52 protein-coding genes (2 of these 52 cut by a window edge) are annotated in these 57,048 nt (G+C 64.7%); 36 read left to right on the forward strand and 16 right to left on the reverse strand.

All coding sequences use genetic code 11. The annotated features are described in order from the left end of the window. Window positions 1-949, reverse strand: partial view of a glycoside hydrolase family 28 protein gene (locus tag N511_RS0115095; RefSeq protein WP_027680077.1) — the beginning only. The gene continues 1,067 nt to the left of window position 1, outside the view; the window shows 949 of its 2,016 coding nt (coding positions 1-949); its start codon is at window positions 947-949; the stop codon falls past the left edge of the window. A 673-nt stretch (window positions 950-1,622) separates the two neighbouring features. Between N511_RS0115095 and N511_RS0115100 the strand changes: the two genes are divergently transcribed. The 8 genes from N511_RS0115100 to N511_RS0115135 all read left to right on the forward strand — a co-directional run bounded on the left by N511_RS0115100 (window position 1,623) and on the right by N511_RS0115135 (window position 11,130). Beyond that, on the forward strand, window positions 1,623-3,926 hold the full coding sequence (locus tag N511_RS0115100; protein ID WP_027680078.1) for a LamG-like jellyroll fold domain-containing protein: 2,304 nt from the start codon (window positions 1,623-1,625) through the stop codon (window positions 3,924-3,926). Between the two features lie 195 nt (window positions 3,927-4,121). Then, on the forward strand, window positions 4,122-5,108 hold the full coding sequence (locus tag N511_RS0115105; protein ID WP_027680079.1) for a MerR family transcriptional regulator: 987 nt from the start codon (window positions 4,122-4,124) through the stop codon (window positions 5,106-5,108). Between the two features lie 100 nt (window positions 5,109-5,208). After that, window positions 5,209-5,937: a GTP cyclohydrolase I gene (folE, locus tag N511_RS0115110; protein WP_027680080.1), complete on the forward strand. Its 729-nt coding sequence runs from the start codon at window positions 5,209-5,211 to the stop codon at window positions 5,935-5,937. 28 nt (window positions 5,938-5,965) lie between these two features. Continuing rightward, on the forward strand, window positions 5,966-7,261 hold the full coding sequence (locus N511_RS0115115; protein ID WP_027680081.1) for an NAD(P)/FAD-dependent oxidoreductase: 1,296 nt from the start codon (window positions 5,966-5,968) through the stop codon (window positions 7,259-7,261). After that, window positions 7,258-8,025, forward strand: coding sequence for a DUF1365 domain-containing protein (locus N511_RS0115120; RefSeq protein WP_027680082.1), 768 nt, complete (start codon window positions 7,258-7,260; stop codon window positions 8,023-8,025). The genes N511_RS0115115 and N511_RS0115120 overlap by 4 nt, the downstream gene beginning before the upstream one ends. Then, window positions 8,022-9,221 (forward strand): SAM-dependent methyltransferase, encoded by a 1,200-nt coding sequence (locus tag N511_RS0115125; protein ID WP_027680083.1) that lies wholly within the window; start codon window positions 8,022-8,024, stop codon window positions 9,219-9,221. The genes N511_RS0115120 and N511_RS0115125 overlap by 4 nt, the downstream gene beginning before the upstream one ends. 2 nt (window positions 9,222-9,223) lie before the next feature. Then, the gene (locus N511_RS0115130) at window positions 9,224-10,000 is read left to right on the forward strand and encodes a DUF1295 domain-containing protein (protein ID WP_027680084.1); all 777 of its coding nucleotides are present in this window, start codon (window positions 9,224-9,226) and stop codon (window positions 9,998-10,000) included. A 29-nt stretch (window positions 10,001-10,029) separates the two neighbouring features. Further along, entirely contained in the window at window positions 10,030-11,130 is a 1,101-nt protein-coding gene (locus tag N511_RS0115135; protein WP_027680085.1) for an SAM-dependent methyltransferase, read from the forward strand. Window positions 11,131-11,145: 15 nt separating this feature from the next. Here the strand turns inward: N511_RS0115135 and N511_RS0115140 are convergent, their stop codons facing one another. Then, window positions 11,146-11,676 carry a DUF2878 domain-containing protein gene (locus tag N511_RS0115140; RefSeq protein WP_027680086.1) on the reverse strand — a complete coding sequence of 177 codons (531 nt, stop codon included), beginning with the start codon at window positions 11,674-11,676 and terminating at the stop codon, window positions 11,146-11,148. On the opposite strand from N511_RS0115140, the gene N511_RS0115145 reads away from it, so the two are divergent. Continuing rightward, the gene (locus tag N511_RS0115145; RefSeq protein ID WP_231479623.1) at window positions 11,665-12,297 is read left to right on the forward strand and encodes a lipocalin family protein; all 633 of its coding nucleotides are present in this window, start codon (window positions 11,665-11,667) and stop codon (window positions 12,295-12,297) included. The two genes, N511_RS0115140 and N511_RS0115145, sit on opposite strands and share 12 nt — an antisense overlap. An 11-nt stretch (window positions 12,298-12,308) precedes the next feature. Here the strand turns inward: N511_RS0115145 and N511_RS0115150 are convergent, their stop codons facing one another. Next, on the reverse strand, window positions 12,309-12,788 hold the full coding sequence (locus tag N511_RS0115150) for a chalcone isomerase family protein (protein ID WP_051530940.1): 480 nt from the start codon (window positions 12,786-12,788) through the stop codon (window positions 12,309-12,311). A 339-nt stretch (window positions 12,789-13,127) separates the two neighbouring features. On the opposite strand from N511_RS0115150, the gene N511_RS0115155 reads away from it, so the two are divergent. The 3 genes from N511_RS0115155 to N511_RS0115165 are packed head-to-tail and all read left to right on the forward strand — an operon-like array spanning window position 13,128 to window position 16,296. Then, on the forward strand, window positions 13,128-13,739 hold the full coding sequence (locus tag N511_RS0115155; protein WP_027680089.1) for a lipocalin family protein: 612 nt from the start codon (window positions 13,128-13,130) through the stop codon (window positions 13,737-13,739). Between the two features lie 48 nt (window positions 13,740-13,787). Beyond that, complete coding sequence (locus N511_RS0115160; RefSeq protein WP_027680090.1) at window positions 13,788-15,329, forward strand: cryptochrome/photolyase family protein; 1,542 nt, start codon at window positions 13,788-13,790, stop codon at window positions 15,327-15,329. Between the two features lie 34 nt (window positions 15,330-15,363). Further along, window positions 15,364-16,296, forward strand: coding sequence for a TIGR01777 family oxidoreductase (locus tag N511_RS0115165; protein ID WP_027680091.1), 933 nt, complete (start codon window positions 15,364-15,366; stop codon window positions 16,294-16,296). A 73-nt stretch (window positions 16,297-16,369) separates the two neighbouring features. On the opposite strand, the gene N511_RS0115170 is transcribed toward N511_RS0115165, so the two are convergent. Continuing rightward, window positions 16,370-17,029 carry a carbonic anhydrase gene (locus tag N511_RS0115170; protein WP_027680092.1) on the reverse strand — a complete coding sequence of 220 codons (660 nt, stop codon included), beginning with the start codon at window positions 17,027-17,029 and terminating at the stop codon, window positions 16,370-16,372. Window positions 17,030-17,408: 379 nt separating this feature from the next. On the opposite strand from N511_RS0115170, the gene N511_RS0115175 reads away from it, so the two are divergent. The 5 genes from N511_RS0115175 to N511_RS0115190 all read left to right on the forward strand — a co-directional run bounded on the left by N511_RS0115175 (window position 17,409) and on the right by N511_RS0115190 (window position 21,997). Beyond that, window positions 17,409-18,269 (forward strand): alpha/beta hydrolase, encoded by an 861-nt coding sequence (locus N511_RS0115175; protein WP_027680093.1) that lies wholly within the window; start codon window positions 17,409-17,411, stop codon window positions 18,267-18,269. A 180-nt stretch (window positions 18,270-18,449) separates the two neighbouring features. Further along, entirely contained in the window at window positions 18,450-20,000 is a 1,551-nt protein-coding gene (locus tag N511_RS0115180) for a cryptochrome/deoxyribodipyrimidine photo-lyase family protein (RefSeq protein ID WP_027680094.1), read from the forward strand. Window positions 20,001-20,008: 8 nt separating this feature from the next. Then, a complete protein-coding gene (locus N511_RS25400) occupies window positions 20,009-20,173 on the forward strand; it encodes a DUF2256 domain-containing protein (protein WP_197032051.1) in 165 nt (54 codons plus the stop codon). Then, window positions 20,170-21,477: a DASH family cryptochrome gene (locus tag N511_RS0115185; RefSeq protein WP_027680095.1), complete on the forward strand. Its 1,308-nt coding sequence runs from the start codon at window positions 20,170-20,172 to the stop codon at window positions 21,475-21,477. The genes N511_RS25400 and N511_RS0115185 overlap by 4 nt, the downstream gene beginning before the upstream one ends. Window positions 21,478-21,661: 184 nt before the next feature. Continuing rightward, complete coding sequence (locus N511_RS0115190) at window positions 21,662-21,997, forward strand: hypothetical protein (protein ID WP_027680096.1); 336 nt, start codon at window positions 21,662-21,664, stop codon at window positions 21,995-21,997. A 73-nt stretch (window positions 21,998-22,070) separates the two neighbouring features. Here the strand turns inward: N511_RS0115190 and N511_RS0115195 are convergent, their stop codons facing one another. From N511_RS0115195 to N511_RS24300, 3 genes are all read right to left on the reverse strand, one after another. Further along, on the reverse strand, window positions 22,071-23,174 hold the full coding sequence (locus N511_RS0115195) for a porin (protein ID WP_027680097.1): 1,104 nt from the start codon (window positions 23,172-23,174) through the stop codon (window positions 22,071-22,073). 159 nt (window positions 23,175-23,333) lie between these two features. Then, window positions 23,334-24,776, reverse strand: coding sequence for an MFS transporter (locus N511_RS0115200; protein ID WP_051530941.1), 1,443 nt, complete (start codon window positions 24,774-24,776; stop codon window positions 23,334-23,336). 192 nt (window positions 24,777-24,968) lie between these two features. Then, complete coding sequence (locus N511_RS24300) at window positions 24,969-25,925, reverse strand: dihydrodipicolinate synthase family protein (protein ID WP_051530942.1); 957 nt, start codon at window positions 25,923-25,925, stop codon at window positions 24,969-24,971. Between the two features lie 204 nt (window positions 25,926-26,129). Between N511_RS24300 and N511_RS0115210 the strand changes: the two genes are divergently transcribed. From N511_RS0115210 to N511_RS0115235, 6 genes are all read left to right on the forward strand, one after another. Further along, window positions 26,130-27,044 (forward strand): LysR family transcriptional regulator, encoded by a 915-nt coding sequence (locus N511_RS0115210; protein WP_027680099.1) that lies wholly within the window; start codon window positions 26,130-26,132, stop codon window positions 27,042-27,044. Between the two features lie 259 nt (window positions 27,045-27,303). Beyond that, the gene (locus N511_RS0115215) at window positions 27,304-28,896 is read left to right on the forward strand and encodes an MFS transporter (protein WP_027680100.1); all 1,593 of its coding nucleotides are present in this window, start codon (window positions 27,304-27,306) and stop codon (window positions 28,894-28,896) included. Between the two features lie 69 nt (window positions 28,897-28,965). Next, window positions 28,966-29,472, forward strand: coding sequence for a MarR family winged helix-turn-helix transcriptional regulator (locus tag N511_RS0115220; RefSeq protein WP_027680101.1), 507 nt, complete (start codon window positions 28,966-28,968; stop codon window positions 29,470-29,472). Between the two features lie 30 nt (window positions 29,473-29,502). Next, entirely contained in the window at window positions 29,503-30,474 is a 972-nt protein-coding gene (locus N511_RS0115225) for a magnesium and cobalt transport protein CorA (RefSeq protein WP_027680102.1), read from the forward strand. Window positions 30,475-30,484: 10 nt separating this feature from the next. Further along, window positions 30,485-31,042 (forward strand): DNA-3-methyladenine glycosylase I, encoded by a 558-nt coding sequence (locus N511_RS0115230; protein WP_027680103.1) that lies wholly within the window; start codon window positions 30,485-30,487, stop codon window positions 31,040-31,042. A gap of 74 nt (window positions 31,043-31,116) precedes the next feature. Next, window positions 31,117-31,662, forward strand: coding sequence for an NADPH-dependent FMN reductase (locus N511_RS0115235; RefSeq protein ID WP_027680104.1), 546 nt, complete (start codon window positions 31,117-31,119; stop codon window positions 31,660-31,662). A gap of 22 nt (window positions 31,663-31,684) precedes the next feature. Here the strand turns inward: N511_RS0115235 and N511_RS0115240 are convergent, their stop codons facing one another. Beyond that, entirely contained in the window at window positions 31,685-32,911 is a 1,227-nt protein-coding gene (locus tag N511_RS0115240) for a CynX/NimT family MFS transporter (RefSeq protein ID WP_027680105.1), read from the reverse strand. Between the two features lie 94 nt (window positions 32,912-33,005). Further along, window positions 33,006-33,884 carry a Rossmann-like and DUF2520 domain-containing protein gene (locus tag N511_RS0115245; RefSeq protein ID WP_027680106.1) on the reverse strand — a complete coding sequence of 293 codons (879 nt, stop codon included), beginning with the start codon at window positions 33,882-33,884 and terminating at the stop codon, window positions 33,006-33,008. A 177-nt stretch (window positions 33,885-34,061) separates the two neighbouring features. Here N511_RS0115245 and yddG point away from each other — a divergent pair, with 177 nt between their 5' ends. From yddG to N511_RS0115290, 9 genes are all read left to right on the forward strand, one after another. Continuing rightward, window positions 34,062-34,982, forward strand: a complete 921-nt coding sequence (yddG, locus tag N511_RS0115250) for an aromatic amino acid DMT transporter YddG (protein WP_027680107.1) — start codon at window positions 34,062-34,064, stop codon at window positions 34,980-34,982. A gap of 173 nt (window positions 34,983-35,155) precedes the next feature. Continuing rightward, a complete protein-coding gene (locus N511_RS24980; protein ID WP_012430511.1) occupies window positions 35,156-35,311 on the forward strand; it encodes a DUF3309 family protein in 156 nt (51 codons plus the stop codon). Between the two features lie 144 nt (window positions 35,312-35,455). Continuing rightward, entirely contained in the window at window positions 35,456-37,024 is a 1,569-nt protein-coding gene (locus N511_RS0115260; protein ID WP_027680108.1) for an efflux transporter outer membrane subunit, read from the forward strand. Next, a complete protein-coding gene (locus tag N511_RS0115265; RefSeq protein WP_027680109.1) occupies window positions 37,021-38,178 on the forward strand; it encodes an efflux RND transporter periplasmic adaptor subunit in 1,158 nt (385 codons plus the stop codon). The genes N511_RS0115260 and N511_RS0115265 overlap by 4 nt, the downstream gene beginning before the upstream one ends. Beyond that, window positions 38,175-41,270, forward strand: a complete 3,096-nt coding sequence (locus N511_RS0115270) for an efflux RND transporter permease subunit (RefSeq protein WP_027680110.1) — start codon at window positions 38,175-38,177, stop codon at window positions 41,268-41,270. Before N511_RS0115265 ends, N511_RS0115270 begins: the two co-directional genes overlap by 4 nt. Window positions 41,271-41,318: 48 nt before the next feature. Next, window positions 41,319-42,089 carry a crotonase/enoyl-CoA hydratase family protein gene (locus tag N511_RS0115275; protein ID WP_027680111.1) on the forward strand — a complete coding sequence of 257 codons (771 nt, stop codon included), beginning with the start codon at window positions 41,319-41,321 and terminating at the stop codon, window positions 42,087-42,089. A 386-nt stretch (window positions 42,090-42,475) separates the two neighbouring features. Beyond that, complete coding sequence (locus N511_RS0115280; RefSeq protein WP_004634882.1) at window positions 42,476-43,159, forward strand: CsgG/HfaB family protein; 684 nt, start codon at window positions 42,476-42,478, stop codon at window positions 43,157-43,159. A gap of 49 nt (window positions 43,160-43,208) precedes the next feature. Continuing rightward, a complete protein-coding gene (locus N511_RS0115285) occupies window positions 43,209-43,574 on the forward strand; it encodes a DUF4810 domain-containing protein (RefSeq protein WP_004634880.1) in 366 nt (121 codons plus the stop codon). Continuing rightward, on the forward strand, window positions 43,574-44,236 hold the full coding sequence (locus N511_RS0115290; protein ID WP_004634877.1) for a DUF799 domain-containing protein: 663 nt from the start codon (window positions 43,574-43,576) through the stop codon (window positions 44,234-44,236). The genes N511_RS0115285 and N511_RS0115290 overlap by 1 nt, the downstream gene beginning before the upstream one ends. 73 nt (window positions 44,237-44,309) lie before the next feature. Here the strand turns inward: N511_RS0115290 and metE are convergent, their stop codons facing one another. After that, window positions 44,310-46,640 carry a 5-methyltetrahydropteroyltriglutamate--homocysteine S-methyltransferase gene (gene metE, locus N511_RS0115295; RefSeq protein ID WP_027680113.1) on the reverse strand — a complete coding sequence of 777 codons (2,331 nt, stop codon included), beginning with the start codon at window positions 46,638-46,640 and terminating at the stop codon, window positions 44,310-44,312. 124 nt (window positions 46,641-46,764) lie between these two features. On the opposite strand from metE, the gene N511_RS0115300 reads away from it, so the two are divergent. After that, a complete protein-coding gene (locus N511_RS0115300) occupies window positions 46,765-47,682 on the forward strand; it encodes a LysR family transcriptional regulator (protein WP_027680114.1) in 918 nt (305 codons plus the stop codon). On the opposite strand, the gene N511_RS0115305 is transcribed toward N511_RS0115300, so the two are convergent. After that, the gene (locus tag N511_RS0115305; RefSeq protein ID WP_027680115.1) at window positions 47,683-48,603 is read right to left on the reverse strand and encodes a LysR family transcriptional regulator; all 921 of its coding nucleotides are present in this window, start codon (window positions 48,601-48,603) and stop codon (window positions 47,683-47,685) included. 112 nt (window positions 48,604-48,715) lie between these two features. Between N511_RS0115305 and N511_RS0115310 the strand changes: the two genes are divergently transcribed. Then, window positions 48,716-49,873, forward strand: a complete 1,158-nt coding sequence (locus N511_RS0115310; protein ID WP_027680116.1) for an acyl-CoA dehydrogenase family protein — start codon at window positions 48,716-48,718, stop codon at window positions 49,871-49,873. 104 nt (window positions 49,874-49,977) lie between these two features. Further along, window positions 49,978-50,616, forward strand: coding sequence for an FMN-binding negative transcriptional regulator (locus tag N511_RS0115315; RefSeq protein WP_027680117.1), 639 nt, complete (start codon window positions 49,978-49,980; stop codon window positions 50,614-50,616). A 39-nt stretch (window positions 50,617-50,655) separates the two neighbouring features. Here N511_RS0115315 and fahA read toward each other — a convergent pair whose 3' ends face one another. From fahA to N511_RS0115330, 3 genes are all read right to left on the reverse strand, one after another. Next, entirely contained in the window at window positions 50,656-51,927 is a 1,272-nt protein-coding gene (gene fahA, locus N511_RS0115320) for a fumarylacetoacetase (RefSeq protein WP_027680118.1), read from the reverse strand. A gap of 315 nt (window positions 51,928-52,242) precedes the next feature. After that, window positions 52,243-53,589, reverse strand: coding sequence for a homogentisate 1,2-dioxygenase (hmgA, locus tag N511_RS0115325; protein WP_027680119.1), 1,347 nt, complete (start codon window positions 53,587-53,589; stop codon window positions 52,243-52,245). A gap of 63 nt (window positions 53,590-53,652) precedes the next feature. Next, window positions 53,653-55,053, reverse strand: a complete 1,401-nt coding sequence (locus N511_RS0115330; RefSeq protein ID WP_027680120.1) for an MFS transporter — start codon at window positions 55,051-55,053, stop codon at window positions 53,653-53,655. 133 nt (window positions 55,054-55,186) lie between these two features. Between N511_RS0115330 and N511_RS0115335 the strand changes: the two genes are divergently transcribed. Next, window positions 55,187-56,104 carry a LysR family transcriptional regulator gene (locus N511_RS0115335; RefSeq protein ID WP_027680121.1) on the forward strand — a complete coding sequence of 306 codons (918 nt, stop codon included), beginning with the start codon at window positions 55,187-55,189 and terminating at the stop codon, window positions 56,102-56,104. Between the two features lie 3 nt (window positions 56,105-56,107). Here N511_RS0115335 and N511_RS0115340 read toward each other — a convergent pair whose 3' ends face one another. Both N511_RS0115340 and N511_RS0115345 read right to left on the reverse strand, forming a co-directional pair. Next, window positions 56,108-56,956 (reverse strand): ureidoglycolate lyase, encoded by an 849-nt coding sequence (locus N511_RS0115340; protein WP_027680122.1) that lies wholly within the window; start codon window positions 56,954-56,956, stop codon window positions 56,108-56,110. 38 nt (window positions 56,957-56,994) lie between these two features. Continuing rightward, on the reverse strand, window positions 56,995-57,048 hold the final stretch of the coding sequence (locus tag N511_RS0115345; RefSeq protein WP_027680123.1) for an SDR family oxidoreductase. 705 nt of this gene lie beyond the right edge of the window; the window shows 54 of its 759 coding nt (coding positions 706-759); its start codon lies off the right edge, out of view; it ends in the stop codon at window positions 56,995-56,997.

The following is a 57,048-nucleotide window of genomic DNA, read 5'->3' on the forward strand; positions in this document are numbered from 1 at the left end:
TCTGGTCTTGCTGCCACGGCGTCGCGGGATTGGTGAGCTGTGCGTACAGCGCGCTCGGGATGCCGGGCACAGCGGTCTGCAAGTCGACGTTGTTCGGGTTGCTGTAAGCCTGCGACGGCGTGCTCGAGCTTGCGCAACCATAGGCGCCGTTGGTGCCCTTGAAGGTCCACCAGCACGTGCTCGTGTTGCCTGTCCCGGCAAACGGCGTCATGGCCTGGCCGTTGAGCACCGAGGTCGCCCCTTCGCCCGTCAATGCGATGTTGCTGGCGTTGCGTGCGTAGATGGGTGAGCCGTAATTCAGGCAATCGTCGGCTTGCCAGCGGCTGTAGTACAGCTTGCCGTTGGCGCCGCAATCGATCGGGCCATCCTTGGCGTAATCGGCCGGATTGGCGCTGAAGTAGATCGTGCAGTTGGCGCTGAGGTGAAAGTTGACGTTGCTTTGCAGGACGATTGGCCCGGCGCAATACCATGTGCCCGAAGGCACTACTACGCGCCCGCCACCTGCTGCGCTGCAAGCTGCAATGGCTGCCAGAAACGCGGGGCGCGAATCGAATGCACCGGGTGCCTGCGTTGCGCCAGCGCCTGAGCTGACGGGCGACTTGGTCGGATCGGTGTAGGGGCTCGTCTGTGCGGCAACGCTGCAGGGCTGAGCGCCATACGCCTCGACCTGGAAATCCACGGCCGGGAATGCGCTCTGTGCCACGCCCTTCAGCGAAGAAATGATGGTGGTGGCCAGCCCGTTCGGACCCCAGATCGGATCTGCCTGCACGGGGGCCGTGGGCGTGGTGGCAACCGGTGTTGCTGCGTCGTCGGACCCACCGCCACAGGCGCTCACCATCGCCCCGCCCACGACGGCGCCTCCGTAACTCAGAAAGGCGCGTCGGGACGGATTGTGCGGGGCGCGGGCACTAGATGCCTGCCGCAGCCGATTACGGAAGGGCGCTGTCATTGGGTCTCCTCGTCAGGGTTTTCTTTGACATGTCGCCCTTGCAGCAGGCTGCTGACCGGTGCACGTCTTTTGATATATCAAAATTTATGGATTGATATATTAGGGGTCAAGGGCGGGTTTTCCCGGTCCCCACCCGCGGGGGTACGGAGGACGGCGGCAGCTATGTCCCTGTTCCGCGAAGCGTCCTGTCGGGCTGGTGTCGCCGCCGGCACGTGGATGAGGCAGCGAACGAGCGCCCGTTTGTCGTACGCCGCAGATGCTGTTGTGAGCCGGCGCAGCGCATGGCGGCGCGGCATCGGGCCGTTCCACACGGCCTTCAGATAGGCGCCGTGTTCCTATGCACGGAATTGTGATTCGATCCAATTGCGATTGAATCTGCATGACTTAAAGAAACGCCCCTGTCACACAGCATTCCTACCATGCGGATGCCAATCGATGTGACCGATTCACTTCATGAATCGCAGGCAATAAAAAGAGCATCGAACGCATTCGCTATCTGAGCTTTTTTGAGAGTGTTTTGTCTCGGAAGCTCAGTGCGGTTGACCTGTGTCGATGAGAACTGCCGCTTTTCAGGCATGACGTTCATTTCCCTTCGCGCGTTGGACCAGCCCCTGCGAATTGCGACGGCAATCGCTTTGCCTTCTGGGTAGCCCAAAACGTAACGGAGAGAACCATGTCAATGAAAAGTCGGGCCGATCAACAGCCGGTGACGCTGGACGATCTGGCGGCTGTTCCTGAATTGAAGCGCCGGCAGTTGCTGCGCATGATGCTTGCCTCGACCGCGGTCGGCCTGTCGGGTGCGCTGAGCGGGTGCGGTGGTGGCGATGCGTCGGACGCGTCGACGGGTTCCACCTCAACGGGTACGGGCACGTCCCCCGGCGCGGGCAATCCGGGCACCGGTACGCCTGCGCCAAAAATGGTGTCGTCATTTACGCTGGCGGCCTTGCCGGATACGCAGTTCTATCCGCGCTATGCATCGGCAAAAATGGGCGAGTTGTATCAAAAGAATTATCCGACCATCAATCCGCAATTCGATAATCCATTCAAATCGCAAACGCAATGGATTGCCCAGAATGCAAAAGCGCTGAAACTGGCCTTTACCACCCATCTTGGCGATATTGTCGATCAGTCCTGGTATTACACCTCTGAGGGTTCGGCACCGTGGAGCGCGAATACTGATCTGCTGAGTAACAGCCAGCTCAGCAACGGCACCGTGACCAAAGAGTGGGAACTGGCGAGCCAGGCAATGCAGGTGCTGGAAAAGGCCAACTGCAACTATTCGATTTGCGCGGGCAACCACGATATCGGCGCCATCGGCTCGTCGATGCAATGGGGGCCGGACTGGGGCGTGGGCGTTTCCGGTTTCGACAACACCGACGGATACCAGGACGGCGGCAACCACCGGCAAGGTCTTCTGGAGCCGTATCTGAAAGTGTTCCCGACCGCGCGTGCCCAGCAGCAGTCAACCTTCGGCGGCCGCCACGGTTCGGGCTTTCACGAGTACCACGTCTTCCAGGCGGAGGGAAACCAGTTTCTGGTGCTGTCGATGTCGTGGCGCGCTTCGGACGATGCGATTGCCTGGGCCAACTCGGTCATCGCAAAGAACCCCGGCATTCCGGTCATCCTGATTTGCCACCAGCTCGCGGGCATTGGTTCCGATGGAGTGACGGCAACCGATACGGCCTATTCGAGCTACCTGTGGGACAAGCTGATCAAGAATAACGACCAGATTTTCATGGCCGTGTCGGGTCACTATCACGGCGCCTGCAAGATGACGAAAAAGAACGCCGCCGGCAACGACGTCATCTTCATGGTCGTCGATTATCAGATGGCCTATATGGGCGGCAACGGCCTGATGCGCCTGTTCGAATTCGATCTGACGAACAACAGGATCGTCGCCAGTTCGTTCTCGCCGTGGGTGCCGGTCAAGCCGGAAGCGAGCCTGACCCCGTTCGATTCGGCGTGGCTGACGGCGGATAACCAGAACTTCTCGATCGACATCGATTTTGCCAAGCGCTTTGCCGGCTTCAATCCCGGCTTCAAGGCCGCGGCGGGCTCGGTGTCGGGCAGCCTGACCGACGTCGCCAAGGGCCTGATCCTGGCGAACTATCACAACCCGCCGCAGGTTGCGGGCAAGCCGGCGTCGGGCCCGAACGACTACCCCGTGGTGCCCAACACGCTGGCGCACTGGCGGTTCTACAACACGGCTGCGGCGGAGGGCCAGGCACTGTCTCCGTATCAGCCGGGCTTCCAGATCAAGGATGCCTCCGTGCCGGGCGATACCACGGCCGGCGCGAACCCCATTTCGCTCAACACGTGGATGGGCGGGCAACCCGGCGATCTGGTCTGGTCGAAAGACCATCACCCGCTGTCGTCGGCCCCCGGCAGCCTGCAGTTCAAGAACGCCAACCAGACGAGGTCTTCGTACTTCACGACCGACACGACTTCGCCGTTGAATGTGCAAACGTTTGCCAGCGGCTACACGATCGAGGCGTTCCTGAAGATCGATTCGGCCTGGACCGCGCAGAACAACGCGTGGATGGGCATCCTGTATCGACTCGGTGCGCGCAGCGCGGCCACCGGCGTGTCGTGGCCGGGCGATGTCGACCAGGGCGACACGATGGCGATGTTCGCCTTTTCCAACTTGATGGAGTTCCAGTGGGAGGTCATCCCGACCGACAACACCGAGAACCTGGCGTGCTGGTCCGGCGGTGTCTCGGCAGGGCAGTGGCTGCACGTTGCCATCGTCAACGACGGAAAGGGCAGCACGACGATGTACGTGGAAGGCGCGCCCATCCTGCGCAACAACAGCGGGATGGACGGCATCCGCTACGTGGCGAGCAACCAGCAGATGGCCATCGGCTGCGCGCAATACGGCGGCAGCATGGGCAACGGCTTCTTCGGCAGCCTTGGCGAGATGCGGATTGTCGGTGCGCCGCTGCCGCCCAGCCAATGGCTGACGGCACGCGCTTCATAAGGTAAGGGCGCTCCCGCCGTTGCAATGCGGCGGGAGCGCGGCCGGAACGCGTCGATGTGGCAGGTGTGCAGGCGGCCTGGGCACCGAAATGGCGACTCAATTCCGACTCATGCCTCCTCAAAAAGCGCGTTTTACGCTTCATTTCATTGACGATGTTGGCGGCACAGCGTTTCATGTCAGCAAAGCAGCTCTTGCATGGAGACGCACGTGCCACCCGAAGACAACGCGGCGCCGATGTACCGAAGCGGAACCGCCGCCCGCATGGCCAAGATGCCTGTATCCACCCTGCGTGTGTGGGAGCAGCGCTATGGCGTGATTTCTCCGGCCAAATCGGAGTCCGGCCAACGGCTGTATTCGAGCGAAGACGTCCGGCGCCTCGCGCTGCTGCGGGCACTCGTCAACCAGGGCCACGCAATTGGTGCGATTGCGCATGCGGACAGCACCGAACTCCAGCAGTTGCTGGAAGCGTCCGTGACCGTAGAGGCGCCCGCGCCGGCGCCATCCACCGCGGCCATTTCGCTGGCCGTCTGCGGCGCATTGCTGGCGGAGCGCGTCCGGCGCAGAAAGAGCACGCTTGCGTCGCTGGGCATCGAGCCCGTCATCGAACTGCCCGCGCTCGACGGCGAGGCGCACGTCGAACCGCCGCCGCGCACCGACGCGCTGGTCGTGGAAGCCGCCTCCCTGCATCCGGAAACGGCGGAAGCCGTGTTGGCCGCGGCACGCCGTTGCGGGGCCAGCGCCGTCGGCGTGATCTACAGTTTTGGCACGGTGCGCGCCACCGATATGCTGCGCGCAGCCGGCGTGCGGCTGTATCGCGAGCCCAACGCCCAGGGCGAACTCGACCAGGTTCTGCAGGAGTTGGCGCAGCTCGTACGCGTGGATGCCGTGTACGGAAAGCTCGAGCCGTTGCGGCGCAATGCGCGCAGGTTCACGGACCGCCAGCTGGAGATCTTCGCCAACGCCTCGCAGACGCTCGCCTGCGAATGCCCACGGCATCTTGTCGGGCTGATCCGCCAGCTCGACGCATTCGAGCGGTTCAGCGATGGCTGCGCGGTGCGGTCGTCGCTCGATGAACAACTTCACCGCTATCTCGGTGATGTCGCCAACCGCGCCCGTTTGATGCTCGAAGACGCGATGGAATTCGCCATTCGGGCTGAGACGCTGCATCCACCTGCGGGTTAGCTGCGTATAGGTGGATATGCGTCCCATCCACCTCGCGCGGCAGCTTGCCTGAGGCGGCATGGGCGGTGAAAGCACCGCCGACTTTTCGGAGGCAACTTCAATGAAACTGACTTTGGATCCGCCCGGGTTTGCCGGAGCGGTTGGCAGCGTGCCGCTTTCTGTCCGGATTCGGGAACGGCTGATGAGTGCCGGCCACCGTTTTCACGCCAACGACAACATCGCCGCCTACCTGCGCGAGGGTGAACTGGATCTGCTCCAGGCAGAGGTGGAGGAGCGCCTGCAGGCGGTGCTGCGCGCGCTCGTCATCGATGTGGAGCAAGACCACAACAGCCGGGAAACCGCGCGCCGCGTCGCCAAGATGTTTGTGCGCGAGGTGTTTGCCGGCCGCTACGTCGAAGCCCCCGAAGTGACGGCGTTTCCGAACGCGGAGCGGCTCAACGAGCTGATGGTGGTCGGGCCGTTGCGGGTGCGCAGCGCCTGCTCGCACCACCTGTGTCCGGTGATGGGGCGCGCGTGGGTCGGCGTCATGCCGCGCCAGGACTCCCAGTTGATCGGGCTGTCCAAGTACGCCCGGCTGATCGACTGGGTCATGAGCCGTCCGCAGATCCAGGAAGAAGCCATCAAGCAGATCGCCGATTTGCTGGAAGACCGCATGGCGCCCGACGGCCTGGCCGTTGTGCTGGAGGCCGAGCACTACTGCATGCACTGGCGCGGCACGAAAGACGACGAGTCGCGCATGGTGAGCAGCGTGATGCGCGGCGTGTTCCTGACCGATCCCAGCCTGCGGCGCGAGTTTCTTGCGCTGCTGCCCGGCCGCCACGGCGGATGAGCGCCCAGCCAATCCAAGAGGCATCGCCTTGAACATTCTTCAGTTTCCTGCAAAGCGCATTGCCGTGGTCGGCTCCGGCATCTCGGGGCTGGCGGCGGCGCATTTTCTTGCGAAGCGGCACGCCGTGACGCTGTTCGAGGCCGCGCCACGGCTTGGCGGGCACACCAATACGGTCGACATTGAGGAGGGCGGGCAGGTCTTTGGCGTCGATACCGGTTTTCTCGTGTTCAATGCCCGCACGTATCCGAACCTGATTGCGTTGTTCGACGAACTTGGCGTAGCGCATTGCGAGAGCGACATGTCGTTCAGCGTATCCGTCGACGGCGGGGCGCTGGAATGGGCCGGCACCAGCCTCAGCACGGTCTTTGCGCAGCCGCGCAATCTGGTGTCGGCGCGCTTCCTGTCGATGCTGAGCGACATCCTGCGCTTCAACCGGCAGGCGCACGCCAACCTGGCCGTGGCGCGCAACGAGCGCCACAGCCTCGGCACGCTGCTGGCAGCCGGCCGCTATGGCGAGCCGTTCTGCGCGCACTATCTGCTGCCGATGGCAGCCGCCATCTGGTCGACGCCGAGCCGCGAGATCCTGGCGTTTCCGGCCGAAACATTCCTTCGATTCTGTCTGAACCACGGCTTGCTGCAGGTCTTCAACCGGCCGCGCTGGCGGACCGTCAAAGGCGGCGCGCGCAGCTATGTGCAGGCGATTGCCGGCCGGCTGGCCGATGTGCGTGTCGCCACGCCGGTGCGCGGCATCCGCCGGGCAGAGGCCCATGTCGATATCCGCACGGATGCGGGAAGCGAGCGATACGACGCCGTGGTGCTCGCGACGCATGCACCGCAGACGCTGCAGCTGCTCGACGATGCCACCGACGACGAGCGCGCCGTGCTGGGCGCTTTCCGGTATCAGCCCAACACCGCATTCCTGCATCGGGATACCCGCCTGTTGCCGCGTCGGCGGCGCGTGTGGTCGGCATGGAACTATCTCGATGCACCCCACGCCGGTGCAACGGCGGGCGCGCCGTGCGTCAGCTACCTGCTGAACCAGCTGCAACCATTGCCGGTGTCGACGCCCGTGGTGGTCACGCTCAATCCATCTGCGCCGCCCGCGCCCGAGCTTGAGTATCGGCGCTTCGAATACGAGCATCCGGTGTTCGACCAACCGGCCATCGACGCGCAGGCCCGCCTGCCGGCATTGCAGGGCCGCAGCCGCACCTGGTTTGCGGGCGCCTGGACGGGCTACGGATTCCACGAAGACGGCCTGAAGTCCGCGTTGCGCGTCGTGGCGGATTTCGGCTGCGCTCCGGCCTGGGCACAGGTGGCGCCATGAACGGCGACGCACAGCTTCTCGTCGGCCAGGTCATGCACCGCCGCCTGCGGCCGGTGGCCAATCGCTTCGTCTATCCGGTGTTTGCCGTGCGCGTGAAACTCTCCGCGCTGGGTCGCCTGACCGGAGCGTGGTTCGGCGTCGACTGCCTCCGCCCGCTGTCCTTGCGTGTGCGTGACTACGGCCCGCGCGACGGCTCGGACCTGCTCACGTGGATACGTGGCGTGCTGAGCAGCGCGGGTTTGCCTGCCGATGGCGAGGTCTGGCTGCAGACCTTCCCGCGCATTGCCGGCTGGATGTTCAACCCCGTCTCGTTCTGGTATTGCCACGACGCGGCCGGCACGCTGCGCGCGGTCTTGGCCGAGGTCAACAACACCTTTGGGCAGCACCATCGATACCTGCTGTGCGCGCACGACGGCGGGGCCATCGACGCGCACACCGTGCTGACGTGCCGCAAGCAGCTGCATGTCTCGCCGTTCTGCCGGGTCGAGGGCGGTTATCGGTTCCGCTTTGCCGAGGGCGCTGCAACGGCGCTGGTACGCATCGACTATCACGACCGAGACGGCGCCTTGCTGCAGACCGCCGTCGGCGGCCGGTTGCAGCCGTTCGATGCCGCCCACCTGCGACGCGCGCTGCTGCGCCAGCCTTTGCTTGCACTGCAGGTCATCGGCCGCATCCATTGGCAGGCCCTGCGCCTGTGGTTCAAGGGCGTGCCGTTTTTTGGCCGCGTCCCGCACGACAGATCTTCTCCGGAGAACTCCCGATGACAGCCTCGCGCTCCCTTGCCTGGGTGCCGCCCCATGTTCCTGCTGCCGGCCGGCTGTTTTTAGCGCTGGCCGGGCGGCTGCGGCACGGCGTCCTTCACCTCGTCACGCCCGATGGAGAGGTGCAGATCGGCGATGCCCCGTCGCCGCTCGTGGCAGATCTGCGCATCACCGACTGGCGCGCTTGCGGACGCATCCTGCGCAGCGGCGACGTCGGCTTTGCCGAGGCGTATCGCGACGGATGGATCGACTCGGGCAACCTCACCAACCTGCTGCGGCTGGCCATCGTCAACGCGGCCACGCTGGACCAGGCGATCTTCGGGAATGCGCTGGCGCGCTCCGTCCTGCGCCTGCGCCACCTGCTGCGCCGGAACAGCCGCCGCGGCAGCCGTCGCAACATCCATCTGCATTACGACCTGGGTAACGATTTCTATCGCCTCTGGCTGGACGAAGGCATGGCGTATTCGTCGGCCTGGTTCAACGGCAATCTGCGGCATGGCCTTGCTGAAGCGCAAGCCGCCAAGTACCGGCGCGTGTGCGACCTGCTGCGGGTGGAGCCCGGCATGGATGTGCTGGAAATCGGCTGCGGATGGGGCGGCCTGATGGAGATGGCCTGCGCACGCGGGGCACACGTGCACGGCATCACGCTCTCGGAAGAACAGCGCCGCTATACGGCCGAGCGCCTGGCCGACGAGCCCCGGGCCCGCGTTGAGCTGCGTGACTATCGGGACCTGGACGGGGCGTACGACGCCATCGCGTCCATCGAGATGTTCGAGGCCGTGGGCGAGGCGTACTGGTCGAGCTACTTCCGGACGCTGGTGCGCTGCCTGCGGCATGGCGGCCGCGCGCTGGTGCAGAGCATCACCATCGACGAAGCGCATTTCGATCGCTACCGCGCCGGCACCGATTTCATCCAGCAGTTCATCTTCCCGGGCGGCATGTTGCCCAGTCGCGAGCGCTTTATCCGGCTGGCGGAGCAACACGGCTTACGTGTGGTCGACCGCCTCGACTTCGGCCGCGACTACGCAGAGACACTGCGCCGCTGGAGCCAGCGTTTCGAAGCCCGCCTGGAGGCCGTGCGCGCGCTCGGCTTCGACGAGCCCTTCATCCGCATCTGGCGGCTGTACTTCGCTTACTGCGAGGCCGGCTTTGACGAGGGCCGGATCGGCGTGTCGCAGTTTCTGCTGCAGCGGGGGTGACGATGTCGGCGATCGGCGTTGCACTGGTTGCGCTGGTGTTCCTGGTGGCGGTGTTCAGTGCCGTGTGGGCATGGCAGCTGAGCACCAGGAACGCCGGCATGGTCGATCCCGTCTGGGCGTTCTCGCTGGGCGTGGTGGCGTTGCTCTACGCGGGGCTGAGCACCGGTTCGTTGCCGGCGCGCTTGCTCGTCGGGGCCGGCGGAGCGGTGTGGGGTGCGCGCCTTGGGTGGCACCTGTGGCGTCGCAACGCCGGCAAGCCGGAAGACGCGCGCTACCGCAAGTTGCGTGAGGAGTGGGGGCCGGCCGCATCGCGAAACATGTTTGGGTTCTTCCAGTTGCAGGCGGCGGTGTCGATGTTCCTGTCGATCGCGTTTGCCGTCCCGAGCTACCGGCCGGATTCCCCCAGCGCTTTCGCCATGGCGGTTGCGGTGGCGCTGTGGCTGATTGCGGTGGCGGGCGAGGCCGTGGCAGACGGGCAATTGCGCCGCTTTGCAGCCGACCCGGCCAACCGGGGCAAGACGTGCCGGGTGGGGCTGTGGCGCTATTCGCGGCATCCCAACTATTTCTTTGAGTGCGTGCACTGGCTGGCCTATGTGCCCCTGGCGATCGGGTCACCCTGGGCATGGCTCACGCTGTTGCCGCCCGTGGCCATGGCGTGGCTGCTCGTCAAAGTCTCGGGCGTTCCGATGCTTGAGGCCCATATGCACGCCACGCGCGATGACTATGCCGAATACGCCCGCACGACGAGCGTACTGATCCCCTGGCCGCCGCGCCACTGATACCAGACGTACAGATCCAAGGAGCCCACATGACTGCACTGTCCACGCCGACCCTACCGCCGCAGGCTGCGGCCGACGCCAGTGACGGCTGGCTCATCCAGTGCTGCGAGCGCGGATGGCTGCCGGATGGGCTCGTGCGCGCCGGCATGCGCGCCCTCATGCGCCAACGCCTGCGAGACGAAGGCCTGAACGACGGCGAACTGCGTTCGCGGCGTTTCAATGCACTGCTGGACGAGCTGCACGGCAGCCCCATCGCCATCGAGACAGACGCGGCCAACACGCAGCACTACGAATTGCCGCCGGCCTTTTTCGAGGCCCATCTGGGGCCGCAGTTGAAATACTCCTGCGCCCTGTACCCGACCGGCAACGAAACGCTGGCCGAGGCCGAAGAGGCAATGTTTGCCTGCTACGCCGAGCGTGCCAGCCTGGCTGATGGTCAGTGCATTCTGGATCTGGGTTGCGGCTGGGGGTCGTTGTCGCTGTGGATGGCCAAGCGCTATCCCAACGCACGCATCGTGGCGTTGTCGAATTCGCGGGGCCAGCGCAACTGGATCGAGGCTCGCGCTGCCGAGCGTGGCCTGACGAACCTGACCGTGCACACCGGAAACATCGTCGATTTCGAGTTTGCCGAGATGCCCAAGGGCGGCCGGTTTGACCGTGTTGTCTCGATCGAAATGTTCGAGCACATGAAGAACTACGGCCTGCTGTTGAGCAAGATCGCGCGATGGATGCGACCGGACGCGGTGCTGTTCGTGCACATCTTTGCGCACCGCACGCTGGCGTATCACTTTCAGGTGCAGGACGGTACCGACTGGATGTCGAAGTACTTCTTCACCGGCGGCACGATGCCATCGGAGGCGTTGCTGCTGGAATTCCAGGACGACCTGCGCATGGCGCGGCACTGGTGGGTCAGCGGCACGCACTACGCGCGCACCGCCGACCATTGGCTTGCCAACCTGGACGCGGCCCGTGATCGTTTGATGCCGGTGTTCGTCCAGACCTACGGCAAGGCCCAGGCGGCCGTGTGGTTTCAGCGGTGGCGCATGTTCTACCTCGCAGTGTCGACGTTGTTCGGTTATGCAAACGGCAACGAATGGGGCGTGGCGCATTACCGGTTCGTCAAGCGCTAGGCACCGCAGCGGTAGTCAGGGCGAAATGCCGGTGCCGTCGCTGCGCTCGCCCATCCACACCAGCAGCGGCATCCATATCGCCCAACCGATGGCCAGTGTGCCGAGCGTGGCAGCCATCTCCGAAATGTGGGCTGCCCCCAGCGCTGCGCCCGCACGAAACGAGAGCGGGCCGGCAACGGCTCCCAGCACCATCGCCAGCCACCATCTGCCGCGCAGCCAACGAAAAAGGACATTCACTTGGATCGCGAACAGCACCCAGAGCGCCAGCAGCCAGGGCGGTGCGAATCCGGCCCACAACGTGCCGTGCGGATAGGCGATGAGGCCGGCGCGTATCAGGGCGGTTTCCCACGGCGCCGCCAGCACCACGACCCACACCACCAGCCGCAACTCCCACCGCGGCTGGGGGGCTTGCCGCAAGTGCAGCGCCAGCAGTCCGGCGACGAAGACGATGCCGACCCACGCGGCGTCGCGCGCGGCACTCAGCACGCAGACAAACCAGCCGGCCTGTCCGGCCACCGCATAGAGGAGAGCACGATGAGAACGCATCAAAGAGGCCCTCGTGGGGTCATCCTGTCAGGTTGGGCACGTTGTCTGGCCGTCGTCACGCTGGCGCTTGCCAGCACGGCCTGCTCCGGCCCGCCGCCGAATCCGAACCCGCTGGCGGCCGTGCCGCTGCAGACGGTTTCGGTCGACCTGCCGCGCTACATGGGGCGTTGGTATGTCATCGCCAACATTCCGTACTTTGGCGAGCGTGGCAACGTCGGCAGCTATGCCGAATGGTCGCTGCGGCCCGATGGCCGTATCGACGATGCGTACGTCTATCGGCCCGGCAGTTTCGACGCGCCGTTCAAACGCATGCAGTTCGTCGATTCTGTGGTGGACGGCAGTGGCGGCGGCGAATGGCGTGTGCGGTTGTTCTGGCCCATCTACGTGTCGCAGCTGACGCTGTATGTCGACCCCGAATACCGCGTGACCCTGCTCGGCTATCCGGACAAAAGCCTCGGCTGGGTGTTCTCGCGCGAGCCCAACATGAGCGACGCGGACTATCGCGCGGCATTGGGCCGTTTCCAGGCAATGGGTTACGACATTTCGCGTTTCCGGCGCGTACCGCAGTTCCCGAACCAGATCGGTCAACCGGGCTTCCAGTCGCCGGGAGACGCCAACTAGCCGTGCGCGCGTCAACGTGACTTGCCCAGCAGGTGACGGCGCAAGGACGGAGCGCGCGTGCCGGGTGCCAGCCAGATATCGAAGAAGGCGCGCGCGAACGCGGGATCGTTCACCTCGGTCGTCAGTTGTCCATTCGCGTAGAAGCGTGCTCCGCGGCCGGGCAGATACACGCCGCACAAAGTGTCGCCCGGTTTGACATCGGGGAAGGCGGGCGTCATGGCGCGCTGCCATTGCGCGAGCGTGTCGTCGGGCGGCACGGGGGTCTGCAGCCGCCGGATTTCGTCGATAGCGGTTTCGATGAGGCGGCTTCGCTCGATTGCGCGCCGGTATGTCACTTCCAGCGCAAAGGGCGCGTCATAGCTGGGCGGCAGCTCAGCGCTCCACAACTGCGCGTCGTAGAGGCAGAACCCCAGCAGGCACAGCGCTCCCTTGCCTGACAGCTGTGGCGCGGGCACCGTGTCGCGGCAGTCGGCCCAGGCGCCGACGCTCATGATGGAAGACAGGACAAGCGCCAAGGCTCGGGCGGCGTGAACGCGTTTGGCAGGCATATTGCGAGGGCGTGCGTGGGGTCAAGCGTTGAACAGGCTGCTTTGAAAGTCTACTGACAGAGCCTCTGACGCGGAGGCGCCGGTGCGAAATTTTCTCGATGCAAATCGTGCTCATGGCTTACACCGATCTGCAACGGGATTCATCGGGTGTAGACGCATTTGCCAACGCAAAGCGTGTTCATTGGTTGGAATGCGCCGCGGGTTCTGCTGCATTTCGTTGACGCGCTGCGTGGTGCAGCGTTTCATGTCGCCATGGGCGGCATTCATGTAGGGAGGGGTTGAATGGCAGATGCGTTGACAACCGCGTTTCAACGCGCGAAGCATGGCCTGCGTGCAGTGCGCGCGCGCTTGCAATGGTGGGCGCTGGTGCCGGTGCTGGCAGGCACGATGCTTCTGGCAGGCTGTGTGCCGACGAGCCCGCCCGAAGGCATCACTGCTGTTACGCCGTTCGATCTTCAACGGTATCAGGGGCGCTGGTACGAGCAGGCACGGCTCGATCATTCGTTCGAGCGAGGCTTGACCGACGTATCGGCCACGTACCAGCCCCAACCTGACGGCAGCGTGCGTGTGGTCAATCGTGGCTTCGATCCGGCCAAGAATGAATGGCGCGAGGCGGTCGGCAAAGCGCTGTTCGTGGGCAGCCCCGATACCGGCTCGCTGAAGGTGTCCTTCTTCGGTCCGTTTTATGGCGGCTATCACGTGGCGGCGCTCGATCCGGGCTATCGCTGGGCGCTGGTGGTCGGACCGGACCGCAGCTACTGCTGGGTGTTGACGCGGGACAGGCAACTCGACCCCGCGCAGCGGGAGGCGATCTTTGCGCGTGCACGTGCGCTGGGCATCGATACGAATGCGCTCATCTTGGTATCCCATGAGCGGCAGGATCCGTCTCAGTAGCGCGAGGACGTATGCACAAGACCGAAGGCGAGCACGCGGCGCAATGACATGAACCAAGGCGCAAAGATTCTCCGGCTGGTGCTGGGCGATCAGCTCAACCCGCTGCATTCATGGTTTGCGGAGGTGGACGCGGACGTCGTCTACGTGCTGATGGAAGTGCGTCAGGAAACGGACTACGTCCTGCACCACGCGCAAAAGATCCTTGCCATCTTTGCGGCCATGCGCGACTTTGCGCACGGTCTCCGGGCGGCGGGGCACCGCGTGCGGTATGTGGCGATCGACGATGAAAGCAACCGCCAGTCCGTGACCGAGAATCTTGCCGCGCTCGCCCGGCACTACGGCGCCGAGCGGATCGAATGGCAATCCCCCGACGAATGGCGCCTGGATGAACAGTTGCATCGTTGGGCCCAAGCGCAGTCGCTGTCGACGTGCGAAGTCGATACCGAACACTTCCTGGCGGGCAGGCATGAACTTGCAGCGATGTTTGACGGCCGCAAGCAATGGCTCATGGAGCGGTTCTATCGCGAGATGCGCCGCCGCTTTGGTGTGCTGCTCGATGGCACCGGGGCGCCAGCGGGCGGGCAATGGAATTTCGATCATGACAACCGCAAGCCTTGGCGCGGCTCGCCGCCCGAGCCCGCCGACGCGCGTCCTGTGCATGACCACCGGGCGTTGTGGGAGACCATTGAGCGCAGCGGTGTGAAGTCGTTCGGCAACCCGCAGGCCGGGGCATTGCGGTGGCCTTTGAACCGCGCTGAAGCGCTGGCCTGCCTGGATGCGTTTGTCGCGCAGGTGCTGCCGCACTTTGGCGATTTTGAAGACGCCATGAGCAGCAGCCACCAGCGGTTGTTCCACTCGTTGCTGTCTTTTTCGCTCAACGTGAAGATGCTGAATCCGCGCGAGGTGATCGATCGCGCCGAGGCAGCGTATCGGCATGGCAAGGCGCCATTGCCTGCCGTGGAGGGGTTTATCCGCCAGATCCTGGGCTGGCGCGAATATGTACGCGGCATCTACTGGGCGCAGATGCCCGGATACGCTTCGAGCAACGTGCTGAACCACGATGCGCCGCTGCCGTCCTGGTTCTGGAGCGGAAAGACGCAGATGCGCTGCCTGCAACTCGCCATCGGCCAGTCGTTGCAAACCGCTCATGCGCATCACATTCAACGCCTCATGGTGATCGGCAACTTCGCCTTGCTGGCGGGGCTCGCGCCCGACGAGGTGCACCGCTGGTACCTCGGCGTGTACATCGACGCATTCGAATGGGTGGAGCTGCCGAATACGGTGGGCATGAGCCAATGGGCAGACGGCGGCCGCATCGCCACCAAGCCGTATGTCAGTAGCGCCGCTTATCTTTCCCGCATGAGCGATTACTGCAAGGGCTGCCATTACGACAGCAAGCAGCGCGTCGGTGAGCGCGCATGTCCTTACAACGCGCTGTACTGGGATTTCTTTGCGCGCCACAGTGAAGTGTTCGGCCGTAACCCGCGGCTGTCGATGGTCTATCGGCAACTCGCCAAGATGGAACCCGAGGAGCGCGACGCCCTGCGCAAGCGCGCCGAAGAAGTGCGCGCAAGGCTCGAGGCGTTATGACTGCGTTGAACCGCAATAAGGAGGTCGCCCCATCGTGCGCATCCTGCTGACTGGAGGCACCGGATTGATCGGGCGGGCACTGTGCCGCCACTGGCAGGCGCAGGGGCACGATCTGCTTGTCTGGAGCCGTACGCCTGAACGCGTCGCGCGTCTGTGTGCCGGTGCGCGCGGCATTGCAAGGCTGCGAGAGCTGGACGGTGCCGCACCGTTGGATGCGGTCGTCAATCTGGCGGGCGCGCCGATTGCCGATCGCCCGTGGAGCGCGGCTCGACGAGAGCTTCTATGGCGCAGCCGGGTTGATCTGACCCGGGAACTCGTGGATTGGCTCGGCCGTTGCGAGCGGCCGCCTCGCGTGCTGGTTTCCGGATCTGCCACCGGCTGGTATGGCGATCGAGAGCAGGAACTCCTGGATGAAGACAGCGGCGCTGGCAACGACGACTTTGGCAGTCAACTCTGCGTCGCGTGGGAGAAGGAAGCGCGCCGTGCCGAGGCGCTTGGCGTGCGCGTCGTGTTACTGCGCACGGCCCCCGTGTTTGCAAGCGACGGCGGCATGTTGCCCAAGCTGCGTCTGCCGTTCAGCATGGGGCTTGGCGGTCGGCTCGGGAGTGGGCGTCAATGGATGCCGTGGATCCACCTTGACGACGTGGTCGGTCTGATCGATTTCCTTTTGCACCACGCCGATTGTTGGGGCGCCTTCAATGCGTGTGCACCGGACATCGTCAGCAATGCAGACTTTGCCCGCACGCTGGCGGCGACGCTGCGCAGGCCGATGTTCCTGTCGGTGCCTGCCTGGGTATTGCGCATGGCGCTGGGCGAAATGTCCGTGTTGCTGCTGGGCAGTCAACGATTGCAACCGCGACGGGCCTTGGAGGCCGGCTATCGGTTTCGCTTTCCGAATCTGGAGGAGGCGCTGGCGGGTCTGGTGGTGCAGGATCAGCATCCTGCTGCCCGGCAACCCGCAGATTGATGCTGAGCGGCGGGAACCACACTCGCCGCGTAGCTGGGTAGGGACCGGTGCCCGAAGGCCCCGGTCATGCGCATCAGCCTTGCCGCTGGCTGCGTGACGTGACCGCCACCGTGGTGGGGGATTCTGCGAGCGGCACAAAGCGGCGCGTCGCGCCATCCAGGGCGTCGATGCTGCCCCGCTCGATGTCATACACCCAGCCATGCAGGTTCATGCGGCCCTGCTCGAGGGCGAGCGCAACCGACGGGTGCGTGCGCAGGTTGGCAAGCTGCGCGATCACGTTTTCACGCACGAGGCCGTCCAGCTTGGCGCGGGGCGAATCGAACGTATGCGCCGCGTTGATGACCTTGGCTGCATCGGAGTGACGCAGCCAGTTGGCCACGGCCGGCAGGTGGTCAAGACAGGTGCAGCGCGAGATGGCGCCCATCGCGCCGCAGTCGGAGTGGCCGCAGATCACGATGTCCTGCACGCCCAGCACCGCAACGGCATATTCGACTGTGGCCGAAACGCCGCCCGGCTCAGGGCCATACGACGGCACGATGTTGCCTGCGTTGCGGATGACAAACAGCTCACCGGGTTCGCGTTGTGTCAGCAGCTCAGGAACGACGCGGCTGTCGGAGCAGGTCACGAACAGCGCCTTGGGGTTCTGTGATGTTGCAAGTTGTTTGAAAAGCTCTACCCGTTGCGGATAGATGTCGCGCTGAAAGCGCAGGAAACCGTCAATGATGTCGCGCATGGCGTTTTTCCCGTTCAGTGGTTGGATGCCGGCGCGGTCATGGGGACCAACGCGCCGGCACGGCCGCTATTGTCGTCGATATCGAGCGGAAGAAAAACGGGTCCATACGGATTGCAGGGCCATGAGGGTGATATGCCGGCGCCGGCCCTCAGGCACGGAAGACCGCCGTGTGGAACCGCCAACAGCCGAGGGGTCATGCAGTGGGCCGATACATTGAGGACAGCGCATCCAACGCGCGCAAACGCGCGTATACCGTTGAACGTCTTGCCTCGACCTGAAACCGTATGCGCTGCTACTTGACCCGTATCCACTGCAGCATGGGCGGCTCTGTCCGCCATCTGCGCGTTTGCCCGGCTTTGATGTTGCATGGAGCATGCCGATGCGTGGGGTGACTCGCCGAGCATGGATGGCAACCGCGTTGACGAGCCTCGCAGGGTGTTCGGCCCTGGATGTTCTCAACGCCGTGTCGACGTCCGACGCAAGTGTGCCGACGCTGAGCCTGCCCTACGGCGCGCATCCGCGGCAAAGGCTGGACGTCTACCGGCCGGTTCGCCCGATGGAGGGGCCGCCGCGTGCGGTCGTCTTCTTCTACGGTGGATCGTGGCGAGAGGGCGATCGCAAGGACTATGCGTTCGTTGGCGAGGCGTTGGCCGCAGCTGGGGTGATCGCAATGGTTGCCGACTACAGGCTGTATCCGGAGGTCCGCTACCCGGGCTTCCTGCTGGACTGTGCCGCCGCAACGGCCTTCGCGCGGCGGTGGCTCAATCGGCAGGGCTATGCCGACGCGCGCTTGTTCGTTGCCGGGCACAGCGCAGGCGCCTACAACGCCGCGATGCTGGCAACCGACGGCCGCTGGTTGGCGATGCAGGGCTCGCGCATTGAAACGCTGTCGGGCTGGATCGGCATGGCCGGTCCTTACAACTTCCTGCCGATCCAAGCGGCCGACGTGCGCCCGGTGTTCAACCATCCGAATGAAACAGCGGATAGCCAGCCGTTGTTCCACGTCAGCCAGGACTGGTTGCCCCCGGCGTTGCTGCTCACCGGCGAGCATGATGCGTACGTGGATGTCCGGCGAAATACGCTCTCTCTCGCCGAACGCCTGACCGAGTATCAGCACCGCGTCGAACTCAAGGTCTACCCGCGCCTCGACCACAAGACACTCGTGGCCGCACTGGCGCCGCCGCTGCAGTTTCTGGGGCCCGTGCTGTCGGATGTGACGCGCTTTGTGGCCAACGTCTGAGCGCAATACGCAATCCGCAACTTCGCGTCGCCAGGTCGCGAAACGTTTTGCAATGACGTGGCGGGGGTGATTTGAATCGGGAATGCGTTGGAAATTCGTGCTTGGCCAGCGCGGCAAGTCGTTCATTGCAAGACCGGGCGTCCTTATACTCGGACGGCGCGATCAAGCCGCTGAAGATCAATGAGCTACACCGTCGTCTGGTTCAAGCGCGACCTGCGGGTGCACGATCACGCCCCGCTGGTCGATGCCGCCCGCCGGGGAAAAGTCTTGTGTTTGTACGTCATCGAGCCGAGCCTTTGGGTGCAGCCGGACGCCGCATCGCAGCACTATTTCTTTATCCAGGAATGCCTGCACGATCTCGCGCAGCAACTGCGCGCATGCGGCGCACGGCTGCAAGTCGCCGTGGGTGAAGTGACGGAGGTACTCGGCCGGCTGCATGCGGCCGCGGCCTTCAGTCACCTGGTGTCTCACGAAGAAACCGGCAACGGTCATACGTTCGCGCGCGACAAGGCCGTCGCATGCTGGTGCCTCGATCACGGCGTGACCTGGCGCGAGTGGCCCCAGCATGGCGTGGTGCGACGCTTGCCGACGCGGGACCGCTGGCACGATCGCTGGGCAGAACATATGTATGCGCCGTGCGTAGCCGCGCCCGGCGTGGGCACCCTCAGCGATGTGGTCCTGCCATGGCCGGCGAAGGACTGGCCTGCGTGCGAAGCGCTTGGTTTGGATGCACATTCGCCACCGCGCCGCCAACGCGGCGGACGCACGCGCGGCAGTGAGGTGCTGCGCGATTTCCTGCTGGAGCGAAGCCGGAACTATCGGGGCGGCATTTCTTCGCCTTTGACGGCGCCGAGCGCGTGCTCACGTCTGTCTCCTTACCTGGCCTGCGGATGCCTCGGCATGCGCGAAGTGGTACAGGCCACCGAACAGCGCCTGCTCCAGCTCAAGACCAGCACAGATGACGATGCGGTATGGCAGCGTAAGGGGCTGGCTGCGTTTGTCAGTCGCCTGCATTGGCATTGCCACTTCATCCAGAAACTGGAATCCGAACCCGCCATCGAGTTCCGCAATCTGCATCGCGGCTACGACGGCCTGCGTGAAGACGCATGGAACGCCGCCCACTTTGCTGCCCTGGTCACCGGGCGCACCGGCTGGCCGATGGTGGACGCCTGTGTGGCCATGCTGAGAGAAACCGGATGGATCAACTTTCGCATGCGGGCCATGCTTGTCTCGGTGGCTTCCTACCCGCTATGGCTGCATTGGCGGCCGGTGGGCGTTTGGCTGGCCCGGCAGTTCATCGACTACGAGCCGGGGATTCACTGGAGCCAGATGCAGATGCAAGCCGGCACCACCGGCATCAACACCACGCGCGTCTATAACCCCATCAAGCAGGCGCAGGACCAGGACCCGCATGGGCGGTTTGTCAGGCGCTGGCTGCCGGCCTTGCGCCGCGTGCCGGATGCGTGGCTCTTGCAGCCGTGGCGCATGCCGCCCGATGTGCAGGCGCGCTGTGGTGTGCGGGTGGGCGAGGACATCCCCGTTCCGCTGGTCGACCTTGATGCAGCAACGCGGCAGGCCAAGATGCGCATCCATGCGTTGCGTGCGCGGCCGGAAGTTCACGCCGCCAATGAGGCGATCGTCAAGAGACACGCTTCGCGCTTGCGCCGTGACCGGGTCAGCAGCCCGCGTGGGAATGCATCCACGTCTTCGCAGCTCAGTCTCGACTTTTGAGTGCGCCGATGCACAAGAAGCTGAACCTGCCGGACAAACGCTGCCTGCATTGCGGCTTGCCATTTACCTGGCGCAAAAAATGGGCGCGGGACTGGGATGCGGTCAAGTACTGCTCGGAACGTTGCCGCAGAGAGGGCAAGCAGGGCAGGGCGCCGCATGGAGAGGCGCGTTGAGTACCGTGCTGTTCTGGTTTCGCAGCGATCTGCGACTGCATGACCAGCCGGCACTGCGTGCCGCGTGCGAGAGCGGCGCCACGCACCTCGTCCCGGTGTACTGCCATGCTGACTACGAAGAGCAAACGCCCTGGGGTTTCGCACGTGTGGGCGTGCATCGCCGGGCCGTACTTGCCGCGGCACTCCGTGATCTGAGTCGCCAGTTGAGCGGTCTCGGCAGCCGCTTGGTCGAGTGCTGCGGGCGGCCCGGAAAGGTTCTGCCCGCATTGGCGCAGGCCATGGGTGCCAGCGCTGTGTTTTGCGAAGACATCGCCGCGCCGTACGAACAGGCCGAGGTGGCCGAACTGCGAAGCGCAGGGTTGGAGGTGCAGACCGTCTGGCAGAGCAGCCTGATCGATCCGCTTGCGCTGCCGTGGCCAGTCAAATCGCTGCCGGCTGTCTTCACAACATTCAGGCAAGCGATCGAGCAGGCGCGCATTGCACCGTCGACGCCTCTGCCGCCGCCAACCGGCCTTCCGCCATGGCCCGTGGGCGTCGTCATTCCGCCCGGGCTGCAGCGCGAGTCGGCGCACGTTGCAAACGAAACGCTGCCGGCAGATTCGCGCGCGTCGTTTCCGTATGGCAGGCCGGAGTTTGATGGAGGTGAGACGGCCGGCCTTCGGCACCTCGCCACATACCTGCAGCGCAAGTTGCCTCACACGTACAAGCGCACGCGCAACGCCTTGGCTGGTGTGGATTTCTCGAGCAAGTGGTCGCCGTGGCTTGCCACCGGTGCGTTGTCGCCCCGACGCGTGATGGCAGAGCTGCAGCAGTTCGAACAATTGCACGGGCAAAGCGACGGGAGCTACTGGCTTTGGTTCGAGCTGCTGTGGCGAGACTACTTCCGCTTTCTGCATCTCCAGCATGGCGCTCGGCTGTACCGCGCACGGGGCCTCGCCGATGCGCGGCAGAACCCGGAGCGCCCAGATGCGCAAGGCTTCGAGCGCTGGCGCCACGCATCTACCGGCGAGCCGCTCGTTGATGCCGCGATGCGCGAACTGGAAGCCACCGGCTACCTCAGCAACAGGCTCAGACAGGTGGTCGCCAGTTACCTCGTGCATGAGCTGAAAGGCGACTGGCGCGCCGGTGCCGCGTGGTTCGAATCGCAACTCGTCGACTACGACGTCTACAGCAATCAAGGCAATTGGCTGTATATCGCGGGGCGCGGCACGGACCCGCGCGGCGGTCGGCGGTTCAACGTCCGGAAGCAGGCTTCCGAGTACGACCCGGATGGGGCTTATCTCCGGTTATGGGCGGCGGGATAGCCGGGCGCTCGCGGCAGCCTATGTCGCTCTTGATCGGTAAAAATAAAGTCTGTCGGAAAGGAGGGCCTTATAAGGGGTCGCCGTGCTCAAAAAAAGGCAGCGAGTCTGTCAGGCCCCGTCAATTTGGCTCGGTAACCCTTGCGAAATTGAGCAATAGTCTGTCGAGGCTAGGCCTGACAAGCCTTTGCGGGAAATCACCACTGTGGAAAAGCCAACGTCGGCGGGCAGACTCTACGGGCTTGTGTGTTTCCGCTGGGCCTTTCCAGCGCTGATCTTCGCTTTTCACGGGATGCCCCCCGAGCGCTCCAAAGCCAGAGATCTTCATTTCGCGGATGTACAGCGTTACTACGTCGAACCAGCTCAGGCGGCGGAGGCGCTCCGCACCTTGCAACTCGTGCCGATGAGTGACGGCACCACCTTGGAAGTCCCGCCAGGGTACTCCGCAATGGCTGCACAGTCGGCATACGATTCATGGCGCGCTGAGGCGGAAAGGGCCATCGAGCGCTTTATCGCGCGTTGAGTGGTTAGACCGGGCCCCACACTTCGATGTGGGGGCGGTTTTGGATAGCGTGATGACGACTAAACAGCGGCTGTTAAAACGAATGCTTCACGCCTGCCATCACACCGAGTTGATTGCCACCAGGAGTGGGGTTGCTCGTTCCTCCACTGCCGCCGGCGCTTACTGAGAGGTTCGACTGTCCACCATTGTCGATGTACCCGCCGGTGAGATACACCGACGTCCGCTTTGAGAATGCGTAGGTGCCCCGGATGGCGCCCAACCACGCCTTGTTGGCACTGTTGTTGAAGTGCAAGTAGTAGACCTGTCCTGCAAGATTGAAGGCGGGCGTGATGTCGTAGGAGGCACCTGCGTAGTACAACTGGCTGTGTGATGGCGCGCCACCTTCGTTGTTGCGGATCGAAGCGCCGATACCCACCTTTGTCTTGTCGAACAACGCGTAAGCCCCCAGCAGCAGACGATCGTCTTTGAGTTTGCTACTGCTGAGGCCGGCCGCTGCGCCGGGGCCACCTCGCAGCGAGTCGTACGCGGTTGAGATGCCCCAGGTGCCGGTTTCGTACATCAGCAAGGCAGACCACTCGCGGCACGCGCGACTGTCCGATGCCAGTTCGCCGGCGCAGTTCGTGCCGGCTGGATTCGTGCCTGCGTTGACTGTGTCGCGGCCAAAGCTATACGTCGCGCCCACCGTGAACCCACCGAACTTGCCCTTGTAAGCGATGGCATTGTCCGCACGCGCATTCGGGCGATAGCTGTCCAACGCGTTACCGCCATAGACGTTGGGTCCAAGGATGTCCGAGTCGAGAATCGCCCAGAACAGCATGGTGTTCTGCCGGCCAAACGTCAGTTCGCCCCATGGCCCGCTGAGCCCCACGTTTGCTTGCCGGCCGAACAGCCGTCCGCCCTGATTCGAGACGCCGGAGTCCGGCGCAAAGCCGGATTCAAGCGTGAAGACAGCATGCAGGCCACCGCCCACGTCTTCTTTGCCGCGCACACCCCACCGCGATGGCACGGTGCCTGTGAGGTTCGGCATGCGCACCAGCCCACCCTTCGTGGTCCCAACGTTATTGACGTATTCAACGCCGGTATCCACTAGGCCGTAGAGCGTGACGGACTGTGCGGCGGCCATCATCGGGGTGGCTGCACCGATACTCATGCCGATCAGCCAGGACCTGGTTTTCATGGTGAGGTCTCCTCTGTCTTGTACCCGTGGCTGACACCGCGACGGGTTCTGTCTGTTTTTTTGGATGTACGCCGCCGAGAGGCGGTCGCACGTGGCGACCCCTCTTGGGGCAATGCAGGATGGAAGGTAGAGGGATGGCGCGCGGCGGCGCCTCGATGCCTAGGGCGAGATGTCTTCGAGCGCCCGGTTGGTGGTCTCGATCATGCGCATGGCCGCCAGCAGGCCGATAACGTTCACCAGCGCAAACATGACAAACACCGAGGCGATGCCGTAGCCGGCAAGAACTACACCGACGATCGCCGGCGCAGCAGCCGATGCAGCACGCAACCATGACGTTGCCAGCCCGGTGCCGATGGCGCGCATGCGGGTTGGATAGATTTCAGGCGTGTACAGATACAGCAGTACGGTGGTCGTCCCCATCACAGCGTAGGCAGAAGACGCCAGGATCATCACGGACAGCGCACTGCCAGCACCGACCGCTGCCAATGCCGCCAGCAAGGCACCACTGATCAGGAAGCACGCCATGGCCCAGCGCCGACGACCGACGCGATCCACCAGCAACGCGCACACCAGCACCGCACAGGCGCTAAGGACGTTCGACACCGACGCCATATGCAGAGACTCTTGCAGCGGCAGGTGATACACAGTCTTGTACAGGCTGGGAAGCCAATTATTGATGCCGTTGGCGACAAAGTAGGAACTGGCCCACAGCAACCACACGACGAGCGTCCGCCCCCGGTAAAGCGGCGAGAACAGTTCCTTCCACGAGCCCTTGCGACGTGCGCGGATGCCATCGAGCAGCGTGGCGACTCGCGTGTCGATTTCAGTGCTGTCGCGTTGCGGGTCGAGATTGCGTCGGGGCGTGCTGGCTTCAATGTCCCGGATCACGTGTTCGGCTTCGTCAAAGCGGCCCTTGGAGATCAGCCAGCGCGGCGACTCGGGCAAGCGCATGATCAGCAGCGCCACGAGAATGCCAGGAATACCACCGACCAGAAACATGTATTCCCAGCCAAAGCGCGGCACCAGGAACGCGCCAACCTGGGCCGCTGCGAGCAGCCCCAGCGGAAAGATCAGTTCGTACAGGATGAAGAACCGTCCGCGCCCGTGCGCTTGCGACAGTTCGTTGATGTAGGTCGCCGCCACTGGCACTTCACCGCCGACGCCGATGCCCTGCAGGAACCGGCACAGGAACAGCATCTGAAAGTTACCGGCAAACGCGCACACCACACTCATGACGGACATCAGGCCGACCGTGATGGTGGCACTGCGCACACGGCCCAGACGCTCGGCCAGCCAGCCGAACAGCAGCGCGCCGACCACCTGGCCAAGATAGCCGGCGGCAATCAACACGCCGATCTCGCCCGGTGAGAGATGCCACAGTCCCACGAGCACCGGCATGACGAAGGCCAGCGAGAGCGCGTCAAAGGCATCGAACAGCGTGGCGCTGCCCATGATGATGCGGGCCTTCGTGTGCCAGCGACTGAAGGGGACGTTCTCGATACGAAAGAGGAGCTGTGCGGCGCGCGAGCCGGAATCGGCTGAGGCGGTGTGCGCGGTCTCCTGCACGCCGTGGTGTGCCAAGGCGGGCGTGGTGATGGTCATGTTGTCTCCAGATGTCATTGTTCTGATGCGAGGCCACGGGTTGCGTCCTGCATCGATGATCTTGTTGTTCTGGTGGCAGCCGTTGGTCGGCTGTGGCCGGGCGTGGCGCTTTGATAGCGCTTGTATCACGCCCGGACAGGTACTGCTTTTGGTGTGCCACGCCTCCAAGGCGTTGGCGTTGGCCTGCTTGCCTTACGCAGCAAGAGGCTGCACCACACCGGCACCCGGCCCGGTCAGGCCGGCCGAGCGCATGGCGTTGGCAATGTCGATCTCCGCACCGGGCTCCAGCGGCAGCAGCGGGGAGCGCACAGTGGCGTGCTCCAGGATGCCCCGTGCGACGAGCGCGTGCTTGAGCGCGACGGTGCCCTCCATGTGCGAGCCACGGTGGTAGACGTTCTTCGTGATCGGCAACAGCTTGTCGTGCAGGGCACGCGCGCGCGCGTAGTCCTTGGCCTTGCCGGCCGCAATCAGCTCGATCAGCAGCTCGGGCGCGATGTTGCCGTATCCCACCAGTGCGCCGTCCACATCGAACATGGTGTGCAGCAGGTATTCATCGTGACAGGTCAGGATCTGAAGGTCGGGATTCTCGCGGCGGATCACGGGAATTTCCGTATCCCAGCGGCGCATGTTGCGTACGCCGTTCTTCATGGCGAACACGCCGGGCTGCGCGGCAATCTCAAGCTGCGTTTCCAGGTTGTACGTTGCCTTGGTCACGTCCGGATACTGGAAGAGGATCAGCGGCAGGCCACTTTCCTCGTAGATGGCGCGATAGCGGTCCTGCGGTGCGCCTTTTTGGTAACCGAAGCGCAACCAGCCGTGCGACGGATAGACCAGACCAGCCGATGCGCCGGCCTTGACGGCACGCTTGGCCTCAGCCGCGGCCACCTGCGTGCCCTCGAGCGTGATGCCGGCGATGACGGGAAGCTTGCCGTCGACCGATTTCACGAAACTCTCGATCACGGCGGTTTGCTCGTCCTGTGACAGGAAGGTGCCTTCCCCAGCGTGCCCGAGCACGACCAGGCCCTTCACGCCGTCAAAGCTGCCGAGCCACTTGCCCAGGCGTTGAATGGCCGCGTGGTCGACAGCGCCATCGCGGGTGAATGGGGTCACGGGGGCGGGTACGAGGCCGCGCAGATCAATGTCTTTCATGGAGTCTCCTCACAAGTGGATCGATAGGTCTTCCCGAGGCGGCGTCATGCCGTTGCCGGGGAGCGCTCGTCGCCGGCGAAGCGTTGGAACGCCTGGTGGTCAACGTGCTTGCGATGCAGTCTAGGGAGGCACAAGACATGCCGGAAGTGTGAATTCAGGTATTTCAGATATACTGAATTGGCATATCAAGACCGTGGGGACGCCGTGGATTACGCGGGCTGGAAACTGTTCATCGAGGCCGCCGAACTTGGCAGCCTCAGCAAGGTGGCATTGGCGCATGGCACAACGCAACCGCATATCAGCAGGCAGATTGCCGAGTTGGAGCAGGCAGCCGGCGGCCGGCTATTTCAGCGGACGGGCCGCGGCGTCGTGCTGACGGAGTTGGGTCAGCGCATCGCACCGAAGGTGCGGGCATGGCTCGCAGGTACCGAGCAGTTGGCCAACGACATTCAAAGCTCGGCCGGCAAACCGATCGGGACCGTACGCCTGGGGATCATTCCCTCTACGGCGCATCCTTTGGTCAGCACGCTGTACTACCGTTTGCGCGAGCGCTATCCCCTCGTGCAGCTCAGCGTGCGAGAAGGTCAAGGCGCGCAGTTGGAAACGTGGCTGGAAGAAGGCAGCGTTGATCTTGCCCTGTTGTTCCGGCACAGCCCGACACCCAAGCATGGGGACATCTATCTCACCGAAGCCGCGACATACCTGGTGGGCAGACCCGGCGATCCGCTTCTGGCTGAGCCCACCGTGCCGTTTGCGGCTGTGAATGGCTTACCGCTGGTTTCGTTCTGCCGGCCCAGCAGTTGGCGCGATTGGCTCGACCACCTCGCGACCCAGCGCGGCATCTCTCTGAACGTCGTCGTGGAAGCGGATTCCCTCAGCCTGCAGACGCGCATCGTTGAGGACGGCGGCATGTACGCGCTGCTGGGCCCATATGCCATCGCCAACGCAGTGCGGGAAGGGCGGCTGCAGGCGGCCAAGGTGGTGGACCCGACGGTCTATCGATACATCGCGCTTGCGATGTCGCGGCATGGCGATCTGACGCTCGCCAGCCGCACGGTGATGCAACTCACAAAGGAGATTGCTCAGACGGGAACAGCGGTTTCTGAGCATGGCGACTGAGGAAGCCGGCCTTGGCACGCCGCGCGTCGAGAGGGACGCGTGGAGCCTTCACGTGCGCTGTTCCTCGAGGCGGACGAAACGCGCTGCAACGCTCACGGGTTGAGCGGCCATGTGGACGGCAAGCCACTTCGACAGACTTAATTTATATCCGACAGATTTTATTTTTACGGACCAGCCTCAAGCGAGCATTCCCGGATTTCGCTACACTATTAATTGACGCATCAATCGTTGATGTAGCATTTGTCTTGCCGCTCCCCCCATGGCCGTCCACACCGCGCTTCCGCATTCCCATACCCAGGTCCTGCCGTTCAAGGAATCGCTCCTGGCGATGATCGGCATTTGCTTTGTCGTCGTTCTGGTGGCGTTCGACCAGACCGTGGTCGGCACCGCCTTGCCGACGGTGGTGGCCGAACTCAAAGGCTTTGAGCTGTACGCATGGGTGGCGACGTCGTACCTGCTGACTTCCGTGGTGACGGTGCCGATCTTCGGGCGCCTGGGCGACTTTTACGGGCGCAAGCCGTTCGTGATTGCATCCATCGTCGTCTTCACGCTGGCCTCCGTCATGTGCGGCATGGCAGGCAGCATGACATTCCTGGTGTGGTCGCGGGCGTTGCAGGGCATTGGTGGCGGCATGCTGGTCGGCACGGCCTACGCGTGCATCCCCGATCTCTTTCCCGACGCGCGCGTGCGCTTGCGCTGGCAGGTGATGCTGAGCGCCTCGTTCGGTATCGCCAACGCCATCGGGCCAACGCTGGGCGGGTGGATGACGCAGGCGTTCGGATGGCGGTCGGTGTTCTACGTGAACATCCCGTTCGGTGTGCTGGGGCTGTGGTTTGCCTGGCGCTTCCTGCCGCATCTGCGTCAGAACGTGCACACCGGACGTATCCGGCTGGATTGGCAGGGCGCGGTGCTCATCACGGTGGCGCTGGGCGCGTTGCAGTTGTTCGTCGAATGGCTGCCGCGACATGGCCTGACGCTGGCGTTGTTCGGCTGGCTGGTGCTGTCGGCCGCAGCGTTCGTGGCGCTGTGGTGGTGGGAGCAGCGTGCGGAGCAGCCGCTGCTGCCGTTCGACATGCTGCGCAACCCGGCGCTGGCCACGCTGTTCATGCTGGCGTTGCTGTCCGGTTTTTCGATGTTTGCGGTGTTGTTCTACGCACCGTTGCTGTTTCAGGGCGGGTTTGGCATGTCGCCGCAGGAAGCCGGCCTGGTGATCACGCCGCTGGTGGTGTGCATCACGCTGGGCAGCATCATCAACGGGCGCATCGTCACGCGTATTCCCAAGCCCAACGCCATGCTGTATGCCGGCTTTGCGCTGCTGACGGTGGCGGTGGCGGGCATGTCGGTGTCATCCCGCGGCATGCCGCACGCGGTGCTGACGTTGCTGATGCTGCTGGCGGGGCTCGGGCTCGGTTTCGTGCTGCCCAATCTGACCGTGTTTGCGCAGCAGACGGCCGGCCGCGCGCACCTGGGCATTGCGACCGCGTTGCTGCAATCGCTGCGCATGGTCGGTGGCATGGTGGGCACGGCGCTGGTCGGCACCCTGGTGAGCGAGCGGTATGCCTCAGGCGTTGCCAATGCGCTGCGCGCGGACAGCGCGACGGAGTGGCTGCATCAGCTTGCCGATCCCGAAATTCTCATCGATCATGACGCGCAAGCCGCCTTGCTTTCGCAGTTGCATGCTGCCGGCCACGACGGTGCGGCGCTGCTCGAAGCTGCGCGCCATGTGCTGGTGGGTGCCATCCATATCGGCCTGATCGTGGCGACGGTGGTGGCGCTGATTGGCCTCTGGTATGTGCGGCGGGTGCCGCCCGTGGTGCTGCACCATGTCGAGCCCGTGCAACATACGGAATAGGCGCCGGATAGGCGAGACACGCCGGAGCGGTTAGGATGCGCGGTTTCCCAGCAATCTCAGCCCTGATCGATGACCTCTGAACGCGAACGCTTCGCCGTCATGCACCAGTTCGGACGCACCTATCGTGCGTTCACGGCCGCCTTCGAGGCGCATGTCGGCCAGCCGATGCCGCGCTGGCGCATCCTGCTGGCGCTGCACGACAACACCGGCGGCGGCATGGCCCAAAAGCAGCTCGCCGAGCGCCTGCAGATGGACCCGGGCGCGCTCACCCGCCAGCTCAAGGTGCTCGAGCAGCTCGGCTGGATCGAACGCGCGACCGATGCGCGCGACAACCGCCTGACCAACGTGTCGCTGTCAGATGCCGGCCTGGCTGTCGTGCTCGACTGCATGCCGCGCCGCATCGCCTTCATCAATGCCACGCTCGATGGGCTGCCGGACGATCTCGTCCACGCGCTGTCCGAAGCGCTGGCGCAAATCGAAACACGTCTGGCCGAAGTGCCGGCGCTGGCCACCGCGGCCTCCACCGCATCCGCCGCATCCGATAGCAAATCCGCAGATCAGCCCGCAGACCGCTAATGCGCGCTGAATGCGTTCCCGGAGACAACCATGTCCATGGTGATCAACAGCGCGCTGTACCGCAACGGCAAGCGTGAGCGCGACCTGTCCGTCGAGGCCATCAGCGACGTGCTGCACACACCGGGCTCCTTTGTCTGGCTTGGTTTGCATGAGCCCGACAACGCGATGCTCGACCTCGTGCAGGAGGAATTCGGCCTGCACGATCTCGCCATTGAAGACGCACGCAACGCGCACCAGCGGCCCAAGCTGGAGGTCTATGGCGATGTGCTCTTCATCGTGCTGAACACCGCGCAGATGGAAGATGGCAACGTCGTCTTTGGCGAAACACACCTGTTTGTCGGCCGGGACTTTCTTGTCTCGGTGCGGCATGGGCCGTCGGCGTCGTATTCGCCGGTGCGCGAACGTTGCGAGCGCACGCCGCAATTGCTGGCCAAGGGCGCACCGTTTGCGTTGTATGCGGTGATGGACTTCGTGGTCGACAACTATCAGCCCGTGCTGGAACGCCTGCAGGAAGAATTCGAGCAGATCGAAAGCCAGATCTTTGGCGACACGTTCGATCGCGCGGCCATCGAGCGGCTCTATACGCTCAAGCGCCAGCTTCTGCGCCTGCGCAACGCCGCGCTGCCCGTGGAAGACATCGCCGGTCAGCTCGTGCGCCTGCATGAAGACGTGGTGCCCAAGGAACTGCGCGCGTATTTCCGCGATATTGCCGACCATGCGCACCGCGCGGTGGGCGCGCTCGACGTGATTCGCGAAATGCTGACCACGGCCATCTCCGTGAACGTGGCGCTCGTGTCGGTCACGCAAAACGACATCGTGAAGCGGCTGGCGGGGTGGGGCGCTATTCTGGCAATTCCGACCGTGGTGTTCAGCAACTACGGCATGAACTTCAAGGGCATGCCGGAGCTGGAGCATCCGGCGGGGTATCCCATCGTGCTGGCGTGCACGGCCACCGCTTGCGTGTGGCTGTATCGCAAGCTGCGCAAATCGGGCTGGATCTAGGAGACAAGAGATGGCGCGTTGCTGCTGGGCGGGCGAAGACCCGCTGATGATCGAGTATCACGACACCGAGTGGGGCGTGCCCTCGCACGATGATCGCCACCTGTACGAGATGCTCATTCTCGAAGGTGCGCAGGCCGGGCTGTCATGGCAGACCATCCTTCGCAAGCGGGCGCGCTATCAGGAAGTGTTCGAGGGGTTTGATGCGGCACGCGTGGCGCGCTTCACGCCGGCGCGTATCGAAAAGCTGCTCGCCGATCCGGGCATCGTGCGCAATCGCGCCAAGGTGGAGGGCGCCGTCATCAATGCACGGAAGGTGCTGGAGCTTCAGGAAGAAATGGGTTCGCTCGACGCATTCCTGTGGTCGTTTGTCGATGGCAAGACCATCGTCAACCGCTGGGACAGCTACCGCGATGCACCCGCCGCGACCGACGCGTCCAAGGCGATGAGCAAGGCGCTGATCAAGCGCGGTTTCAAGTTTGTCGGCCCGACCATCTGCTACGCCTTCATGCAGGCCACCGGCATGGTCGACGATCACGAAGCGGGGTGCTTTCGCGCCGGCAAGGCTTAGCGCGTGAAGCCTCTTTTTGATCGGGCGAATGTCCGTTATTCTCGCCAGTCCCAACATTGACGGAGTCGTTCTTCATGTCGCTGAATTTTCTCGGCATTGCCGGTAGCCTGCGCCGTAAATCCACCAACCAGGGCCTGCTGCGCGCGGCATCCACCCGCCTGCCCGCAGGCGTGGAAATGGACCTGGCCGACCTGACGGATATTCCGTTCTACAACGCCGACATCACCGAGAAGCCCGCCTCGGTGGTGCGCGTGCTCGAGCAGATCGGGCGCGCCGATGCGCTGGTGCTGGCTTGCCCCGAATACAACTATTCGCTGGCGCCGGCGCTGAAGAACATTCTGGATTGGGCCTCGCGCGAGCCCAACAACGCGTTGCTGGCAGGCAAGCCGGTCGCGATTCTGGGCGCGGGCGGCGGCATGGGCACGTCTCGCGCGCAGTACCACCTGCGTCAAGTGTGCGTGTATCTGGATCTGCATCCGCTGAACAAGCCGGAAGTGTTCGCCAACGCGTTCGCCGGTGGCTTTAACGCCGATGGCGATCTGACGGACGAGCGCATTGCCGGCCTGATCACCGAGCAGATGCAGGCGCTGGCCAACTGGACGTTGAAGCACAAGGCTTGATCGAAGCCTTGCTGTAGCAATCTCACTCGCCGGCGTGCAGCGTACGGTTGCGTCCGGCGAGTGAGCCTGCCACGAGCGAGGCCAGCGCAATCGCGCTGAACAGCCAGCCCATCACGGCCCAGCTGCCAGTCAGATCGTGCAGCACGCCCATGAGATACGGCCCCGCAGCGGCCATGGTGTAGCCAATGCCCTGCGTCATGGCCGACAGGCTTGCCGCCACGCGCGCATCGGCCGAGCGCAGCACGATCAACGATAGCGCCACGCTGAAATTGCCGCCCTGGCCGAGCCCCAGCAAGACCGCCCACCACCACAGCGTGGACAGCGGCGCGTACAGGCAGCCCATCAGGCCGGCCCAGCACATCAGCATCATCAGGACGACGGCGGGGCGTTGATCGCGCCCGAGCCGCGCCACAAACGGCCCGCCCAGCGCGGTGACGAGCTGCACGAGAATCGACACCGCCACCACCACACCCGACTGCACGGCGGACAGCCCGCGGTCTTGCAGGATCACGGGCAGCCAGCCGAACACGCAATACGCCAGGGACGATTGCAGCCCCATATGGAGCGTCACCTGCCAGGCAATCGGCTTGTTCCACAGCGACACACGCTGCAGCCGCGTGGCCGCTCCCTTGCCGTGGGCATGCCGCATGTGCGGCCACCAGCCGACAAAGGCGAGCAGAGCGGGCAGCGCCCAGAATGCCAACGCCGGCTGCCATCCGCCCAGCCATGCCGAAAGCGGCGCGCTTGCCCCCGCCGCCACCGCCGCGCCAAAGCACAGCGCCATGGTGTAGACCCCGGTCATCAGGTCTGCCTGCCGGCCGAAATCGCGCTTGACGATGCCCGGCAGCAGAATGCCCGTCACGCCAATGCAGGCGCCCGCCGCCAGCGTGCCGATGAAGAGCGGCGCAACGCCGCCCGCGCTGCGCAACGCGATGCCTGCCGCCAACGCAATCAGCAAGCCCCCCACCGCGCGTTCTGCGCCAAATCGCCGAGCCAGCACCGCGGCGGCCGGCGCAAACAGGCCGAGGCACAGCACCGGCAGGGTCGTCAGCAAGCCCGCCGTGGCGCCAGACAGCCCCGTGCCTGCCGTCACCTGTTTAAGCACGGGCGACAGGCTCGACAACGCCGGGCGCAGGTTCACACCCACCAGCACCAACCCCACCACCAGCAGGATCAGCGCGCCGGATGAACGGGGTGCAGCGGTGTCATGTGCAGCAGGAGGTGGCGGCGAGTGCGGTGTGTGGGACATGGCAAAGCAGGCTGGCGGGCAAGCTGCCGATTGTAGGGCGCGCGCCGGATTGGTGCATGCGCGCCGCCCAATCCCAATGATGCCGACTCCGGAATTACGTAGGGTTGAGTCGCGCAGCCAGTTCGCTCAGCACATCTGCGGAGGGCGCGCCGCGCTCGGCGGCCAACGCCAGTGCGCGCCGTGTGAGTGCCGCGTACAGCGTGGCGTGATCGGCGCCGAGGGCATCGAGCGCTTGCAGATGTTTGTCGATGACGCCGCCGTCTCCGCGCGAGACCGGACCGGCGAGCGCTCCAGCTAGGCCGCGTGCACGGGCTGCCGCCAGGGTGCCGTCCACCAGCGGCCACATGGCCGCGACAGCGGCATCGCGGTCGATGCCAGCGGCTTCCCACAGCGTGGCGGCTTCATGCAGCGCGCACAGCAGGAAGCTGGCCGCGTAGTTGGCGCCAGCGTGATACAGGGCGCGTTGCCCGGCGCGCACCTTCAGCGGCGTGCAGCCGAGCCGCAGCGCAAAGCTGGCGAGCGCCGCATCGTGCGGGGCGTCGGCGTCAATGGCGATGGAGGCGCCGCCCAGGCGTTCCGCGTCATCCGGCAAACCGGCAAACAGGAAGAGCGGGTGGAAGCTGGCGGTCTCCGCGCCAGCTTGGCGGGCGGCATCCAGCAAGTTGCGCTCGCCCGCGCCGCTGCAGTGGAGGACGAGCTGGCCCGGTCGCCAGCGCACGTTGCCGACCACGCCCGGGATGGCGTCATCCGGCACGGTCACGAAGACCCAATCGGCGGCATCCGCCACGCCTTGCGCATCGACGGCCTTTGCGCCCGTGGCTTGTGCGAGCCACGCGGCGGCCGCGGCCGACCGGTTTGCAACCGCCACGGTGCGCACGCCTGCATCGTGTGCCCGTGTGGCCAATGCCCGCGCCAGCCGCCCCGTGCCAATCCAGCCCACGGAAATGGGCGCTTCGATTGCAAAAGACGTCATAGCAAACCTCAAATTTTTATCGTCAGCATCTTATAGCGAAGGATCGTCCGTAGACGGAGACGCAGCTATCGCGCGCTGTGACTGCGGCCGGTAAACTGCACGGCTTTACCGGCAGCGTGGGGCCGGGCGCAAGCGAGCGGTTTTCTTCAGGCGGATATGTCAGTGCAAGCAGGTGGTATGCAAAGCAAAAGTCGGGCAACACTCATCGGACTCATCGCCGTGCTGCTGTGGAGTTCGATCGTCGGATTGATCCGCGGCGTGAGCCAGCATCTGGGGGCTGTGGGCGGCGCCGCCATGATCTACACCGTCGCGTCGGTGCTGTTGATGTTCACGGTCGGCTTCAATCAACTGAGGACGTTTTCGCGGCGCTACCTGCTGTGGGGCAGCCTGCTGTTTGTGTCGTACGAGCTGTGTCTCTCGCTGTCGATCGGCTATGCCAGCAGCGGGCGGCAGGCGATCGAGGTCGGGATGGTCAATTACCTGTGGCCGACCTTCACGATGCTGGCGGCCATCGCCTTCAACAAGCAGCGGGCGAATGCGCTGATCGTGCCGGGCGTCCTCGTGTCCATCCTCGGAATCTGCTTCGTGCTGGGTGGGGACCAGGGGCTTGATATCGCCGGCATGGCCGGCAACGTCAAGGACAACCCGCTCAGTTACGGATTGGCCTTTGCAGGCGCGGTGATCTGGGCGGCGTATTGCACCGTGACCAGCCGCATTGCCAACGGCAAGAATGGCGCAACGCTGTTTTTCATCCTGACCGCGCTGGCGCTGTGGATCAAGTTCTTCGCCACGGGCGGCGGGGCCATGCATTTCAGCATGTCGGCGGTCGTCTACCTTGCGTTGGCTGCATCCGCAATGGGGTTTGGCTACGCGGCGTGGAACGTCGGCATCCTGCACGGCAACGTCACCGTGCTGGCGGGCGCGTCGTATTTCATCCCTGTGTTTTCGGCGGCGCTGGCCGCGGCGCTGTTGCATGCGCCGCTGTCGTTTGCGTTCTGGAAGGGCGCGTCGATGGTGGTTGCCGGGTCGATCCTGTGCTGGCTGGCTACGCGCGGTGGTCGCGCAAAGACGTTGTCTTCGTCCAAGTCTTCTGCCTGACGTAAGAAAGGGTGCATGGAAATCTTCAATGCGCCCACTGTTTCGCAATTAACTGCCAGGAATTCAAGAAAACTCCGAATGGAGCCAGCACGGGAACGGGGCGTGCTAGATGCCGTGTAAGCCGCAGCGCCACGACGGAACGGCGGCATACCAACACAGAAACAGGAGGCATCATGTTGAGCACCATCCTCATCATCGTTCTCATCTTGCTGCTGATCGGCGCACTGCCGTCGTGGCCGTACAGCCGGAGTTGGGGCTACGGCCCGACGGGCGGTCTCGGGCTGATCGTGGTGATCGTCGTCATTCTCGTGTTGCTCGGCTATATCTGACGCCGTGGTCGACGCCGATGCGCGCAGGCTTCTGAGCATTGCCTGACCAGTTGTCGAGGGTTGGCTGAGCACCGTGGCGGGGCGGGTGTCTTGCAGACGCTTGACTGGGCATAATCCCAGCTGCGTTTCAGAAGGACACTTCCCATGAAGACAGGTCGGACAGGTCGACTCGCCGGCAGCTACGCGCCCGGCGGTCGCGCCCGAATCGCGGCGCTGGTGCTGGCCCTGCTGCTGGCCGGATGCGCGGTCGGGCCCGATTACCACACGCCGCCCCTGAGCGGCACCGAAGCCCCGCAAGGCTGGCATGCCACGCTGCCCCACCACGGCAGCCGCATGGCACTGGCGCGCTGGTGGGAGCAGTTTCAAGATCCTGTGCTCACCCAACTAGTTGAGCAAGCCGATGCGACGAGTCCGACGATTGCGCAGGCGGTAGGTCGCGTGCGCGAAGCGCGGGCGAGCGTCTCGACCAGCCGCGCGGCGCTCGTCCCCCAATTGAAGGGTTCCGGCTCTGCCATGCGGCAGGGCGGGTTCGGCGGCAGCCAGTTTGCCGGCGGCGCGGGCGGGCTTTATGGGGGCGCACTCAACCCGACGCTGGGGCTCGGCACGATCACCACGCTGGCGGCGCAGGCCGACGCGTCGTGGGAGATCGACCTCTTCGGCGGCAAACGCCGCAGCCTGGAAGGCGCCGATGCGCGGTTGACGGCCAGCGAGGCCGATTGGCACGACGCGCGCGTATCGCTCGCCGCCGAGGTCGCCAATGCCTACTTGCAGCAACGCGAGTGCGAGGCGCTCGTGAATATCGGCGCGGCAACGCTGTCGTCCCGACAGGAAACGCTGCAACTGACCGAACGTAAATTCCGCGCGGGTTTTGTCGCGCCCGCTGACTTTGCGCAGGCGCAGGCCACCGTGGGCGATGCGGTGAATGCGCTGGAGGGCCAGCGTGCGCAATGCGCGCAGGGTATCGACAAGCTCGTCACCCTCACCGGCCTCGACCATGACGCACTGAACGGGCTGCTGTCCAAAGATAACGCGCAGATTCCGGCGCAGCCCGATGCCGGTGTGCCCGATGTGCCGGCGCAGGTGCTGTCGCAACGGCCGGATGTGTCGTCGGCCGAGCGCGCGGTGGCGGGAGCCAGCGCCGATATCGGTGTGGCGGTGGCAAGCCGCTTGCCGTCGATCACGCTGGCGGGGTCCATCGGCATCAATTCGTACCGCCTTGGCGGTCAATCGTTGACGAGCAAGTCGTGGTCGTTTGGGCCGTCGGTGTCGTTGCCGATCTTTGACGGCGGCTCGGGCGCGGCGCGTGTGGAAACGGCGCGTGCCCGTTACGACCAGGCGCTGGCCAGCTATCGCGGCAAGGTGCGCCAGGCGGTGCAGGAAGTGGAAGACGCGCTGGTGCGCCTCGATGCTTCGGACCGCCGCGTCGATGCTGCCGCGATGGCCGATGCGCAATACGCAAAGGTGCTGGAAGCGTCGAACGCGCGCTACCGGCTGGGCGCCGGCAGCCTGCTCCAATTGGAAGACGTGCGGCGTACGGCGTTGCAGGCTTCGCAATCGCTGGCGGCCGTCAAGCTCGAACGCGCACAGGCCTGGGTGGCGCTGTACAAGGCCGTCGGCGGCGGCTGGCGCGACGATGGCGCCAATCCTCATCCCGAAAACAAGACCACTGCGCCGGCCGCACAGGGCGGGGCGCATACCGGAACCGCTTCATGACAGGACAACGAGTTTGGATGGGCGCGCTGGCGGTGTTGCTGGCCGGCGCGCTGGCGGCGTGCGGCAAATCTGCGCCCGAGAACGAGAAGAAGCAGACGCCTGCCAAGCCGGCGCTGGCTGTCAACGTTGCGCATCTCGCACAGCAGGTGTGGCCGCGTGTCGCCACGGCCAGCGGTGCGGTGCAGCCGTGGCAGGAAGCCAGCATCGGCGCCGAGGTGAGCGGGTTGAAGCTGGCGGAAGTGCTCGTCAACGTGGGCGATGTGGTCAAGCAAGGCCAGCTGCTTGCCCGTCTGTCGGATGAAACCGTGCGGGCCGATGTCGCGGCGCAGCGTGCCAGCCTGGCCGAAGCCGAGGCATCGGCCGCGCAAGCCGCCGGCGAGGCGCACCGCGCGCACGAACTCGACAAGAGCGGTGCGATCAGCCAACAGGATCTGATCCAGTACGACACGCAGGCCAAGACGGCGGCTGCCAAGCTGGCCGCCGCCCGGGCGCAGTTCGAGAGCCAGCAATTGCGTTTGCGCTACACGCGTGTGGTCGCGCCGGACGATGGCGTGATCAGCGCACGCACGGCCACCGTGGGCGCAGTGGTGTCATCCGGCACCGAACTCTTCAAGCTCATCCGCAAGAATCGCCTGGAATGGCGCGCCGAAATGCACGGCGACGTCCTGCCGCGCATCCAGCCCGGCCAGGCCGCGCGCGTGCGCCGCATGGATGGCGGCGTGGTGAACGGCCGCGTGCGCCAGGTCGCTCCCACGGTTGACGCCAACACGCGCAATGGCCTCATCTATGTCGATCTGCCGCCGGAAGCTGCAACGTCCGGCGTGAAGGCCGGCATGTATCTCTCGGGTGATGTGCTGCTGGGCGATGCGCCGGCCGCGACCTTGCCGGAGACCGCCGTCTTCTCTCGCGATGGTTACGACTACGTGATGGTGATCGGCCAGCAAGGGCGCGTGCGCCAGACCAAGGTCACGGTCGGCCGCCGCCAGGCCGGAAACGTCGAAATCGTGCAGGGCATCGGCGCGAATGACGGCGTGGTCGCTGCCGGCGCTGCCTTCCTGAGCGATGGCGATGTGGTGCGTGTGGCGGCCGCCGGTGCAACGTCCGCACCCGCCGTGCCCGCCGCAGCGGCGCCGGCAGCCGGAGCCAAGCCATGAACTTTTCCGCCTGGGCGATCCGCAAGCCGATTCCGTCGATCCTGCTGTTCATCCTGATCACGGTGGCGGGGCTGGTGTCGTTCAAGATGCTGTCGATCCAGAACTTTCCGGACATCGACTTTCCTGCGGTTTCCGTGACGGCCAGCCTGCCGGGCGCCACGCCCACGCAGATGGAAACCGAGGTCACGCGCAAGATCGAAGACAGCATTGCGAGCATCGGCGCGATCAAGCACATCACGTCCACCATCAACGACGGCAGCTCGACCACGATGGTCGAGTTCCAGCTCGAGAAGGATGTGCAGGAGGCCGTGAACGACGTGCGCGATGCGGTCAGTCGCATCCGCGCGCAGTTGCCGTCCGACGTGCAGGAACCGGTTATTTCTCGCGTGACGTTCGCGAGCCTGCCCGTGCTGACCTACGCCGTGGAAGCGTCCGACATGGATGCGGAGGATCTGTCCTGGTTCGTCGACAACACGGTCAACAAGCGGCTGCTGTCGGTGCATGGCGTGGCCAAGGTGACGCGCCAGGGCGGTGTGGACCGCGAAGTGCGCGTGCAGCTTGACCCCGTGCGCCTGCAGGCGTTGAACGTATCGGCGGCGGATATCAGCGCGCAAGTGCGCGGCATGCAGCAGGAAGCGCCGGGTGGGCGCGGCAACATCGGCGGGCAGGAGCAGGCCGTGCGCACGCTCGGCACAGTGAAGAGCGCACGCGAACTGGCGCAGATGGACATCCCGTTGTCGGACGGCCGGCGCATCCGCCTGTCGGATGTGGCCGACGTGCGCGATACCGCGGCTGAGCCGCGCCAGATGGCGCTGTTCGACGGCAAGGCTGTCGTGAGCTTCCAGGTGTTCCGCTCGCGCGGCGCAAGCGAAATCTCGGTGGCCAAGGGCGTACGCGAAGCGCTGGCCGCGCTGCAGGCCGAGCGGCCCAACGTGCATGTGACCGAGGTCTACAACATGGTCAAGCCGGTGTCGGACGCGTACACCGCGTCGATGCACGCGCTGTACGAAGGGGCCATCCTCGCCGTGATCGTGGTGTGGCTGTTCCTGCGCGATTGGCGGGCCACGTTCGTGTCGGCGGTGGCGCTGCCGTTGTCGATCATCCCGACCTTCGCGGCCATGCAGTTGCTCGACTTCACGCTCAACGGCATCACGCTGCTGGCGCTCACGCTGGTGGTCGGGATTCTCGTTGACGACGCCATCGTGGAGGTGGAGAACATCGTGCGCCACCTGCGCAATGGCAAGAAGCCGCTGGAGGCTGCCATGGAAGCGGCACAGGAGATTGGCCTGGCCGTGGTGGCGACATCGCTCACGCTGGTGGCGGTGTTTCTGCCGACGGCCTTCATGGGCGGTATCTCGGGCAAGTTCTTCAAGCAGTTCGGATGGACGGCGTCGCTGGCGGTGCTGGCCTCGCTGCTGGTGGCGCGGCTGCTCACGCCCATGATGGCCGCCTACATGCTCAAGCCGCAGGACGAGCCCAACCGCGACAGCTGGATCATGACGCGCTATCTGCAGGCGGCACGCTGGTGTCTGGTGCATCCGTGGAAGACGGGTGGCATGGCGGCGGCGTTCTTCGTTGTGTCGGTCGCCATCATCGGGCTGATTCCGGCAACGTTCCTGCCGCCCGAAGACTGGGCGCAATTGCAGATGACGGTGGAAAGCCCGCCCGGCAGCACCATCGCGCAAACGCGCGACAACACCGAGCGCGTGCGCAAGATCGTGATGCAGCACAAGGAAGTCCGTCACGTCTATACGGCCATCGGCTCGGGCGTGATGGCCGGCGTGCCGGGCTCCAGCGGCGGCGAGGTGCGCAACGGCACGCTCACGATCTCGCTGACCGACCGGCATGATCGGCACGTCAAGCAGCAGGACGTCCAGCGCCAGTTGCGCGAAATGCTCGAAGGCGTGCCGGGCGTGCGGATCTCGTTTGGGGCGGTGGGCTCCGGCGAGCAACTCCAGGTGGTGCTGACCGGCGACGATCCTGCCACGCTTCAGCAGGCCGCGCGCGATGTGATGCGCGATCTGCGTACCGTGCCGGGGCTCGGCGCGGTCACGTCGTCAGCGAGTTTGCTGCGGCCCGAAATCGTCATCCGCCCAGACTTTGCGCGCGCGGCGCAGCAAGGGGTGACAGCCGCTGCCATCGGCCAGGCCGTGCGCGTGGCCACCGCCGGCGACTACGATGTCAACCTGCCGAAGCTGAACCTGCCCGAGCGGCAGGTGTACATCCGCGTTGAACTGGATCCGAAGGCGCGCAACCAGATCGACACGATTCGCCAGTTGCGCGTGCCGGGCCGTAACGGCGCGGTGCCGCTGGAGAACATCGCCGATATTTCCATCGGCAGCGGCCCCGCGCAGATCGACCGGTATGACCGCAGCCGCAACGTCACCATCAGCGTCGGGCTGGAAGGGCGCGCGCTGGGCGACACCAACATGGCGGTGGAGGCGCTGCCGTCCATCAAGAACTTGCCGCCGGGCGTGCGCCGCATTGCCTCGGGCGATGTGGAAGGCATGCAGGAGCTGTTCAGCAGCTTCTTCCTCGCCATGTTTGCCGGCGTGCTGTGCGTGTATGCAGTGCTGGTGCTGCTGTTCCACGACTTCACGCAGCCGGTGACGATCCTGGCGGCGCTGCCGCTGTCGGTGGGCGGAGCGTTCGGGCTCTTGGCGCTGTTTGGTTTCAGCTTGTCGTTGCCGGCGTTGATCGGCTTGCTGATGCTCATGGGCATCGTCACCAAGAACTCGATCCTGCTGGTCGAATACGCCATCGTTGCGCGGCGCGATCTCGGCATGTCGCGCACCGAGGCGATCATCGACGCCTGCCACAAGCGCGCCCGCCCCATCGTCATGACCACGGTGGCCATGACGGCGGGCATGGTGCCGATGGCGCTCGGCTTGGAAGGCGATGCCGGCTTCCGCGCACCGATGGCCGTGGCGGTGATCGGCGGTCTGCTGACTTCTACGCTGCTGAGCCTGCTCGTGGTGCCGGTGGTGTTCGAGAAAGCCGACGACTTCAAGGAGTGGGCCTTGCGCAAGTTCCGAGGCGTGCGCCATCACGGGCACCGGGCGGAGGCCGCGTCGGAGTACGGTCCGCGCTAGGTGTAGCATCGGGCGGTCTGCCAACGTACCGCGCTGCGGAGACCGCCCATGCCCGATGCTGTGCTCTTCCAGACCGATGGCCCGGTCTGCACCATCCTGCTCAACCGGCCCGAATGCCGCAACGCGGTGGACGGGCCGACCGCTGCCGCGCTGCTCAATGCGTTCGAGCGTTTCGAAGCCGATGACGCGTTGCGCGTTGCCGTGCTTGGCGGCACCGGCGGCCACTTCTGTGCCGGCGCCGACCTGACGGCCGTCGGCGATCCTTCCAGGCGCAATCATCTCGACCCCGATGGCGGCATGCCCGGGCCAATGGGCCCTTCGCGCATGCCGCTGTCCAAGCCGCTCATCGCTGCGGTGAGCGGCTATGCCGTGGCGGGCGGGCTGGAACTTGCGCTGTTGGCCGACCTGCGCGTCATGGAGCGCGACGCCGTATTCGGCGTGTTCTGCCGGCGCTGGGGTGTGCCCCTTATCGACGGCGGTACGGTGCGCTTGCCGCGCATCATCGGCATGGGCCGAGCGTTGGACATGATCCTGACTGGCCGCGCTGTTTCCGCTGACGAGGCGCTCGCCATGGGGCTGGCCAATCGCGTGGTCGGAATCGGCGAGTCGCTTGCCATGGCGCAGAAGCTTGCCCGAGACATCGCCGCCTTCCCGCAGCAATGCATGCTGGCCGATCGGGCGTCGGCGTATGCGCAGTGGGATTTGCCGTTGGCGGCAGCGCTGCAACAGGAAGGCGCGCGCGGCACGCCGATGGTGTTTGCCGAAGGGGTGGAGGGCGCCGCGCGATTTGCACGCGGTGCCGGCCGGCATGGCCAATAACCGAATCGCTCGCCGAGCAGGTTTTGCCCCTTAAAAAGTCAACCCGAAATCCGAGGGGGGCTTTGAGTTGACCGATTGCTGCCTTCATTCACCGCATCAGCCGTTACAATTCGCGCTTTGCTGAAAATAATGGACGCAATGACGTCCAGATAATGCAAGGGTGGTGTGGGAGCTTCGTCGCGGCATACAGCGTTGCCAACGCTGTCGGCGCGCGCATCCGCGATGGGTTTGCCTCTCGCGCGGAGCGTTGCGGGCCGATCCAAATTTCCTCTGTTTTCGAATCAAGCGCGGGCCATCCCGTGCCGATAGTGCCTGGGCGCTTCGCGTGAGTGCTCGAAATAATATTTTAGAAAATCAGATTTAAGAATTTTTAAGGGAGAAGTCGAATGAAGCAAACCTCGAAATTGATGATTGCCGGCGCCGCAGCGGTGGCACTCGGCATGCTCGGCGGGTGCGCGACCGAATCGTCGCAGGCGCTGCCGGTTGCCAAGGTGGAAAGCGCGAGCCGCCCATACGCCGGCGTGCGTGCCCCGATTGCGGTGGGCAAATTCGATAACCGCTCGGCGTACATGCGCGGCGTGTTCTCGGACGGCGTGGACCGCTTGGGCGGCCAGGCCAAGACCATCCTGATCACGCATCTGCAGCAGACGAACCGCTTCTCGGTGCTCGACCGCGACAATATGGCCGAGATCAAGCAGGAAGCCGCCATCAAGAACACCGCGCAGAAACTCAAGGGCGCCGACTACGTCATCACCGGCGACGTGACCGAGTTCGGCCGCAAGGAAACCGGCGATCAGCAACTGTTTGGCATCCTCGGCCGCGGCAAGGAGCAGGTGGCCTACGCCAAGGTCGCGCTGAATGTGGTGAACATCTCGACGTCGGAAGTCGTGTATTCGGTGGGCGGCGCGGGCGAGTACAAGCTGTCGAACCGTGAAGTGATCGGCTTTGGCGGAACGGCCAGCTACGACTCGACGCTCAACGGCAAGGTGCTGGACCTGGCCATGCGCGAAGCGGTGAACAACCTGGTCAACGGCATCGAAAGCGGTGCCTGGAAGCCGGGCGCGCAATAAGCGCAGACGCAGTCAAAACAAAAACACGAAATAAGGGGTAACAACAGTCATGAGCAAGGTGTTTGCGATGTGGCGCGTGGCGGCCGGTGTGGCCGTCGGGAGTGCAATGCTGGCCGGTTGCGCCGGTCCGAAGCCGCTGTACCAGTGGGAAGGCTACCAACCGCAGGTGTATCAGTACTTCAAGGGTGAAGCGAAGGAAGCCCAGGTGGCTGAGCTGGAGCGCGGCCTGGAGAAGATCAAGGCGACGAATGGCGCCGTGCCGCCGGGCTATCACGCCCAGTTGGGCATGCTGTATTCGGGCCTCGGCAAGGATGACCAGATGGTCCAGGAGTTCAATACCGAGAAGGCACTGTTTCCGGAATCGGCGACGTACATCGATTTCCTGATGAAGAACGTGAAGAAGGGGACCAACTGATGGCCAAGCGCTTTCTGAAACTGTTTGCCGCGGCCGGCGTGGTAACCCTGATGGCGGGTTGTGCTGTGCCGACCAAGAACGTCGACTATGCAGCCTTCAAGGCCAGCAAGCCGCGTTCGATCGTGGTGCTGCCGCCGCTGAATGAGTCGCCCGACGTGGGCGCTACCTACGGCATGCTCTCGCAAGTGACGGTGCCGCTGGCAGAGGCGGGTTACTACGTACTGCCGGTCGCGCTGGTGGATGAAACCTTCCGCCAGAACGGCCTGAACACCGCAGGCGACATCCACGGCGTACCGGTGGCCAAGCTGCATGACATCTTCGGCGCAGATGCGGCGCTGTACATCACGGTCACGCAGTACGGCAGCAAGTACATGGTGGTGAGCAGCTCCACCGTCGTGTCGGCTGATGCCAAGCTGGTCGACCTGAAGAGCGGGCAGACGCTCTGGACGGGTCGCGCAAGCGCGTCCAACAACGAAGGCGGAAACAACTCGGGCGGCGGCCTGATCGGCATGCTGGTGTCGGCGGCGGTCAACCAGATCATCGCCAACGTGACCGACCAGGGCTACAAGGTGGCCGGCACGACGAGCGCGCGTCTGCTGTCGGCTGGGCAACCGGGCGGGTTGCTGTATGGTCCGCGCTCGCCGAAGTACGGCACGGACTAAGCTGCCGTCTGCCGCAAGAAAAAACGCCAACCAGCGCAAGCCGGTTGGCGTTTTTCTTTGGTGCTATCGACTTTTAAGCCGTTGCACCTTCGTCCTGCGTCGCCTTGCTCCCCGCATGCAGCGCATTGGCATGCTTGGCGCGCAAGCGGCGCGTGGCTTCCACCATGCCTTGCAGTGCCGCTTCCACTTCCGGCCAGCCGCGCGTCTTCAGGCCGCAGTCGGGGTTGACCCACAGGCGTTGCACCGGCACAACCTGGGCGGCCTTGTCGAGCAGCGCTTCCATTTCTTCCACACGCGGCACGCGCGGCGAATGGATGTCGTACACGCCCGGCCCAATCTCGTTCGGGTACGCAAACTCCCCAAATGCGTCGAGCAGTTCCATGTTCGAACGCGAGGTCTCGATGGTGATCACGTCGGCATCCATTGACGCGATGGCCGGCAGGATGTCGTTGAACTCCGAATAGCACATGTGCGTGTGGATCTGCGTGTCGTTACGCACGCCGGAAGCCGACACGCGGAACGCACGCGCCGCCCATTCCAGGTAGCCCGGCACATCGGCGGCGCGCAACGGCAGGCCTTCGCGGAAAGCCGGCTCGTCGATCTGGATGGCGGCAATGCCGGCGGCTTCCAGATCGCACACTTCGTCGCGCAAGGCCAGGGCGATCTGCAGTGCGGTCTGCTCGCGCGGCTGGTCGTCGCGCACGAACGACCACTGCAGCATCGTCACCGGGCCGGTCAGCATGCCCTTCATCGGCTTGGTGGTCAGGCTTTGTGCGTACTTGGACCACTCGACCGTCATCGCTTCCGGGCGATACACGTCGCCGTAGATCACGGGCGGCTTTACGCAGCGCGAGCCGTAGCTCTGCACCCAGCCGTTGGCGGTGAAGGCGTAGCCCCACAGCAGTTCGCCGAAGTATTCGACCATGTCGTTGCGCTCGGCTTCTCCGTGCACGAGCATGTCGAGGCCGAGCGCTTCCTGGCGGCGCACGACGTCGGTAATTTCGGCGCGCATGCGTTGCAGGTAGTCCAGCGCGGGGAGTTCGCCGCGCTTGTGTTGCGCGCGCGCCTGGCGAATCTCGGCCGTCTGCGGGAACGAGCCGATGGTGGTGGTCGGCAGCAGCGGCAGGTTCAGGCGGGCTTGCTGTGCTTCTGCGCGGTCGGCGTAAGGTGCGGCGCGTTCTGCATCTTCTGCGCGGATCGCGGCGACGCGCTTCTTGACGCCAGCGTTGTGCACGCGGCGGGATTGGGTGCGCGAGGCGATGGCCGCGCGGTTCTCATCCAGCGCCTTCTGCACGGCGGCGGGACCTTCGACCAGCGCGAGCTTGAGGATCGCCAGTTCGTCCAGCTTCTGGCGCGCGAAGGCCAGCCAGCCTTTGAGTTCGTCATCGAGCTTGGTTTCGGCGGACAAGTCCACCGGCACATGCAGCAGCGAGCAGCTCGGCGCGACCCACAGGCGATCGCCAAAGGCTTCGGCCAGCGGCGCCACGCGTTCAAGAACGCGTGCGAGATCGGAGCGCCAGATGTTGCGGCCGTCGACCACGCCAACGGAGAGCACCTTGTCTGCGGGCCACGGTGCGAACGCGCCCAGCTGTTCCGGTGCTCGCACGAGATCCAGGTGCACGCCATCGACCGGCAGGGATTTGATCAATGCAGCGTGGTGGGACGCAGCTTCGAAGTACGTCGCCAGCAGCAGCTTCGGGCCGTTGGCAGCGACCAGCGCCTGGTAAGCGGGGCCGAATGCGTCTACCCAGGCTTGCGGCAGATCCAGCACCAGCGCCGGTTCGTCGATCTGCACCCATTCCACATTCAGCGCGGCCAGGCGCTGCAGCACAGCCGCGTAGGCCTGAAGCACTTGCGGCAGCAGTGCGAGCTTGTCGGTCAAGCCGTTGCGCGCCTTGGCCAGATGCAGGAACGTGACCGGCCCGATGAGTGCCACCTTCACGCGGTGCCCCGCGGCCTGTGCCTCGCGCACTTCGTCGAACAACCATTCGGTGCCTTGGCCCCATTGCCGATCGAGGAGGTCGGGCGTCAGTTCAGGCACGAGGTAGTGGTAATTCGTGTCGAACCACTTCGTCATTTCCATGGCCGCGTGGTCGGCATTGCCGCGGGCGAGCACGAACGATTGCGCCAGCGTCAGCTGCGCGGCGTCAAAGCCGTAGCGTGTGGGAATGGCGCCGAGCAGGGCGGCCGTCTGCAGCACCTGGTCGTACCAGGCGAAATCGCCCACGGTTACAAAGTCGAGGCCGGCGTCGCGCTGGGCAGTCCAGTGGCGCTCGCGCAGGGCACGGCCGGTGGCACGCAGGTCGTCTTCGGACGAGGCGCCTTTCCAGAACGATTCGAGCGCGAACTTCAGCTCGCGTTGCGCGCCGATGCGCGGGTAGCCGAGGGTGTGGATGGTCGTCATAGTGGTCGCAGGAGAGGCGATTCGGTTTTCAGTCCAGCGATGATCGGCGACCCGTTGTCATGAATCAAATGATATTATTTTCGATAACGTTGAATGAGATTCATAGATTGGAAATCGCACGAACATGCTCGAAATCCGCCATCTGCGCACGCTGATCGCCCTGGCCGACGGTGGCTCCGTCTCGCGCGCCGCCGAGCGGCTGCACCTCACGCAATCGGCGCTGTCGCATCAATTGCGCGCGCTGGAGTCGCACTATGGGTTGGCCGTCGTCCGCCGCAAGGGCCAGACGGTGGAATTGACCGAAGCCGGCGAGCGCATGCTGGAACTCGCGCAAAAGGTCGTCGCCGACATCCAGACCGCCGAGCGCGACCTTGAACGCATCAAGGGCCGCGCGGCCGGCACGCTCCGTATCGCGCTGGAATGCCACACCTGCTTTGACTGGCTGATGCCCGTGATGGACGCCTTCCGCCAGCGCTGGCCGGAAGTGGAGATGGACCTCGTGTCGGGTTTCCACACCGATCCGCTCGCCCTGCTCAAGGACGGCCGCGCCGACGTCATCATCGGCTCCGACGCCAAGATGCGGCGCGGCGTGGTATTTGCGCCGCTGTTCCGCTTCGAGATCCTCGCCGTGCTGCCCGTTGACCACGCGCTGCGCAACAAGAAGTGGCTGGAGGCGAAGGACTTTACGGACCAGACGCTCATCACCTACCCCGTGCCCGAAGAGCGCATCGATCTGATCCGCCAGGTGCTGACACCGGCCGGCATCGCATTCAACCGCCGCACGGCGGAGCTGACCATCGCCGTGCTGCAGCTCGTTGCCAGCCGCCGCGGGCTGGCCGCGCTGCCGAGCTGGGGCATCAAGAATTACGTCGATTACGAATACGTGGTGGCCAAGCGTGTCGGCAAGGAAGGCCTGTGGAGCGATCTCTACGCCGCCATGACGCGCGACTATGCGCAGGCGCCGTTTGCGCAGGACTTTATCGAGACGGCCAAGTCGATCTGCTTTGCGCAGTTGCCGGGCTTGATGCCGCTGGAAGCGTAATCAGGCGTGCCCCTTGCGGGGCAAGCGCGGCAACTTGCCTTGCAGGCCGTCTTTCAGGAAGTCCAGCAAGTGCCGCGTCGCGAGTGTCCGGTATCGACTCGGCATTGCCAGCATGTAAAGGCGGCTGCCAAACACGCTGAACCGATACGCGGGCAGCACGCGTTTGACGTGGCCGTCGCGCAGATCATCGGCCGCGGCGTAATAGGGCAGGATTCCCAGCCCATTGCCCGAACGCACGGCGGCTTGCAGGAACAGGTAGTTGTCGGACGAGACGCCCGGGTCCAGCGTCACGAGTGTCCGCTCATCGCCCAGTTGCGCCGACAGCCGCAACGGTTGTCCGACCGCCGGCGCGCTGACGATGGTGTGGGCTGCGAGCGCGTCGAGTGTTTTCGGCACGCCATGCACGGCCAGGTAGTCCGGCGCGGCGCACAGCACCCAGTCGACTTCATCGAGCAGCGTGGCGACCAGCGATTCCGGTGGGTTGGAAACGATGCGCAGCGCCACGTCGACGTCCTCGCTAATGAGATCGGACACCCGGTTGTCGAACCGCACATCCAGCCGGATATCCGGATACGCCCGCTTGAAGGCCACCAGCAGCGGCGAGACCAGCAAATGCCCCAACCCCGTCGGCACCGACAGCCGCACGCTGCCTTGCAGCGATTTGCCGAGCGACGAGACCAGCGCGTCGGCGGCGGCCATTTCGCGCAGGATGCTGCGGCCGTGTTCGTAGATGCCGGCGCCCACCTCCGTGGGCTCCACGCGGCGCGTGGTCCGGCGCAGCAGTTGCACGCCCAGTGCGCGCTCAAACGCCTTCAGCCGGTGGCTCACGTTCGAGCGCGTGGTCTGCAGCCGGCGTGCCGCCGCCGACAGGTTGCCCGCGTCGACGATTTCCACGAACAGCTTGAGCGCATTGAGATCCATGACGGCCCGCCAGATTGGTGAATGAGACTCGACATTCTGTTGATGCCGGTCCGGATTGTCAAAACGTCCCAACCCGGTAACATCGGCCGGAATATCCTCAGGAATCAGCGACATGGCGCTCGACGACGAATCCTTCGGCCTGCTGCAGCAATCGGTGCAGCGCTTCATCCAGGAACGGCTCATGCCGGCGGAAAACATCCTCGAGGAAGAGGATGACGTGCCCGCCGACATCGTTGCCGACATGAAAGAGATGGGCCTGTTCGGCCTGTCGATTCCGGAGGAGTACGGCGGCATTGGCCTGGCAATGGCCCAGGAATGCGAGGTGGTGTATGACCTCGGGCATACGGCGCTGGCCTTCCGTTCGGTGTTCGGCACCAACGTCGGCATCGGATCGCAGGGCATCCTGATGGACGGCACCGATGCGCAGAAGGCCGATTACCTGCCGCGCATCGCCAGTGGCGAACTGGTCATCTCGTTTGCGCTGACGGAACCGAACGCCGGTTCGGACGCCGCATCGCTGCAGACGCGCGCCACGCTCGACGGCGATCACTACGTCATCAATGGCACCAAGCGCTTCATCACCAACGCGCCGCGCGCCGGGGCCTTCACGCTGATGGCGCGCACGGGCAGCGAAGGCGCGGGCGGCATTTCCGCCTTCATCGTGCCGGCCGATACGCCGGGCATCACGCTCGGCAAGCCCGACAGGAAGATGGGCCAGCGCGGCACCAAGACGTGCGATGTCATGCTCGATAACGTGCGCGTGCCGGCGGCCAACATCATTGGCGGCGTGGCGGGGCAGGGCTTCAAGACGGCGATGAAGGTGCTGGACCGCGGCCGCCTGCACATCTCGGCGCTGGCATGCGGCATGGCGCACCGGCTGCTGACCGACGCAGTGGCCTACGCCAAGGAGCGCAAGCAGTTCGGCCAGTCCATCGCAGACTTTCAGTTGATCCAGGCCATGCTGGCCGACAGCCAGGCGGAGCTGTACGCCGGCATGTCGATGGTGCGCGACTGCGCGCGCCGCTACGACGCCAAGCCCATCGGAAAACAGGACCACGAAATCAGCATGCTGGCGTCCTGCACCAAGATGTTCTGCACCGAGATGGTCGGTCGCGTGGCGGACCGTGCGGTGCAGATTCACGGTGGCGCGGGCTACATTGCCGAGTACAAGGCCGAGCGCTTCTATCGCGATGTGCGTCTGCTGCGCCTGTACGAAGGCACCACGCAGATCCAGCAGCTCATCATCGCCAAGAACCTGCTGCGCGACTAGGCTGGCCCTAACAATCTGCCGGAATGTGGCTCTGTTTTGGAGCCACGTTCTGGTTCAGAATGGGCGCTTTCCTGTTCGATTGCACGATCGTTGCCGGAGTCGCCATGTACATCCCCGCCCACTTTGAAGAATCGCGTCCTGACGCGTTGCACGATCTGATCGCGCAGAATCCGTTCGGAACGCTCGTCACGCATGGCGAGCAGGGGCTGGATGCGAACCACATTCCGTTCTTGCTGCTGCCCGAAGAGGGCCAGCTTGGCGTGCTGCATGCCCACGTGGCGCGCGCCAACCCGGTGTGGAAAGACGTCGCCAACGGCGATGAGGTGCTGGTCATCTTCCGCGCGGGCGATGCGTACATTTCACCGACGTGGTATCCGAGCAAGCACGAGCACCACAAGGATGTGCCGACCTGGAACTACCGCGTGGTGCATGCGCATGGCCGCATCACCGTGCGTGACGACGAACGTTTCGTGCGCGGCGTGGTGGCTCGCCTAACGCGCACGCATGAGGCTTCGCAGCCTAAGCCGTGGAAGATGTCGGACGCGCCTGCCGACTACATCGATGACTTGCTGAAGGTGATTGTCGGCATCGAGATCGAGATCACGCGCCTTGAGGGCAAGCTCAAGCTCGGCCAGAACCGGGAAGCGCGCGATGCACGCGGCGCCGGCGAGGCGCTCAAGGCCAGCGGCGCGCATGTCGTCGGTGACGCGATGCTCGCTGCGCTGGCGGCAAAGACGGAATGATGCGAGCAGCGGACTCTTAATCCGCTGCTCCACACCGCATTACTTCACACTGCGCGCCGGCAGAATCTCGCCGCGCACTTCCCCAAAGCCCACGCGATAGCCATCGCCCTGGCACCAGCCGGTCATGGTGACTTCGTCGCCGTCTTCCAGGAAGGCGCGCGTGGTGCCGTTGCCGAGGTCCAGCGGCTGCTTGCCGTTGACAGTCAGTTCCAGCAGGCTGCCGTAGGAATCCGGCGTCGTTCCGCTGATGGTGCCCGAGCCCATCAGGTCACCCACGCGCACGTTGCAGCCGGACACGGTGTGGTGTGCAAGCTGCTGCGCCATCGTCCAGTACATCGCGCGGAAGTTGGTGCGGGCGATCGTGGTGCGCGCGCCGCCGTGCGGACGCAGCGCGGTTTCAAGGGCGATGTCGTAGGCGTTGGGACGGCTCTGCCGCAGGTACTCCAGCGGCTCGGGCGATTGTGCCGGGTTGGCAACGCGGAACGGCTCCAGCGCCTCCATCGTCACGATCCACGGCGAGATCGATGTGCCGAACCCCTTCGAGTTGAACGGGCCGAGCGGCACGTATTCCCATTGCTGGATGTCGCGCGCGCTCCAGTCGTTGAGCAGCACGACGCCGAACATGTGGTCCGGCGCTGCGTCGACGGAAACCGGCTCACCCAGCGCACTGGGCTTGCCGACCACAAAGGCCATCTCCAGCTCGTAGTCCAGCTTGCGGCAGGCCGTGAAGATCGGACGCGGCTGGTCGGGCAGCTTGATCTGGCCCATCGGGCGATGCAGCGGTGTGCCGCTCACCACCACGGAGCTGGCGCGGCCGTTGTAGCCGATCGGGATTTCCAGCCAGTTGGGCAGCAGCGCGTTCTCGGGATCGCGGAACATGCGGCCGACGTTGGTGGCGTGTTCTTTCGATGAATAGAAATCCGTATAGCCGGGGATGTCGATGGGCAGGTGCATCACGGCATGCGCTTGCGGCACCAGCGCGCGGGCGTGCAGCGTGGCGTTGTCGCGCACGTGCGTGTCGGCCACGCTGAACAGCGCTTGCAGCTTCTTGCGCGTTTCCGCCCAGACGGGCTTGCCGAGGGCGATGAAGGTGTTGAGCTTGCCGGTGCGGAACGCGCCGCGTGTTGCTGCGGGGAGCAGGCCAGCGTCATCCAGGGCGCCGAGATCGATGACCTGATCGCCCAGGGCTACGCCTGCGCGTGGCGACGGGTTTTCCTTGGTGGAGAAGATGCCGAAGGGCAGGTTTTCCAGGGGGAAGTGGGTGTCGGGGGTGTTGGCGGATTCTAGCCAGCTTAGTTGGCGGGTGGTCATGATGGGGCGGTGGATTGTTTGTTGAGTCGGTTATTGCTTGACGTTGCTGGTGCATCCCTTGTTTCACCCCCTGCCGGGGGCGACTCACTTTCTTTGTCTTGCCAAAGAAAGTAAGCAAAGAAAGGCGCGCCCGAGATGGCGACTTCCCCTTGAATTTATGTCGCAGGGAGGGAGGGGAGGCAAACTCGCTTCGCTCAAACAGGCCTCCCCTCTTTTTCCTCCCTGCAACAGAAATTCAAGGCGCCATCTAGGGCAAGGTACGGCCACACCTTCGCGGCGCTTGCCTTGGCGTCAATGTGAATTCGTCGATCGTGCTTAACGCTTGGTGGGGTCGAAATGCTTCTTCAGGCCTTGCCAGCATTCGAAGTACTTGGCTTGCAGTTGCGCGGATTCCGCTGCGAAGCGCGTGGGGCGGATCACGGCTGGCGTTTCGAACATGAAGGCCATCGTTGCGTCGACCTTGTGCGGCTTGGTGGTGTCGCCGTTGCTGGCTTTTTCGAACGTGTCGGCGTCGGGGCCGTGGCCGCTCATGCAGTTGTGCAGGCTGGCGCCGCCGGGCACGAAGCCTTCGGCCTTGGCGTCGTACACGCCCTGGATCAGGCCCATGAATTCGCTCGCGACGTTGCGGTGGAACCAGGGCGGGCGGAACGTGTTTTCGGCGGCCAGCCAGCGCGGCGGGAAGATCACGAAGTCGATCGTGTCCACGCCTGGTGTGGCGGAGGGGCTCTGCAGCACCAGGAAGATCGACGGGTCCGGATGGTCGTAGCTGATCGAGCCGATGGTGTTGAACAGGCGCAGGTCGTACTTGTACGGCGCGAGGTTGCCGTGCCAGGCCACCACATCCAGCGGCGAGTGGCCGATCTTCGCGGTCCACAGGCTGCCCTGGAATTTTGCGACGAGTTCGAAGTTGCCCTCGCGGTCTTCGTACCACGCGTGCGGGGTGAGGAAGTCGCGCGGGTTGGCCAGGCCGTTCGAGCCGATGACGCCCAGGTCCGGCAAGCGGAAGAGCGCGCCGAAGTTCTCGCAGATGTAGCCGCGCGCGTCGCCATCCGGCAGTTCGACGCGGAAGCGCACGCCGCGCGGGATGACGGCAATCTCCAGCGGCTCCACATCGACCACGCCCATCTCGGTCAGCAGGCGCAGGCGGCCTTGCTGCGGGACGATCAGCAGTTCGCCGTCGGCGTTGTAGAAGAAGCGGTCCGTCATCGACGCGTTGGCGGCGTACAGGTGGATGCCGCAGCCGGTTTGCGCGTCCGGCCCGCCGTTGCCGGCGAAGGTGACGATGCCGTCGATGAAATCGGTGCCGGCGGCAGGTGCGGGCAGCGGGTCCCAGCGCAGCTGGTTGGGCGAGGGCGGCACCTCGTTGAAGTTGCTGTGGAAACGGCTTTGCGCCATGGCCTCGAACGGCAGATGCACGGCGCCCGGGCGGATGCGATACAGCCACGAGCGGCGGTTGTGCGCACGCGGGGCGGTGAACGCCGTGCCGGAAATCTGTTCCGCATACAGGCCATACGGCGCCTTCTGCGGGGAGTTCTGGCCGTGCGGCAGCGCGCCGGGCAGGGCTTCGGTGGCGAACTCGTTGCCGAAGCCGCTCTGGTAAGCGGGCCGGTCCAGCGACGCGGGCGTGAATGCGTTCTTGACCGTCGGGGCGAGCATATTCATGGTGAAGTCCTTGGAGAAAAAGTCAGGAGCGTCTTCAGGGAAAGCGTAGTCGTTACCGGGCCATCAGGCGGGCTTGCCGGTTGCGCGACGTGAGGCAAAGCGTGCGGCGTCCGGGCCACTGGCGGCCAGCGTAAGCGCCAGCACCATGCCGAACGACACCATCGCCGGCACCGCGGCGGCCGAGAACAACGCCGGGCCGCTCCACTGCATGGCAATCAGTTGTCCGCCGATCACGGGGCCGATGACGGAGCCGATGCGGCCCACGCCGAGGCTCCAGCCGATGCCGGTGGCGCGCAGCGTGGTGGGGTAATACGTGGCGGCCAGCGCATTTACCGCAGGTTGTCCGCCGACGATGCAGAAGCCCGCCACGAACACCACCGCCACGAGCACGGGCAGCGCAGCCGCCACATGGCCGATCAGACCGACGGTGACGCAGGCGATCAGGAAGCACACGGCCAGCACGCGCACAAAGCCCAGGCGATCGATCAACCGGCCCAGCGTGAGCGTGCCGATCACACCGCCTACCTGCAGCGCGGTGGCGACCAGCACAGCGGTATCCGTCGGGTAACCGGCATCGCGAATCAGCGTCGGCAGCCAGTTCGACAGGAAGTACAGGTCGATCAGGTTCATGAAGTTGATGACCCACAGCACGAGCGTGACCTTGGCGCGGCCTTCCGTGAAGAGCGCGGAGACCGGCATGCCACGCGCGGCTGCCTCGGGCACCACGAATTGCGTCTGCGCGTTTACCTGCAGTTGCGGCGCCAGCTTGCCCAGCCAGCGAGCCAAACGCTGATGGCGTGTTTGTGGATCGCCCTTGAGCACCAAGTATTGGAGGGATTCCGGCAGCCACAGCACCATCATCACGCCAATGACAAGCGGCACCAGGCCGCCCACCAGAAACACGGCATGCCACCCAAAGCGCGACAGCAGCGCCGCGCTCACAAAGCCGCCAAGCGCCGCGCCGACAGTAAAGCCGCATGACACCAGCATCATCCAGGTCACGCGCGTGCGTGCGGGGCTGAACTCGCCGGCCAGCGCCATCGCGTTGGGCATGATGCAGCCCAGCCCCAGGCCCGTGACAAAGCGCAGGATAAGCAGGGCGTTCACCGTTTCCACCTGCGTGGTGGCCAGCATGCACGCTGCAAAAAAGAAGGTCGCAACGATCAGCACCGGCCGCCGCCCGAAGCGGTCGCCCAGCACGCCAAACACGAGCGAGCCGACCAGCATGCCGAACAGCCCCGCGCCGAACACTGGCCCGAGACTCGCCTTGGTGATGTTCCAGTCCTTGATGATGGCGGGCGCCACATAGCCCATGGCCTGCACATCAAAGCCGTCGATGATCAGGCACAGACCGCAGATGGCGAGCAACAGGATCTGGAAGCCGCCGACCTTGCCCTGATCGATCAGCCGGGCGAGGTCGATAGGCGCGGATGGGGCTTCGTGAACAGCGGGGGCAGGGCGCATGGTCGTCTCCGGTGGCGGCGTTGCCGCTCTGTTTTGGATTCTTGGTATGCGCGTATTGTCCGGATCGGATGAAAATTTGGAATATCAATGCGAGAATGCACGATATTGATATTGTGAATGTTGGGGCGCTGCCATGCTCAACCTGCGGGATGTCGACCTGAACCTGCTGGTGCTGTTTCAGGAAATCCTGCGCGAAAAGCGCATCTCCGTCGTGGCCGAGCGGCTGGGCCTGTCGCAGCCGGCGGTAAGCAACGCGCTGTCGCGCCTGCGCCAGACCTTTGACGATGAACTCTTTGTGCGCACCCCGCGCGGCATGATGCCGACCGCACTTGCTGAGCAATTGGCCGAACCGGTGGCGATGGCGCTCGACACGCTGCAGCGCGCCTTCGGCCAGCGCACGCATTTTGATGCGGCCACTTCCACGCGCACCTTCACGATTGCCATGAGCGATGTCGGCGAGGTGTATTTCATGCCGGTGTTGGCGCAGTTATGTGCCGAGCAGGCGCCCGGCGTGCGCATCGATACCATGCGGGCCGGCGGGTTCGACATGAAGGCCGAAATGGAGGCTGGCGCCATCGACCTTGCGATCGGCGCGTTCGATGATCTTTCCGGCGAGAGCCTCTTCCAGCGTCGCCTGTTCCGGCAGGATTACGTGACGATGTTCCGGCGCGGCCATGCGCTGTCGGAAGGCAAGCTGACGCTGGAGCGCTTTCGCGCAGCGTCGCACCTGGTGGTGGCAAGTTCGGCCAGCCCGTACAACGCCATCGGGCCGCTGCTCGACAAGGCGGGGATCACGCAGTCGGCGCGCTTTTCCGTGCCGCACTTCGTGGCGGTGCCGTACATCGTCAGCACGACCGACCTGGTGGTGACGGTGCCGCGCAAGCTGGCCGAGCGTGCGGCGCCGCCGTTCGGGCTGGAGTTCGTGGCGCCGCCGCTCAAGCTGCCCGCGTTGCAGACGAATGTCTTCTGGCACCGGCGTTTCCATCAGGACGCCGGCAACCAGTGGCTGCGCAACCTTGTCGCGCAGCGCTTTGCCGAACTGGAAGGCTAGGCGTCAGGCGGCCGAGACCGTGCGCTGCAATTGCTCGCCCAAGCCGGCGATGCCCAGGCGCATGGTCTGCCCAGGCTTGAGGTAGACCGGGTTCGGCTTGATGCCCAGTCCCACGCCCGGCGGCGTGCCTGTCGAGATGACATCGCCAGGCTGCAGGCTCATGCAGCGGCTCAGATACGCCACGAGTTGCGCGACACCAAACACCATCGTCCGCGTATTGCCGTTCTGATAGCGGTGGCCGTCCACCTCCAGCCAGAGGTCCAGCGCCTGCGGGTCGGGCACCTCGTCGCGCGTGACCAGCCACGGCCCGAGCGGACCGAACGTGTCGAAGCCCTTGCCCTTGTCCCACTGGCCGCCGCGCTCGATCTGCCATTCGCGCTCGGAAACGTCGTTGACGATGCAATAGCCGGCCACGTAGTCCAGCGCGTTGGCTTCGTCGATGTACTTGGCGGGCTTGCCGATGACCACGCCCAGTTCGACTTCCCAGTCGGTCTTGACGGAGCCGCGCGGGATTTCGATGTCGTCATTCGGGCCGCAGATGGCGCTGGTCCATTTGTTGAAGACGACCGGTTCGGACGGTACCGGCAGGCCGGACTCTGCGGCGTGGTCGGCGTAGTTCAACCCGATGCAGATGAACTTGCCGACACGCCCGACGCACGGGCCAATGCGGGGTTGGCCGCTGACGGCCGGCAGCGTGGCAGGGTCCACCTCGCGCAGCCGGGCGAGCGATGCGTCCGACAGCACGTTGCCCGCAATGTCGTCGACGATGCCCGACAGATCACGGAGAGTGCCGGTGGCATCGAGCAGGCCGGGTTTTTCTTGGCCCTGGGGGCCGAAGCGCAGCAGTTTCATGAAAAGCTCAGATCGGTTGGGGGAAAGGCATCAAGGTATCAATTTGACCAGCCGCCGTCGATCAGGTGGACTTGCCCCGTCGTAAAGGCGGC

The sequence above is a fragment of the Ralstonia sp. UNC404CL21Col genome, assembly GCF_000620465.1.
Classification (GTDB): domain Bacteria; phylum Pseudomonadota; class Gammaproteobacteria; order Burkholderiales; family Burkholderiaceae; genus Ralstonia; species Ralstonia flatus.

Bases quoted from the DNA above. Each gene is read 5' to 3' on its own strand.
- N511_RS0115170 (WP_027680092.1), bottom strand. From the start codon at position 17,029: ATGCGCGACATCATTGACGGTTTCCTGCGCTTTCAGCGCGACATCTAT.
- N511_RS0115105 (WP_027680079.1), top strand. From the start codon at position 4,122: ATGGAGACGCACGTGCCACCCGAAGACAACGCGGCGCCGATGTACCGA.
- N511_RS0115200 (WP_051530941.1), bottom strand. From the start codon at position 24,776: ATGACCATCACCACGCCCGCCTTGGCACACCACGGCGTGCAGGAGACC.
- N511_RS0115225 (WP_027680102.1), top strand. From the start codon at position 29,503: ATGTCCATGGTGATCAACAGCGCGCTGTACCGCAACGGCAAGCGTGAG.
- N511_RS0115305 (WP_027680115.1), bottom strand. From the start codon at position 48,603: ATGGATCTCAATGCGCTCAAGCTGTTCGTGGAAATCGTCGACGCGGGC.
- N511_RS0115310 (WP_027680116.1), top strand. From the start codon at position 48,716: ATGGCGCTCGACGACGAATCCTTCGGCCTGCTGCAGCAATCGGTGCAG.
- hmgA (WP_027680119.1), bottom strand. From the start codon at position 53,589: ATGAATATGCTCGCCCCGACGGTCAAGAACGCATTCACGCCCGCGTCG.
- N511_RS0115150 (WP_051530940.1), bottom strand. From the start codon at position 12,788: ATGAGCGTCGGCGCCTGGGCCGACTGCCGCGACACGGTGCCCGCGCCA.
- N511_RS24300 (WP_051530942.1), bottom strand. From the start codon at position 25,925: ATGAAAGACATTGATCTGCGCGGCCTCGTACCCGCCCCCGTGACCCCA.
- N511_RS25400 (WP_197032051.1), top strand. From the start codon at position 20,009: ATGCACAAGAAGCTGAACCTGCCGGACAAACGCTGCCTGCATTGCGGC.
- N511_RS0115265 (WP_027680109.1), top strand. From the start codon at position 37,021: ATGACAGGACAACGAGTTTGGATGGGCGCGCTGGCGGTGTTGCTGGCC.
- N511_RS0115155 (WP_027680089.1), top strand. From the start codon at position 13,128: ATGGCAGATGCGTTGACAACCGCGTTTCAACGCGCGAAGCATGGCCTG.
- N511_RS24980 (WP_012430511.1), top strand. From the start codon at position 35,156: ATGTTGAGCACCATCCTCATCATCGTTCTCATCTTGCTGCTGATCGGC.
- N511_RS0115130 (WP_027680084.1), top strand. From the start codon at position 9,224: ATGTCGGCGATCGGCGTTGCACTGGTTGCGCTGGTGTTCCTGGTGGCG.
- N511_RS0115300 (WP_027680114.1), top strand. From the start codon at position 46,765: ATGCTCGAAATCCGCCATCTGCGCACGCTGATCGCCCTGGCCGACGGT.
- N511_RS0115315 (WP_027680117.1), top strand. From the start codon at position 49,978: ATGTACATCCCCGCCCACTTTGAAGAATCGCGTCCTGACGCGTTGCAC.
- N511_RS0115280 (WP_004634882.1), top strand. From the start codon at position 42,476: ATGAAGCAAACCTCGAAATTGATGATTGCCGGCGCCGCAGCGGTGGCA.
- N511_RS0115195 (WP_027680097.1), bottom strand. From the start codon at position 23,174: ATGAAAACCAGGTCCTGGCTGATCGGCATGAGTATCGGTGCAGCCACC.
- N511_RS0115340 (WP_027680122.1), bottom strand. From the start codon at position 56,956: ATGAAACTGCTGCGCTTCGGCCCCCAGGGCCAAGAAAAACCCGGCCTG.
- N511_RS0115275 (WP_027680111.1), top strand. From the start codon at position 41,319: ATGCCCGATGCTGTGCTCTTCCAGACCGATGGCCCGGTCTGCACCATC.
- N511_RS0115270 (WP_027680110.1), top strand. From the start codon at position 38,175: ATGAACTTTTCCGCCTGGGCGATCCGCAAGCCGATTCCGTCGATCCTG.
- N511_RS0115335 (WP_027680121.1), top strand. From the start codon at position 55,187: ATGCTCAACCTGCGGGATGTCGACCTGAACCTGCTGGTGCTGTTTCAG.
- folE (WP_027680080.1), top strand. From the start codon at position 5,209: ATGAAACTGACTTTGGATCCGCCCGGGTTTGCCGGAGCGGTTGGCAGC.
- N511_RS0115120 (WP_027680082.1), top strand. From the start codon at position 7,258: ATGAACGGCGACGCACAGCTTCTCGTCGGCCAGGTCATGCACCGCCGC.
- N511_RS0115260 (WP_027680108.1), top strand. From the start codon at position 35,456: ATGAAGACAGGTCGGACAGGTCGACTCGCCGGCAGCTACGCGCCCGGC.
- N511_RS0115145 (WP_231479623.1), top strand. From the start codon at position 11,665: ATGAGAACGCATCAAAGAGGCCCTCGTGGGGTCATCCTGTCAGGTTGG.
- N511_RS0115220 (WP_027680101.1), top strand. From the start codon at position 28,966: ATGACCTCTGAACGCGAACGCTTCGCCGTCATGCACCAGTTCGGACGC.
- metE (WP_027680113.1), bottom strand. From the start codon at position 46,640: ATGACGACCATCCACACCCTCGGCTACCCGCGCATCGGCGCGCAACGC.
- N511_RS0115230 (WP_027680103.1), top strand. From the start codon at position 30,485: ATGGCGCGTTGCTGCTGGGCGGGCGAAGACCCGCTGATGATCGAGTAT.
- N511_RS0115330 (WP_027680120.1), bottom strand. From the start codon at position 55,053: ATGCGCCCTGCCCCCGCTGTTCACGAAGCCCCATCCGCGCCTATCGAC.
- fahA (WP_027680118.1), bottom strand. From the start codon at position 51,927: ATGACCACCCGCCAACTAAGCTGGCTAGAATCCGCCAACACCCCCGAC.
- N511_RS0115180 (WP_027680094.1), top strand. From the start codon at position 18,450: ATGAGCTACACCGTCGTCTGGTTCAAGCGCGACCTGCGGGTGCACGAT.
- N511_RS0115245 (WP_027680106.1), bottom strand. From the start codon at position 33,884: ATGACGTCTTTTGCAATCGAAGCGCCCATTTCCGTGGGCTGGATTGGC.
- N511_RS0115100 (WP_027680078.1), top strand. From the start codon at position 1,623: ATGTCAATGAAAAGTCGGGCCGATCAACAGCCGGTGACGCTGGACGAT.
- N511_RS0115140 (WP_027680086.1), bottom strand. From the start codon at position 11,676: ATGCGTTCTCATCGTGCTCTCCTCTATGCGGTGGCCGGACAGGCCGGC.
- N511_RS0115240 (WP_027680105.1), bottom strand. From the start codon at position 32,911: ATGTCCCACACACCGCACTCGCCGCCACCTCCTGCTGCACATGACACC.
- N511_RS0115215 (WP_027680100.1), top strand. From the start codon at position 27,304: ATGGCCGTCCACACCGCGCTTCCGCATTCCCATACCCAGGTCCTGCCG.
- N511_RS0115135 (WP_027680085.1), top strand. From the start codon at position 10,030: ATGACTGCACTGTCCACGCCGACCCTACCGCCGCAGGCTGCGGCCGAC.
- yddG (WP_027680107.1), top strand. From the start codon at position 34,062: ATGCAAAGCAAAAGTCGGGCAACACTCATCGGACTCATCGCCGTGCTG.
- N511_RS0115175 (WP_027680093.1), top strand. From the start codon at position 17,409: ATGCGTGGGGTGACTCGCCGAGCATGGATGGCAACCGCGTTGACGAGC.
- N511_RS0115235 (WP_027680104.1), top strand. From the start codon at position 31,117: ATGTCGCTGAATTTTCTCGGCATTGCCGGTAGCCTGCGCCGTAAATCC.
- N511_RS0115285 (WP_004634880.1), top strand. From the start codon at position 43,209: ATGAGCAAGGTGTTTGCGATGTGGCGCGTGGCGGCCGGTGTGGCCGTC.
- N511_RS0115160 (WP_027680090.1), top strand. From the start codon at position 13,788: ATGAACCAAGGCGCAAAGATTCTCCGGCTGGTGCTGGGCGATCAGCTC.
- N511_RS0115290 (WP_004634877.1), top strand. From the start codon at position 43,574: ATGGCCAAGCGCTTTCTGAAACTGTTTGCCGCGGCCGGCGTGGTAACC.
- N511_RS0115125 (WP_027680083.1), top strand. From the start codon at position 8,022: ATGACAGCCTCGCGCTCCCTTGCCTGGGTGCCGCCCCATGTTCCTGCT.